The sequence below is a fragment of the Gilliamella sp. B3783 genome (genome assembly GCF_026536125.1).
GTDB lineage: Bacteria > Pseudomonadota > Gammaproteobacteria > Enterobacterales > Orbaceae > Gilliamella.
This window is the reverse complement of record NZ_JAFNOU010000001.1, coordinates 173,015-228,951: the sequence shown is the minus strand read 5'-3', so window position 1 is coordinate 228,951 and position 55,937 is coordinate 173,015. Positions and strand designations below refer to the sequence as shown.

The window sequence follows — 55,937 nt, the reverse complement described above, 5'->3', positions numbered from 1 at the left end:
AGAGTACTGCGCGACGTTGGACTCTCCAGAACTCAGGCAAAAGCGTTTATGTCTGAGGGATATTCTTCACTAAAACAGCGAGATGCTAGTAATGGCGAGGAAAACGCATTAAATATTTTAAAATCAATTTTTAACTAGGAGATTATATATTATGGCAGTAGATCAACAAGATGCCGTGCAGGTCGCGCAGGAACTTAAACAACGATTTGAAGAATTTAAGTCTGTAAATGATCAGCGATTAGAAGCAATCACACAAGAAAAAGGGAAGTTAGCTGGTCAAGTTGAAACGCTAAACGGCAAATTATCTGAATTGGATAATTTAAAAACCAATCTTGAAAACGAGCTTGCTGAGTTTAAACGCCCAGCAGGAGGAAATAAACAAGCCTCAGCACATAAAGAAGCGTTCGCAAAATTTATTCGCAAAGGCGACGATCAGGGGCTAGCGGAGTTAGAACAAAAAGCAATGCAAACTGGCGTTGATGCAGACGGTGGATATGCCGTTCCTGAAGAATTAAACACTGATATTTTATCCGCCTTACGTGATGAAGTCGTGATGCGTCAGGAATGTAATGTTATTACAGTTGGTACACCTGAATGGAAAAAACTAGTCAATAAAGGCGGCATTTCTAGTGGCTGGGTGGGTGAAACCGATCCGCGACCTGAAACTGGTACACCTCAATTTGGCGTAATTACTCCTGTATGGGGTGAAATCTACGGTAACCCGTACGCTACACAAACCATGCTAGATGATGCATTTTTCAATGTTGAGTCATTTATTACAGACGAGTTAACGCAAGAGTTTGCCGAAAAGGAAGAAGCAGCGTTCACTTTAGGTGATGGCGATAAAAAACCAAAAGGCTTTTTAACTTATGCAACTGATGCAAAAGATGATAAAACCCGCGAGTGGGGTAAATTGCAAAATATCACATCAGGTGCAGTAAAAGTAATATCTTCTGATGATATTGTGAGTCTTATTTATACTTTGCGCAAAGTCTATCGTAACGGTGCTAAATTTATGATGAACAATCAATCATTGTTAGCAGTTCGTCTACTAAAAGATGATAAAGGCAATTATATCTGGCAACCAGGATTGCAAGTTGGCCAACCATCATTATTGTCTGGCTTCGCTGTTGCTGAAAACGAGCAAATGCCCGATATTGGTGATACATCAGGTAAAGCTCCAATTGCATTTGGTAATTTTAAACGTGGTTTTTATATCTTTGACCGTATCGGCATTCGCATGTTACGCGATCCGTATACTAAGAAACCATTTGTCGGGTTCTACACTACAAAACGTGTTGGCTCAATGTTAAATGATAGTAACGCAATTAAGTTGCTTACAATCAAAAAATCAGGTAGCTAATGTTAAGCCCTCATAACGAGGGCTTTTTTATGAGGTAATTATGGCAGATCAATCTTATAAATTTCCCACCTTAGACGAGATAAAAAATCAATGTCGTATTGATAATGATGATGAAGATAATCTGTTGAATATCTATCTTAAAGCCGCTATCAGTAGAGCGCAAAATTATACAAATCGCATATTTTATGAAGATAAAATTCCAGAAGATGCTAATTCTTCGGCAATGTTGGTTGAACCAGATGTAAAAATAGCGATTTTATTAGCTGTTGGGTATTGGTACCAACAACGAGAAGATGTTACTAGCGAACAGTTATATTCCGTTCCTCTTGGGTTCAATGCATTATTAAACTCTTATAGGTATATCCCGATATGATTCATGCTGCAGGAAAACGGAATCAAAAAATATTAATTCGCCGAAGATTAGATATTCCAGTTGGTTTTAGTGAAGTTGATACCGAATATTCAAAAGGTATTTACAAATGGGCTAAAGTTACGCAACCCAACTCATCAACTTATTTCGATTCAATTCAGACCCAGAATATAATCACCCATTACTTTGAAATAATTGCAAACGATCGAGTACCTATATCTATTGATTATGAGGTTGTTTGGAATGGGTCGATTTATAAAATCAAGCGATGTAGATGGTTAGATCATTCTAAGAAATATTTATTATTGGAATGTGAGGAGATTTGTGCTAATGAGTAATCCAGATTATAACGTTCACGTCGATTTTAATTTAGTTGAAGTTGCTGAACTTGACCGGAAAAAATTGCGTAAAACATTCGTCAAGATCGGTAAGAAAATTCAAGCAACATCACGAGCTTTAGTTAGCAAAAAACAAGTCTCTCAAAGTGGAGAATATCCAGGTTTTCGAAGCGGTAAATTAAGTCGTTCAATCGGTTATAAAGTTCCAAGGCCAACATCACGTAGACCAGGATTAATGGTTATAGTTATGCCAAATGTTAAAGGCGGCAGTAACATGGAAAAGCTGATGGGGGCATATTATCCAGCCTTTTTATTTTATGGTGTGCGACGTAACGCAAAACGAGGGAAAAGTCATAAAAAAGGGGCATCAGGTGGGACGCCATGGCGGATTGCTCCACGAGGGAACTTCATGATTGATGCATTAAATAAAGAATCGTCGTGGAGTAAATACACGTTAGCTAAAGAACTCGTTAACTCTATGAAGCAGGTTAAACAATGAAATTATCAAATATTGTTCAAACTTTACGCCAATTAAGTCCTAGTTTTGAAGGTCGTATTGGCGGCGCTGCTGAATTTTCAGCTATTAAAGATGCCGCATTTTTGAAATTACCAGCAGCTTACGTTGTACCACTTGACGACAGAGCAGAGGATAACAAATCACAAACGGATTATTGGCAAGATGTGACAGAGGGGTTTGGTGTCATTGTTGTATTAAAGCCATTAGACGAACGAGGCCAACATGAGGCCTATGATATTGTCGAAGATATTAAAGCCGAACTCTGGCGAGCCTTACTTGGGCTAGAAGTTTCTCCGGCCCATCATCCAATTCAATATGATGGTGGTGACTTACTTGATTTAGATCGTGGCAGAATTTTTTATCAATTTAATTTTAGCGCTGTGCGTGAAGTAGGATTTGAAGATACTCGTCAATATTTCGATTTGAATCCGACAGAAAACTATAATCCTTTAAATATAGGAAAGTTCAACACATTATCAGGGACTTTAAAAGATACTGATTCATCAGTAACCGTTAATTTTGAACACAATAATATCTATGAGGGTAACAATGATAATTAAACCAGTGAGTGGCAAGCAGGTATATGACCCCAATAGCGGAGATTATTTACCAGCAGACGGTCGTAATGTTGAGTTTAACCAATACTGGGCAAGACGACTAACAAATAACGATGTTGAGGAAGTTAAAAACATCAAAGTTAAACAAGAAAAAAAGGTACAAAAAAATGACGATTAGTTTTAATAATATTCCGAGTAATATTAGAGTGCCGTTGTTTTATGCTGAGGTGGATTCATCTGCAGCTAATACAATTCAAGATACTGGAGCATCATTAATCATTGCTCACCCGCTCACTGATAGCCAAATTGAACGTAATAAATTAGTTATTATGCCATCAGCAGATCAGGCTAAAAAGTTAGCAGGTCGAGGTAGCCAATTAGCAAGAATGGTTGAATCATTTCGAAATGTCGATAATTTTGGTGAGCTTTATGTAATTGCCGTGGAAGAACCAACAACAGGGGCTAAAGCAACTGGCACAATACAAATACTTGGCACAGCTGAAGAAACTGGCACATTAAATTTATATATTGGTAACACTAAAATTCAATCGCGCGTGACCATTTCTGATACCGCCGAAAATATTGCAAATGCCTTAAATAGTGTAATCAATGCTAACCAAGATTTACCAGTCACGGCAACAGTTACAGACAGCACAGTAAAGCTGACTGCAAAAAATAAAGGGCTAAACGGTAATGATATTCCGCTATGCATTAACTATTACGGCGCGGTTGGTGGTGAAGAAACACCGGACGGATTAAAAATTACTATAACTCAAATGCATGGTGGAACTGGCACTCCAGATTTAACGCCGGTTATTGCTGCCATGGGTGACAAACTCCTTGATTTTATCGCATTCCCATTTAATGACTTATCATCTTTGGCAACATTTAATCATGAAATGGATGATACTACGGGTAGATGGAGCTATGCGCGCCAATTATATGGACACGCTTATACCGCTAAAAAAGGCGATTTATCCGAACTTGTCGAATTTGGTGATAAATTAAATTACCAACATATTACTGTCGCCGGTTATGAGAAAACTATTCAAACGGGTATTGATGAATTAGTTGCGATGCGAACTGCTCGTAATGCCGTATTTATTCGTAACGATCCGGCTCGCCCAACACAAACTGGGTTATTAAATGGAGCATTACCAGCATCTGATAGTAATCAGTTTACGCTAACTGAACAGCAATCATTATTAAGTCATGGTATTGCAACAGCATATGTTTCAAGTGGTAATTTATTAATTCAGCGAGATATCACCACATATCAACGTAACAGTTATGGTGTAGCCGATAATAGTTATTTAGATAGCGAAACACTACATACACTTGCATATATATTGCGCAAATTACGCAGTGTGATAACTACAAAATATCCAAGGCATAAACTTGCTAACGATGGTACAAGATTTGGTGCGGGGCAAGCGATTATCACACCATCAATTGCTAAAGCTGAAATCAACGCAAATTATCGTCAACTTGAATTAATGGGGCTAGTTGAAAACTTTGATTTATTCAAAAAGAACTTAATCGTTGAACGAAATATTAACAATCCTAACAGACTAGATGTGTTATTCCCACCAGATTTAGTTAACCAATTACGCGTATTTGCCGTACTGGCACCGTTTAGATTGCAATATCCACAACAGGAGACAAACTAATGTCGAACCGACGAGTAGGCGGAACAAGTTTTGTAAAAGTTGATTCCGAACAATTATCTTTGACTGGCGGTATTGAAGTGCCGATGAATACAAATGTTAAAGAAAGCATTATAGGGCTTGATGGGTCAGTCCATTATAAAGAAACATATCGAGCACCTTACATAAAAGGTACATATAAAATACCTGCTGATTTTCCAATTGATAAAATAACATCAAGCGATTCCATGACAGTTACTACAGAACTAGCCAATGGCAAAGTTTACGTATTGTCTAATGCTTGGGTTAACGGTGAAGTTAATCACAATGCCGAAGAGGGTACAGCAGAAATCGAATTTCACGGTGAAGAAGGATTTTATCAATAATGAAAGAAATTAAATTATCACAGCCGATTCCAGCACACGGCAATGAGCTACATGTGCTGGAATTAAAAGAGCCCACCGTTAAAGATATCAAAAAGTTAGGCTTTCCGTTTGACAGCAATATGATCGGAGACCCAAAAAAAGTCGCAGATTACATTGTTGCGCTAGGTAACGTTACACCTAGTTCAGTTGAACAACTGACACCTTATGATTTTTTAATGATCACCGGTGAAATTATGATGTTCTTCGGCCCAAAGGAGAAGGCAGAGAATACAGCGGAGGAGGAGCAAGTGACAACAGCGGAATAATCACAATCGAATATCTTGTAAACCTTTGTTTTGATCTCGCCAAATATTGGCAACTCTCCCCTTTTTACATCATAGAAGAACGTTCACTATCAGAAGTATTTGAATTAGTAGAACAGGCAAACCGCATAGAAAACAGTAGGGAATCATAATGGCAGGCTTTAATTTAAAAGCTGTGGTGACGTGTGTTGATAAACTGTCGCCGCAGTTAAATACAATGAAAGGCAAACTTGAAAAGTTTCAGAAAACCATGAATAAATCAGGGTTTGGGAAACTTGGGTTAAAGGATGCTGTTACTGGACTTGCTATTTCTGCGCCCTTCGTTAAAGGTGTGAAAGATGCAATGGCGTATGAAGAAGTCATGGCTGATATTAGAAAAGTTGTTGACTTTGACACGCCGGAGCAATTTAAGCAAATGGGGCAGGATATTCGTGAAATGTCGCTTCAATTGCCAATGGCTGCTAAAGACATCGGGGCCATTGTCGCTGCTGGTGGCCAAGCCGGTATACCAAAAGACGATTTAAAACAGTTTGCGGAAGATGCTGTAAAAATGGGTATCGCGTTCGATACTACAGCAGAAGAAGCGGGCAGCACCATGGCGACATGGCGAACGGCTTTAAAAATGACTCAGGGCGAGGTCGTTAGCTTATCTGATAAAATTAACTTATTAAGTAACACACAAAATGCAAAAGCAAGAGATATTTCAGATGTTGTATCGCGGATTGGTACTCTTGCTGCACAATCCGGTGTCGGTGCTGATAAATTGGCAGCATTAAGTTCAACCATTATTGCCACCGGTACAAATACCGAGCAGGCAGCAACAGGTATTAAAAACTTTATGCTGACGCTAACATCGGGCAAAGCTGCAACAGCAAAACAACAAAAAGCATTACAACAACTAGGATTCACATCAACACAAATTGCAAAAGACATGCAAAAAGATGCCGAAGGGACGATTATGAAGGTGCTTGAATCGCTTGGTAAAGTCTCAGCAGATAGACGAGCAGCAGCACTAACAGTGCTTTTTGGAAAAGAAAGTGTTGCAGCAATTTCACCGCTGCTCAACAATATTGATTTGTTAAAAGCTAACTTTAACCGAGTTGGTGATGCAGCACAATATGCGGGTTCAATGCAGAAAGAATATGATTCACGTTCAAGTACAACAGCTAACAAGTTGCAGCTTTTTAACAATGCATTAATGAATGTTAGCTTATCCATTGGTGATGCGTTATTACCAGCATTCACAGAGTTACTTGAAGAATTGCAACCGCTAATAGTTGAATTTGGTCATTTTATTCAAGCCAATCCTGAACTTGTAAAAATGGTGGCGATGGCTGTAGCTGGACTAATTGGCTTAAGAGTTGCTTGTGCAGGTGTAAATATTATTGTTGGTACACTTTCAACTAGCATCACGGTCTTTAATGGAATATTGAAAGGTGTCACTTTAGCAACAAAACTATTTACATTTGCACAAATAGCGTTATCAAATGCATTTAAAATTGTTCGTATAGCGTCTTTAGCTTTGACCGCTGTCATGGCTATGAACCCAATCGGTCTTATCATGACAGGTATTGCTGTCGCTGCAACATTAATCATCACATATTGGGATGATATAGTTAAGTTCTTTCAGTGGTTGTGGGGTGTTATTAAGCCTTATGTTATGCCTATTATTGATGTCTTTATTGCTGGGGTTAAAGTTGGCGCAAGTTTTATTACAAGTGCTTGGGGTGCTGTAGGTAAGTTTTTTTGTGGTTTGTGGGAAACTATCAAACCGTATGTCATGCCCATTTTCGATGTGTTCATTACTCCTTTAAAAGCAGCAGGCGATCTTATTCCAAAATTGTGGGAGAAAGTGCAAAATTTCTTTAAAAAATTATGGGATAACGTAAAGTCGGGTATTCAGCCGCTGCTTGATTCGTGGACCTATTTATTTGGTGATAAAGAAAAAAATATCAAAGTAAATGTTGACACATCGAGCTTGCCAAAAGAAATGACAAGACCAATGGTTATGTACCCATACTATGAAACACCACAACTGCCAATGAATAACTTTTCAAATAGCAATACAGCAAATCGTAATAGTAAAGGCGAGTTAGTTGTTAAGTTTGAGAATGCGCCACCGGGGACTATAGTAAAAGAAACAAAGCAATCTAAAGGCTTTGCTAAAGCTGATGTTGGATGGAGTCCTTTTACGAACTTCAACTTCGGGAGCAATTAATGATCTGGTTAAATAATTTATTGCAGGCCAGTTTTCGCGGTGTACCATTTCAAGTTAACGGTGCATCATCAGAATTTGGGCGGCGCAACCAAACGCACGAATACCCGTTTAGGAATGTACCCTATACCGAAGATATGGGGCGTTCCGCACGCAGGAATAAAATTGATGCTTTTCTAATTGGTGACGATCACAAAGAACAAGCGGAAAAACTTGTAGAAGCAATCGAAGAAGAGGGTGCGGGAACATTAATACACCCTCTCCTTGGTGAACTTAATGTCAATATTGTGGGTACCGCTACAGTAAGTAACTCAATTGAAAATGGTCGAATGAGTGTTATTTCATTTTCATTTGTCGAAGCTGGTGAATTAATATTCCCCGATTCATCTGTTGCTACTGACGATGTAGTTAATGAAAATGCGGATAACGTGGATCAGGAGTTGTTAGATGCCTTTGAAGATTTTGATCTTATTGATGCACCTGATTTTATTCAAGAGAATATTCTTGATAACACCGTGTCAATTTTGGACGGTATAGCTGATACATTTAATACAATAACTCCATACGTTAGAGATGCAGTAAAAATAATGAATGGTGATTTATCGCCGATTCTTGGTGCAGGTGGTTCATCAATAGTTAACTCAATGAAAAATGTTTGGAGAAGTGCAACAAGATTTACCAATTCAGTGAAAGGTCTTATATCAAGGGCCAAAGTTTTTACTGGCACATCATTTGTTAAAAATTTATCACCGGTTGGAATATGGACAACTGATAGCAGATCAACAAAACAAACCAAAAAAAACCAAAATATAATTAATACTGCAATACGTGTTACGGCATTAACTGAAGCATCACGAACAATTGCATCATTACCTAAGCAAACTAAAAATGATGCACTAAAAAAAGCGTCATCGTTTCCGCCAATTTGTCTTAGCCCTGTTGCAAGTTCTACTGTAAATAGTGCAGATGGGAGTTTTAATTCACATGAATTAATTGAAAATTCTCAATCACAACAACAGATAATAAATAGAACTAGTAACGCCAATACTACAACGACTGTAAACAGTGGAAATACGGTAAAAAATAATACAATTTCTTTTGATGATTTACTTGAAATTAAAGATGCTATTAATACCTCATTTGATATTGAGCTATCACGAACACAAAATGATAAATTATATGTAGCGTTAGTTAAATTAAAAGCTGCAGTTAATCAAGATATCAATGAACGATTAGTTAAAATTGAAAAGACTATTGTTTATATTCCAACTGATGTATTACCAGACCTAGTGTTATCTCATTATCTCTATAACAACTCTAAACGTTGTGACGATATATCAACGCGCAATAACATTTTACATCCCGGTTTTGTTCCAGTTCGAGAATTAAGAGTACCTAAGCCATGAATAATGTTTTTTTAAAAGTTAATCGTAAGTATTTCGGTGGGTGGACCGATATTAGCATTTCGGCAGGTATTGAACGGCTTGCAAGAGATTTTAATGTCACTATCACACGGCAATGGCCGTCATCTGGTGATGAATCAGAAACCAAAATAGCTGTTAAAAATGGCGATCTTGTCGAGGTTTTTATTGATGATGATGTGGTTTTAACAGGTTATATTGAAGCGTTACCAATCAGATATGATGCGAGTTCTATATCGATGGGAATAGTTGGTCGGAGTAAAACGGCTGATTGTGTTGATTGTAGTGCAGTACCAAAACAATATAGCGGAAGTTCAACAGTTCAAGTTATTCAGGATTTAGTTAAACCATTTAAGCTGAATGTAATTAATCAAGGCGGTGATGCAGGCTCTCTTAGTATTCAAGCTGATCAAGGTGACACCGTTTTTGATGTCATTAGTAAAATAATGGGCATGCAACAGATTATTGTATTCGATGATGAGCAAGGACAAGTCGTAATTGGTGATATCGGTTCAGATGAAGCAAAGACGGCGTTAGTATTAGGTAAAAATATCTTATGTGCGAATACTGAAAAAAGTATTAAAGATCGTTACTCAGATTACTTTGTTTCAGGGCAAAGTGTTGGTGATGATGAAAACTTTGGACAGGCAACGCTAGCGTCAGTTCGAGCATCAACTAAAGATGAAGGTATTCTACGTTATCGTCCTTTAATTATTAAACAATCAGGAGATTCAAATAACGGTACTTGTCAAGATCGTTGTGAGATGGAAAAGACTTTAAGGGCAAGTAAAACCAGAGAAGTTACATACACGGTTCAAGGTTGGCGACAGGGTGATGGAACGCTATGGAAACCGAATCAAATGGTTGTCGTTGATGATCCGCTACTGGGTTACGATAATGAAAAGCTGGTTATTGCCGAGGTTAAATACAGCTTAAGCAGTCGCGGAACGTTATGTGAATTAAAAGTAGGTCCCGTTGAAGCCTATTTGCCTGATAAGAAGAAAACCAAGAAGAAAAAAGGTAAGAAAGCCGATGGCGAGGTATTTTAATGCGTAAAGTTTTAAATAAAATAATGAACCTTGTATCTCGTGGCTATATCACATTCAGTAATAGCGCAAGCAAATGCCAGACGTTGCAAATCAAAATGTCGGGCGGTGAACAAAAAAGTGATGTCGAGCATATCGAGCCGTACGGTTTTACGTCACGTCCGCTTGACGGAGCAGAAGCGGTAGCGTTATTTTTAGACGGCGATAAGTCGCATGGTGTGATTCTTGCTGCTGGCGATCGTCGTTACCGTATTAAGTCGCTTAAAAAAGGTGAAGTTGCTATTTACACTGACGAAGGTGATTACATTATTTTTAATCGCAATAATGAAATCAATGTAAAAACTAATAAATTTATTGTGAATGCTGATGATGCAATAGAGTTAAATACAAAAAGCTTAACAGTTAACGCATCATCAGGAACACAATTTAATACACCATCATTAAAATCGTCTGGAGAAATAGAGGATAAAACTAGCACTATTTCAGATATCAGAACCGTTTATAATGGTCATACACATAACGAAACAAACACGGTAACACGCAATCCAAATCAAAAAATGGGTTAGTTTGTATAGACGTTTAATTCAAAGGGGACAAATTGTGCCTTTATTCTGTCAAAATAATACGTCATTTCAAAAGGCGCATCTTTTGCTAATACCCACAGATGTCCCGCTTGTTTTAAAGCATCGTCTTTGGATGCCAGTTTAGGCTGTAACATCCTCATTACAGAATATGTTGAACACAACATACCTTGTCGTGCTTGTTCATTTTTTGCATTGCCAGTAGATGTTATTTGTATGTTGGTTAATTTATTTTTTTCGTTAATTTTTAATATGACAGTAAACGTAACGTTACCTAGATTAAATTCTTGATAACCGTTTGCACCATCATTTATTAAACGCAACTCATCTACTTTCATTTCTGCACATTGTGGAATTGTGTTGAAGTATTTTTTTATCCCTTTATCAAACTGTTTAGCGGTCAATGGTAATTCTTTTTGCTCTGCGTTTGTAGCACCTGCCAACAGAACCAAAGCTAACAAAGATAATTTTTTCATTTTTATTCCTTAATGTGTGAGTTTAATAATGCTTATAAAAGTTAATGACAGATTGATTTCAATGTCATCACATACAAAGCCACTTTATCGAGCTTTAATAATTTCGCTATTCACATGGCGACGAAAAAACGCCAGTGATGATTCAGAGCACCCTTACGGTTGGTGGGGTGATTCTTACCCTAGTATAGCAAATGACAAAATTGGGTCACGCCTTTATTTATTGGCTCGCTCAAAATTAACCAATCAAACAGCAAACTTTGCAAAAATTTATATAAAAGAGGCTGTGCAATGGATGATTGATGACGGGATAGCTTCTCGAATAGATGTTTCAGTAAAGCGAACAGATTTAACCGTTTTAGTTGCTACTATCAATATTTACAAAAAAGATGGAAGTAACGAAGAACTTAGGTTTGACAACTTATGGAGTGATATTAATGCCTAGTGGATTTTCAAGACCGACTTTACCAGATTTAATCACAACTATTCGCAATGATTTATACGCGCGTTTAGCCGTCGATGACGAATTAATTTCATTACGTCGCAATGACCATGATGTATACGGTCGAGTTATAGCGGGGGCCACACATGTGTTATTAGGCTACATTGAAAACATGGCCAAAAACATTTTACCCGATCAAGCAGATGAAAATTGGCTAATTCGGCATGGTAATATGAAGCGTTGCTATCGTAAAGAACCAACGGCGGCAATTGGTTATGTTCGATTTGATGAAGTGGCTGATGGTATTGTTATTAATAAAGACCAAAAGGTCAAGCGTCAAGTTGATCAGTGCACGTATACAGTTACGAAAACAACGACATCAACAAATAATGTTTTAAGAGTTCCGGTAGTTTGCGATGAGGTGGGTAAAAAAGGTAACTGTGATGATGGTACAAGCATGTCACTTATTACACCTGTAACTGGATTATCGTCAACATGCTTTGCTGATTCTATCGAGGCTGGAACCGATATTGAAGATTTAGAATCGTTTAGAAAACGCGTTATCGATAGATGGTATTATACGCCTCAAGGCGGAGCAGACCAAGATTACGTTCAATGGGCGAAAGAAGTACCGGGAGTTACAAGAGCTTGGTGTTATCGTCACTGGGCGGGAACCGGTAGTGTAGGTCTACTGGTCGCAAATAGCGACCCGGTTAACCCAGTTCTGGATAATACAACAATTCAAAGTATTAAAAAGCATATCGAGCCATTAACTCCTGTCGCCGGCTCGATGTTGATTGTGTTTTCACCTGTTTTGAAACCTATCAATTTTAAACTGATGGTAACACCTGATAATCCCGAAATTCGTTACCAAATTGAACAGGAACTGAAGTCATTTTTATTGAGAGAAGGCACACCACAAACGACCTTGTTCAAATCAAGGATCAGTGAAGTTATTAGCGCATCGTTCGGTGAGTATGCTCATGAATTATTCTATCCGAACAAAGATATCTTTATAGAAAAAAATGAAGTAGCGGTATTTGGGGGTATTGAATGGATATAGAAAAACAATACCAAAGTATGGTCGGTAATTTATTGCCCTACGGTCCCGCTTGGGATAAAACAGAGCCAATTCTTTTATCACTTGCATTAACACTATCAAAAACTCATCTTCGTATTGATGATTTAATGAGAGAAATAGACCCACGCACTACAACTGAACTTATCGACAGATATGAGCAAATATGTGGTCTACCCGATAGTTGCTATTCAGAGCAATTTCAGACGTTAACTACTCGACGAAATCGACTAGATTCTAAACTAAATCTAACAGGCGGAATAAACAAAGATTTTTATCTCCAAATATTAGCTATTAATGGCTTTCCAGATGCGACCATTACAAATTATAACAATGATGTTTTTACTTGCGAATCATCATGCGAAGATCATTTGTACGATGAAGAATGGCGCTATTACTGGATAGTTAACATACCTCATAACTATCAAATAACAGAAATGACATGTGAGGATAGCTGTGATTCATATCTGAGAACGTGGGGTGATAAACAAATTGAATGCATAATTGAAAAGTTATGCCCATCGCACACCCATGTTATTTTTAAATACGGAGTAATAAATGCATAGAATTGACACACCAACAGCCCAAAAAGATAAGTTTGGACACGGAAAAAACGGCTTTACTAGAGGGAATCCTCAAACCGGCACCCCGGCAACACAAATTGATTATTCGTATTGTGACGCTATTCAAGAAGAAATTGCTAATGTTATAGAGTCAAAGGGAGTAACGCTTGATAAATCAAAACATGATCAGCTCAAGCTCGCAATTCAACAGTATGTTATAGATGGTAAAGTACAATTAAGCTCAGCAACGAATAGTACAGCGGAAGACCAAGCAGCAACGCCTTTAGCAGTAAAAAATACTTATGATTTGGCAAGTTTAATCATTGATACGTTTAGACCACTGGATTTTGAATCTGTAATATTTTCACCGGATAAGATGTTTCATGCTGTTGTGAGAAATGACGGCGTTGTTGGACTATATAACTCAAAAACAGATAAACTGGTTTGGGCTGTTAGCCCTGATGGCGGTTTGATTAATGGATACATAAATGCCGATAAAATCAAAGGACTACAATACAATTCAGCTTTAAATAGTGATGCATCGGATCAAATCGCTACACCGCTTGCAGTTAAAAATACAAATAGCAGAATCACAGATGTGCATAATATTGTATTAAATATAAATGATAAATTTAATACAAATAATATTGAATCACGCGTCTACTCACATGATAAACGTTTCTATTTAATTGTCAGAGATGACGGCACAGTTGGTATGTATAACGCAGTAACCAATTCGCTAATGTGGGGATTTGATGCTAACGGGTTACTTGGGGTGGGGAAAATAGGAACAGCTAATATTTTCGATTTAGAACAATTTTTCAACGATAGAATGCCTGTTGGAGTACCGCTTCCATGGCCAACAATAACACCCCCGCCAAATTTTTTAATTTGTAACGGATGGTTATTTGACAAATCAAAATACCCGAGGCTTGCAGCAGCATACCCGTCTGGAGTTTTACCAGAAATGCGTGCTAGTACAATAAGAGGGTTAGATGCGGGACGTGGTATAGACGTTGATCGCACAATACTTAGTGAACAAGGCGATGCAATGAGAAACTTAACTGGTACGTTTGGGTTTGAATCAAACATTGGCGGCAAATCAGGAGCTCCTAACGTGTCCGGTGTGTTTTATGCAGTTCCTGACCCATCAAGAACACACTTAGCCGCCGGAACCGGTGGCGACAATACAACAGTAGTACTTGATGCATCAAGACAAGTGCCTGTTGCGCATGAGTTTCGAGTTCGTAGCACAGCATTTTTATATATAGTTCGTGCAGCATAATTTTTAGGAGCATTATTTATGAAATATCAATTACAACCAGCATTCGCTGAATTTAACACTGACGGTTTTGTAGTAACTGCTGGGTATGCTTTAGTTTATAACACCAATCCGGAAACTGGTGAATTTGTTAGCGCGACATACGAATATCTCGCAGTCGGTCTTGGTATACCTCCGCATGTTTGTTTAGATGCACCCAAACAAGTAGAAGATGATCATGCAATTGTTCGTCAAGGTGACAAATGGATATACCCAGTGGATCATCGTGGCAAAAAAATCTACTCAATAGCAAATGGTGCAGAATCAACAGTAACAGAAATTGGAGATATTCCAAACGGATTTACATTATTACAACCGACCAGTGAATTTGATAGCTGGAACGGTAAAAAATGGGTGCTAGATAAAGAAAAACGACATCAGCATGATATTACAGTAGCACAATTACAACAGTCACAATTACTGAATGATGCGAATAATGCAATTAGTAATCTGCAAGATGCGGTCGATGCAGAGATTGCAACAGAACAACAAATCGAAACATTAAAATGCTGGAAAAAATATCGTTTTGAATTAAATCAGATAAATGTTAATACTGCGCCAGATATTGAATGGCCGTCAAAACCAGAATAATACATCAATCTGCAACTTTACATACTCAACCGCATATTGAATCGTTATTAGGGTCGGTTAGTATGTAAATTGTTTTTGTGTAGTTTATTGTGATCATGTTAAAAAAGATTAGTTAGTTTTATTCATCATAAACTAATATTTTTTTGAAGTGAGAATTGAAGTGAAAAAGATGGGAAGTGGATCGCAGAAATAGTGTGGGACCAATTTGGGACCAACTATCTGTTAAAATACATCAAAATATATCAAAAGATGTAATTTTGAGTTTAGGCTAACTCTTGTTATATAAGGCTTTATCAATGTATTTAATGTTATAAATAGTTATCGTTATTGTGACTCATAATCGATTGGTCACTGGTTCAAGTCCAGTAGGGGCCACCATATCTACATTGACTATTTTCTTTTAAATTGAGTTTTTACGTTAATATAAATTAGAATTGATTCAGTTTTTTTTGAAAATTAAACAATAAATAACTTCTTAGTAACAACTTTTTTTTGACAAACGCGAACGCGCGATTTTGTAATGTAAAAAATGTGTTCTATCAATTACTATGTAAGATTATCGATTGGTGAGTAAGTTATTTTATATATTAAGTGTAAAGCCATAAATTAAAAAAACTGTTATATTATTGGCTTTACTTATTATCACAAGATGAAATAATACATTATTATTTTTTATCATTTAAACATTTATAACAATGACTTAAAAATCCCCATTTTTTGTTTGTTATCTCATTAAGGAATTCTAGGAATGAAGTCGCGATTAACTTTATTTTATATTAAAGCTACATTAAATAGATCTAACTATTCAGACTTTAAAAAAAAATGTACCTCAAGTGTTTATCCATTAGCTTACCAGAAATGGGAAAATCCTTATCCATTTAGTGAAAAAATATTCCATAAATATCTTAGTGAAAAAATTTCGTATAATAAAAAGCTCGCTATTTTAAATTCTCATATTGATTTTATTGATCAAAAAATCAATCCACGTGTAATAGATAAACTTTATTCTAAAAAGCTTGATGGTATTATGTTGGCTCAAGTTGAGGGTAAGAATGATGCAAAAATTTCGTTCCATCTTACTGCGCCTTTGTATCCAAGAGAAGGAGATTTAAGGATTATTATGCGTTTTGGTGAACAGTTGGTTTTTTCAATTCATTTTACCATAACGTTATTGAATGAAATTTATATCGCGGGCGTACAAGGTCATACAAGCAATGAGATATTAAAGCAACTAACAAAAGACTTTTTTGGTTTTAGGCCTAAGAATTTAATAATGGTTTTTATGATGGAAATTGCTAAATTTTTTAAAATCGAAAATATATACGCTGTCAAAAGTAAAGGGCATGTGAAGTTTGGTAAATTTGATTTCGATTATGATAAATTTTGGCAAGAATTAAATGGTGTCTCATATAATAAAGCTTGGTTTAAATTGCCGTGTAATCAGCCTCAAAAATCGATTGAAGATGTTAAAAGTAATAAGCGAAGTGAATTCAAAAAAAGAGAATTAATTCGCGAAAGTATTAGTGAACAATGTCAAAAAAATCTTTTAGCAATTGTTAACCCTCAATAATACCAAAGTTTTATTGGTCATTTGTGTAAAAGGACTATCTGTTAGCAAAATGATAGAATGAATTGTTGATATATAGACAATTCATTCTATCAATAAGTTATTTAGTTATATTAAAATTATTCGATTTATTTTTTTATTTCAATTTAGTTTAACATTTATTATATCTAACACTTTTATGTGTAATTTTATAAATGATAATAAGTCGATAGAGCCTTTTAAGTAATCGGGTTAGTTTAATACTCCAACCCGATCTTTATTTATGCATGTTTAGCATAACGACTATAAGGTGATATAGGAATATTTACAGTTGGATCGGGAATAGCGCTAGGTACGATAGTTTCTGATACAGACTGTATTGCAGTAAAAGTGTGACCACAATATAGATTGGAGCATTGATAATATTGTTTTCGAGTTAAATTACTAATTTCTTCACTTGAACGGATAAAAGTTTTACTACGGCAGTGTGGACATTTCATATTTTGATACCTTTTATAATTAAGTTAAGCTTAATTTTATATTAAACTTAAATTAAGTCTGGCGTTTTTTTACTATTTAGGCTTTAATTTTTATTATAATAAATTTCGTCTTTAAGTTTGATTTCTAAATGTACCGTTGTTTTGAATCCAGCACTTCTATTTAAAGTGTGAACGCATTGTATGATAGTCCAGTTGGTCGAGTCTATTTCTGTTTTGAATCCTTCAACGATAACCGGCATTTCGGTAAAAAGATCCGGCCTACCTTTAGCTAACTCGATGGTAAATTGAGCTGTACCTTGTTTTATTTTGTTTAATTCGCTTTCTGCTGCTTTTTCAGCACTTTGTTTATTGGCATAGACATATCGAATTATTTTGATTTTTTCGTTTTTACCATTTAATACAATTTGGCTTTTATCTATCTGACTTTTATAAATGATTTTATGTGGATTTTTAGTTGGGTTGGCATAATCATACCAATAGGTCTGAACACCTGTATAACCTGTTCGCTCAGAGGTAAAAAATCGATGTTTATCTCCCGACTCTCGCTTGATAATTGCTGGAGGTATGATTTTACCACCAACGGTAAGACCCTTTCCTTTTTTAAACACGAGCATTATATCGTTTTTTACGGTCACAACGCCACCGGCTTCATCTACCATTCGCGTAAGAAAAGAGATATCAGACTCTTGAGTTTGATCCATATGAAAGATTTGCGAGGCCCCAATATCTTTATCAAAACGATAAGCTAAATTGTTTCGTTTAGCTATGATAGCAATTAAATCGCCCAGCGTAATATTTTCATAACTTTGTTCTTTTTTTTCTTCTAACTCCTCGGTATTTTGTGCGCTTCGACCACGAATAGTCATTAGGTCAGGAGTACCACTGTGCTCAACTTCATCTATCAAAAAAACGTTTTTGATGTTAGGCCCGATGATATTGTCATCTGAATCCTTATTAGTTGCTTGAATTTGACTCCATCCTAAAGTAACAGCGAGTTTGGCTTTTCGCTTTGGTAATTTGAGTTTACCATCGGCATCATTGAGTTGCATTTCAATTGTATCTGATTCAAAACCTCGATTATCTGTAATTATCATCGATATAAGTCTTGCATCAAATAATGAAGTTAAATCTTCGCGTTGATCTGAATTACTTTGTTGATTATTATCTGGTAATAATTCAATTTTGAATTTAGGGGTTGCCATTTTATACCTATATGATTATATCTATTATGTCGCTGATTTTACTATCATCAAAAAAGTCAGAAATATCGACTTTTTTTAATACCATAGTAAAGTCAATTTTCAGAGGTGAGCCATTACGATTTAGCTCACTATGGGTGCGTTCTACACTGACGAGCACAAAAAAGCCTAGCGGTACACCAGTACCTTCAATCAACGGCAATGGCGTTTTTAGATAAGCCATTCTTTCCAATAATTCGAGGCTTGGTCTACCATTGGTAATTTCAGTATAGATTGATCCCGATAAAGTAACTGTATCATTATTTGGACCAGTATATTGAAGAGCAGGGCGTCTGTTCACTCTTTCATTAGCTACGTAATTCCAACTTTTATTTATTTTCATGGTCTGATAGGGTAAATTTTTTAGGCTAAAAACAAAAAAGCCATAACACATCATCATATTAATCGATATCCTTTAAGCTACTGCGAAATTGAAATAATTTTTGTTGTTCTCGTCGATCAAGTTCTTCAGTGATTTTATCTGCAAGTTCTTGTTCATTCATGCCTGGGGCGGCATTCACAGTGATATAATACTGTGAAGCGCTTCCTTGAATTAACTTGTTAGTCAAATTTGTAACTAGCGTTGAATGACTATTTACTAGATAATTTTCAATGTTGGTTTGCGTTAGATTAATTTTGTTAGCAAAATTGCCCATGGAATAAAGTATTTCATCATTACCATGAACAATGGCTTGAAAATTATTTTTAATCGTTTTAAGGTTAACGTCGTAGAAAACCTTAAGGAAGTTATGATCAATCAATGTATCTTCAAATAAACTCAAGATTATTTTTTTACTATCCAATACCTTATTTTTAAAACGATGGGTGAAATCCTTAACTATTCTTATAAAAAGCATTTGTAAATGGGGATTATCGGTTAATTCTAAATACAGTTTTTTTAGTGCATTGAAACGTTTTTGAGAAAAGATTTTATAGGGTGTAAAACTTTTTTCAATAAGGTTAAATGTTATATGAGGCAAATAAAAAACTTTAATAAATGATTTTAGAGTCCTGATGATGACTGAACTGTTAGTTGAAATTAGATAATGTTGATTAGCACTAGCTATTGGTTTGAGCGTTTCTAAACTATTATTTAACCTCTTGTCTGTACTGGTTTGTTTAGTTGTGGTGAGCTTAGCAAAAAAATTATTATAGGTATGATTGAATATTTTATTCGATAAATTCTTATGACTAATTAACTTTGGATCGAACCTTTCACTTTTTTTGTTGTTAGATGATATTAAGTTTCTCATTAGGCTAATAGCTGATTTAGTATATAAGATATGATTTACCTTAAATAGCTTAAATGTTGCTTTTAAAGTTGGATATTTATCTATCCAAAAACTATGTTTAGTTGTTTGAGGTAAGTAATTAAAAAAACATTCTTTTACACGCTGTGAAATCGTTTTAGTTGTATTAATGTTATTAACCAATACATCTATTGCAAGAATAGTGGTAACAAATTCCAAATTTTGTATTTTACGCCTAAATGGTTCAGATTGATTTAATATATAGGTAAAGCTATCTATAAATTTTAGATTAGCTGAAATTTTTGGATAGCTTATATTCCGATTCAAATAGTCGTTATTTAAGTTTATATTTTTTTTAAAATTGATCTGAGCAGCCGTATGATTTGGCGTAATTAAGCTATTAATATGCGCTTTTATAATATCTCTATTTTTATTATATGGGCTTTTGATTTTATGTGTTGAATAATGAATATTGACCCATGAAGCAATATATCGTGACGTTCGGTTACGGATAGATATTGCGTTTTTATTTAAGGGTAGACAAAGTGTTTGAATATTGCTATTAGAGAAATTAATTAATTTTCCCCGTTGCTCATTGAGTTTGTTATTGGCGTTAATTTTTGCGATAGCCAGTTTTTGGACAGTTTTAATTAAATGGTTATGACAGTTTTTAAATTTTAAATTATCAGTTTTTTGTTTTTGGTAGTTTATATTGGCGTGGCTTTTGTGTAACAAATTTCTCCTAGGATTATCATTTTTTGATAATGGGAATTTACGTTTAAAAATAATATTGGACTTGATCACACGAGTTGAATCATGATTATTTACAGTTTGATTAGTAGAATTATTTAATGTTGTTAACCAATTAATACGATTTTGTCTAATAAGCTTTAACGCGTTATTTTTATCGGTTAGTTTTAATCCACTTGATAACCCGTTATTAAGTTTCAATTGTAACTTGCGGTAACTATTATATTGATTTGATATGATTTTAGTCTGTTTTTTTAAATTACCAACAACCACAAAAATGGCGCGAAACGGTAGCGCCATTTTTGTATAATGTTGTTGGAATGTGATATTTTCTCTATTATCCATTTTGGGTACCGTTTCTTTGGCAAGCTTGTTCTTGCCATTCCATTAATTCAGTTAAAGTAAATTTATACATTTCAGAAGGTTGCCAATGAAATATCAAGGCAATATCTGCCATTGCATCTTCTACTCGGTTAGGGATTCTTGGCTCGCATCGTTCAAGTTCGGGGACAAAAAACTGATAACAACTTTTGTGATTTCAGATAAGTCAATTAAATCTAAACCAAGAACTTCATGTTCAGCAATTGAAGGCATAGTAATTCTTGGTAATACTTTTGCTAATGCATCGATATCTAAATCAATAAAATCAATTAATTTAACACCACGTAAATCGCCAGTTAATGGTTTACGAATGGTAAATTCAGTAATCATTTTTTTACCTGATAAAATCCCGGTTTTTAGTTTTACTTTATTTGTGTTTGTCATTGATCAATCTCTCAATTAGCCCTTTCGGGCTGAGTTATAGTAATTTTTATGTGTTAATTTATAAACCAATTGCATTACGTGCAGAGGATAAACGATCTACACCATTAACTTTGTCAATCATGTTAATAAAATCAATTTCGGTTATTTCTTCGTTATCAATAATTTCTTTATAATAAGTACACTGTGTGGTTATTTTTGTTGAGTTACTTTCACCTTGTTTAAGTTCTCCACGATCTTGTTCTTTATGTCGACCATTGACGATGATTTCGACTTTTATAAAATCTTCACTGTCATCTTTTTGGTAAGCACCAGCAAAGCGTAAAGTTACGCCATTGAGCAATCCGCCATGTTGTTTTAAAACTTCATGTGCTAAGCCGCCTATAGTCCATTCCACAGTGAGTGCGTTATCATCGTAGCCTAAGTCAATTGGAACGCTACCAGGCATGCCTGCACCACGATAGCTTTCAAACTTACGAGTTAGTTTTGGTGGTGTGAAAGATTCCACTTCACCAACGAACGATGTACCATTAACATAGACATTGAAGTATTTGAGTTTTTTAGGTAGAGCCATTTAGTTGTTCTCCTTAGTTTGTAGCAACTGAGTCAGCCAATTCGATTAGATATTTATCGGTAATACGTTGGCGTAGCATAAGATTTTCAAGTGGGGGCACTGGGGTATAATCGTAATCGATATAAAGTTTGCCAGCTTTTAATATATCAGCTGTATTTGATTCTGGATCAAACCAGGCTTTTCCATCAACGATGTAACCATTAGATTTCAATTCACGGAATTTATTATTAATCGACTCGACTAAATCTTTAATTAAAGAAGCATGCATAGGTGCATCGACTAATTGAAATTGCGCTTCAGCAATCGTATCAGCTAATACTTGTGCTGTCCGTGTATAGTTTTCGAAAGCAAATAGGGTATCTGCAGAGCAGGTACGTGAGCCCCAAAAACGGTAACCTTGATTACAAATCAATGTTGTTACTTCATTTTCGTTAAGGTAGTTTGAGTCTGAACTTTCTTCTTGTAAATCCCAAAATACGTCATGTGAAATACCGGTGACGCCATTAACTGGTACATTAGATAGGGTTTTATGCCAACCTACCTTTTGGTCAATTTGTGCACGTAAACCTAATGCTCGTGCAGTTGCAGACAATGTAACATTTGATTTTTTTGTGGTATCAAACCCTACAAAATCTGGCCAAATAATCATAGCTTCGCGAGCACCTAATTTATCGCGATAGAGCACTGCTTGTTCTTTTGTTTTTGCGCCAAAAGCTGAAACATAGCAAAATGCACGTAATTTTTGCGCTAATGACACTAATGCTGTTGCAACAGGTAACGAGTCATAACCCGGTACGCCCAAAATGCGCGGTTTGACCTTTAACTGTGTTTGTGCTGAAAGAAGGGCTTTCATACCGGTATATTTGCCATTCTCGGTTGTAGTACCAATAATATTGGCTTCTGTTTCTGCAGTAGATGTGCCTTTTTCAACACGTACAACAACAATTACTGGTGTACATTGATCAGCAATTGCTTCTAGTGTTGGTTTTAGAGTACCTTGAGAACCTGCTTTACCAATTGCCGTATTGATATTTGTAATTAAAATAGGGGTGTTAAGTGGAAAATAAGTTGCATCGGCATCCTCTCCAGTACAGACCACCCCAATAACAGCTGTTGAAACTGTTCGGATAGTACGTGTTCCTTCATTGATTTCGATGACTCGGACGCCATGATGATAATCGTTAGCCATAAGATCTCCGTTGTGATTAATATATGGTAAGGTTAATGTGCGAGCTTATAGTCACATATTTAAGAAAAGAGTGTTAGTTCTTAAATTTGTAAGTAATATTGTTACAACTGAAGCGTAAATAAATGGTAATAAAGGCTGATAAAACAACATTAATTTGTTTGTTATTTTATTTTTTAGTGAAATTATGTAATCTTAATTTTGGTGTGACTTTTGCTAAAAATGATATAAATCTAGCGAGATAGACTGAAATACATCATGGAATATAATTTAAATAAAGCTGTCAAATTAATAATGATATAAATAATTTAGTTTGTGGTAAGCAGAAAATTTTATTGCTTAGGGTGATTAGCTAAATAACTTAGTTCCCCTGAGTTACTAGCCAAATTGTATAGAAATGAATTGATATTTATGGTTATTTTTTTGGAGAAAGCTAAGTGTAGCTGAAAATAATATACAAAGTTTTTGTAACATCATTTGATTGGTTCAAACTTTGAAATTATGACTTCAAATTAAATTGAAATTAGGTGAGGTTATCCATCATACACTTTTAGTGACAACGTCATAAATCAGTGAGATGAGATTGTCGAGAATTTAATATATACCAACTTAATCTTTAATGCTCATGTCTTATTTGGATCGCTACCGTTTAGATTGCATTATGATTTAATTAATACAATTGATTGAAAATTGTGTTTGAACTGTCATCTTCTATTGTATTTTGGTTATAGCAAATGACAGTTGTTTTATTTTTTAATTAGCCAATCAATTTATATTACTTAATAGGTTTAGTTGGCCATTCGATTTCTTCTGTTTGTTCAACATCAATACGATTCACTAAAACTCGATATCTTTTCCACTCTCCAAGCTGTTTGACTTCTTGTTCGGTAGCCATTTCTGCATCAACGGCATCTTGCAAATAAGCAATTTTATCATTAGCTTCACTTAACAAAGATTTTTTTGTTAAGTGATTTTGTTCGTATGTATAATCATTACGAGCTTTGATATTTTCAACCCATTTTTTCTTTCTTTTATCCCATTCGTAAAATTGTGAAGGTTTTGGCTCAGAATAAGTTAAATCATCAAATATGATGCATCCCATATTTATGGCATTAAATAATTCATCATGTTGCTCTTGTGTGATTTCAATAGCTGTTAATGGTATTGCATCATTAATCGTATCAATAAAAAATGATTGTGTTTCTGTATTATAAAAATGTTTCATGACTTAAAATCCTATTGCAATATAGAAGATACCTGTTTGTAATAATTGACCAGTGCTGGCTTTACCCCAGCATCGGAAATGGGACTGCGATACTGGTTGAGCTGCGGTCGAATGTACCCCTCCATAGCCATCATTTGTAACAATCGCAAAACACGCGTTTGGAAACGTTGTATAAAAAGATTGAATCGTACCTTCCTCACCATTATCAGGTAAGTATTGAGTTTCACCCCACTGGATTAATAGACCGTTTGGTAGTTTTGTGTAACCGTTTTTACTAAATGATTGTGAAAATCTATTTAAAATATGATCATTTATATTTTCTGTTGTTATATGTTCGACCCATAGTGACCATTGATTTTCATATGCATAATAGCTACGCATAAATTGACGATTTTCTCGATATGTCGTATAGATTTGAGTGCATCCATCAGGAGAGTTACCATAGTTAACAAATACTTGTAACGCGCCAGCTTGCTCGACAGGATAACCTCTTTCAGGAAGCGCTCTTGTATTATGATGTTGGAAGTAAACACCATGCTGTTGACCTTTTAAATCATTTAAGCTTCTTTCAAATAAATCACCATGATATCGATATGCGTAATGGACTAAATTTTCTGTTGTAATAAATTCATTCCAGTTATTCCATGTATTTGAAAACCCTGAACGCATTTTTGCTCGATTGCTTAGTATATCCATTGCAAACTGTACTGCTTCAGAATTATTATTACCTGATTGAAGAATTTCTGCGTATGGAAAAGGTTTATTGCCGGTTGTTGAATCGGTAATAAATCCTAGTCCAGATAATTCAAACGAATCGACATTAGATAATAGATTCCTTTGACCGATACCATGATCACCTTGTTTAAGTGCTGATTTACCATTGATAGTAACGTTATTAATATTTTCAAATCTCCACGCATTTCCACCATTAGTGTACCTAAGCTTTGTAAACCAATTCTTTTTTTCTGCATCATAAAAAAGAAATGAGAAATTGTCTCCAATTGGGCGAATTACTGTAACATTATCAGGATTTTCATAATTGAATTTGATACCGTACGCTTTGTATTCAAACGTTAATTGGCCACTGATTACATCCCCTGATTTTTTAACTGAGTTTGCTGCCAAGTCATAAGTATTTTTTACAGCTAAAGGCGTTGCTGCTTGGTTTTCAGCTGTACTATTGGTTGCTGAGCTTAATTGTACAAATCCTTTTGATTTAGTTGTTGCAGTAGGATGGTTGGTTGATTTTTCATGTGCTTCCATTTTCGTTGCAATTAAGTTATCAACATATTCACGAGTTGCAAGTACCACAGAAGGATCGATTTTTAGTTCAACCGAGTTGACGCTATCGACTATAATTACCATTCTTATTACTTGGGTTCGGCCACTACCTTCAACTAATTTAGGTTTATAAGTTGCAGGGCAATTACCGACTGCAATTAAATTACCTTCATCATCGTATAAACCGATCTCGTGAATAAACCAACCACCTTCATTTTCAGGAATGACTTGTTCGGCGATGATTTGGTTAGAATTTTGTTTATCAATAAATAACGTATTAATAGCAGCTCGTCTGACCTCATGAACAAGTTGTGTTTGAGTGGCTATCGGTTTAGGAATAGATCCATTGCCATCACCAACACCCATTTGGGTTAATTTTAGTGGCACCCCTAAAGCTGTTGCATTAGCAAGCAATGCAGCGCCTTGTTTAGTTAATATTGTATAGTAAGTTTGACTCATGGTTTTATGCTCATTGTATCGATTAAGTGAATAATTGCGCCTACTTGGCGTTCGGAGGTTGTAGTTATTGTTTCAGTCACATAAGGGTAAATATAAAGAATATTCCCGTCGTAACAGCTAGCACCAACAGTGATTTCACCTTTGGATACTAATTGAATTGAGAGTGAAGACAATTGACGTGAAACGGGTTTTACATCGTCAATAATTCGATTTAATTCTTTGTAAGAATCGGCAGTAATTCCCTTATCTAAAACACCTATTTGTAATGAAAAAGTGCCAGGTTTTTGGTTGTTTTGCCACCATTCGGTAATACTAATTAAATAACCAAATGGTTCGACTGCTCGACGAATTGCTTCTTTAGTACCTTTCAATTTATGAATTTCAAAAGCTTCAGCAATTACCTTTCTTTTCGTTTTCTCTGGCCAAGTTTCATCCCAGCGATCAACACTGTATTGCCAAGCTAAATAAGGTAGTAGCTCAAAAGGACAAGTCATTGGATCCCAAAGTGAACGCAAGGGAATTGGTGGTTCACAAAACATAGCTTGAGAAAGATTCTTCTCAAGTTTTGTCGCAGATGGGGGGAGTAGCGTTTTATTCGCCATAACCAGCCACCTCTATTTGATAATCAGAACAAAAACTGGCTTGTTCGCGATTAACTAATATATCTTGCACAGGTTCATGTAATTCTACTCGTTCAACGCCAACAACATGTAAAGCAGAGATGATTGCACTGCGACTAATGCGTCTACCAATTCGGTGTTTTTCGGTAATATAATTTTGCAAATTGTTGATTGCTGTCTTTTTTATCGGTTCAGATTCAGGTCCTGGGTATAGATAAAGTGAAGCTTTAATATTATAGTGAATCAAATCGACTGATTTGACTGTGACACGATCGGCGATTGGACGACGATTTTCTTCATTTACGGCTTGGTTGACAATTGCTATTAATTCATCCGATGCTTTGCCATTATTTTCTCGCGACAAAATTGCAAGAGTTACACAAGCAGGTGAAGGACTTTCAGCAGCTGCATCCAATACTCGTCCATCAGCACTTCGTGCAAAAAATTCATAGGCAGCTCGAGGACCAGCAACGGATAAACCTTCAAATGCACTCTGAATACGCAGTCTAAAATCGCTGTCCGATTCTTTAATTTGTTTAATTGCCGGAACAACACTATTATCTTCAGGTTGAATTACTAAGCGTTGTACATTAAAATTCGCGCCTAAGTTATCAAGATCACGACCTTTAGCATGTGCAATCATCAAGGCTTGTGATGCTTCATTAATTCGTTGACGTAAAATTAATTCGTAATAGGCACTTTCTTGCAGTAATTTAACAATTGGTTCACTTTCAAATTGTAATGTTTTGGCGACTTCTTGCTGTTGTTCATCACTATAAAGTGCTATAAATTTATCTTTACGTTGTTGAAAGATCTTTTCAAAATCTAACGATTCAATGATGTCAGGTGGGGGTAATAATGAAAGATCTGTTAATGTTGCCATGTTGCTACCTCAATCTCACTGCTGAATGATTCATTTGGTTTATCTGTTCGTGAACCAACGATGTGTACTGTTAATTTTTCTTTGTCATTGAAAATATCAACTGCATCAATTTTTATACGTGGTTCCCATTGGCTTAATGCCATTACTGTTGCAGAAATCACTTTTAATCTTGTTGCTTCGGTATTGGGATGATCCAATAATAAAAAAAGTAATGAGCCATAATTACGACGTTCAATTCGAGAACCGACAGGGGTTGTCAAAATATCTTTAATAGATTGGTTGATATGATCCATATCAGTAATCGTGCGCCCAGTTTTACAATTCATGCCAATATAACTCATTTGGGTTTTCCTGTTGTTTCACCACCAGCTCTAACACCTGTATGGATATGTGAATCTAAAACAATACCATTGGACGATAATTGGCCTTGCTGATGAATCACATTGCCAGTTAAATATCCGGTATTGCCACTTTGTCCACCACCTGTTGCATTGAAAGATTTAAATGTGACATGGTCACTACATTCGACAAGTGGTGTATCAAGGTGAATTTTAGTACCAGCTTTAGCGGTAATTTGTTCGCTAGCTTCAATGACTGCTGTTTTTATTCCCTTTATTGTTAAGCAGCTAGTTTTAGGTTCGTATTCGAATGAAGCGCCATCGGGAAAAGTCACACAATAACCATCCTCAGAATTTGAAGGTGCTGAATTATCATTGCAATAAAGGCTTGGTAATACGCACCCTAGCTCCAAATTACCATTGGGACTTAAGATAAACACCTGCTCTCCAACAGATGGGCGCCACCAAGAACGGCTTTTACCTGCTCGATGAGTAAACCAGGGCAACCAAGCTGTAATAAGATTGCCAGAACGGACTCTAACCCTGTCACCTTTTGTTTCACAAACTATACCGGGACGGATCAGATTTTCTATTTTTCGTAATATGTCGACTAAGTCGGCTGGATGATATGTTTTCATGGCGCTATAATCGTCAATTATGCTTTAAAAATAAAGCGACCTTATTTGTAGAATATTTAGTTACAACATCCATGAACAGCTAATAATTATTAGCGTGATTAAAACAATAGGCGGGGTTGGTTATAAATGTATTTACAACTTATATGGATGTTAGCTTTCATTGAATAAAATGTGTTTTGAAAAGCTGCGTAGCACACAATCCTTATGTTGTTAACATCTGCCATTTGTTACGGTTTGTTAAAAAATGACAATAAGAATGATAATTTGTTTTTTTGTGGCTAAAGGGGCGGAACAACAACCAATATTGTATTATCAGCGGATTTTAATTCTAAAGATTATAAGGAAGAGTAGGGGAAGTTAGGCGCGTTAACTATAATAAAAGGAGAAATATGCTATTTGCGGTAGGATATATTATTAAATATTACTAACACTCTTAAAATAAACTAATTTAGTGTTTTATTGAATAATAGGAATGATCAATTTATCATCACATTAAAGTCAACCATGCCAGTCCTTTTTATACTCATTCAAATTATAAAAATATTTTACAATACCATGGCTATTTTATTCTTTTCAAATAAAAAATAAGGTAGATACAAGTTCATTGCCCATCACTGTTTTAACAAAATAGATATACTCGCAAAAATCGGATTATTACTTTATCGTTGCATAAATGCGTCCATTTAACCTAAATAATTAAGTTTTTGGTATTTGTTTAATGCAATTAGTAACTGGATTAACAAATATCGATTTTATTTCTATGTAAATGTGATCACTATAAGTTATTTATATCAAATTAAAAATAAAATAGAACAAGGTGTTTTTTATTACACCTTATATAAAGTAGGCAGATATTTTAACTTATTATAAAAAGGAAAATCTCACTAATTTAATAAATCTTCATCAAGAATTTTGTCTTTAATTATTTGAGATTGTAATGCTTCATTTATATTTTGTGTAAGAATGCGTTCTGACAATTTTAGCTTAATATTTATTTTGCAATGACATTCAGTGATGTCTTGAACATCGAATTTAATTGACGTTTTACGTGATTCTGGATTTAGCATACTATCGCTTTGATTGTTTGTCATCCAACTAACTATTGCCTGCATTAGTCCTTCGAATGGAAATTGGTAATTATCAAAAGTTAAATGCAAAGTATAATGATAAAAAAGTACTAAATTACTCGTAGTAATCGCTTCGATATGGCCGTTTGTTACTGCCATTTGTAATTGTGAAGCGGCATGGTTAATTAGTTTTTTTTCAAAAAGAAATTGTTTCAGGTTATCAATTTTTTTCATAGTAATCTCTTTGATTATGTTAAGTTATTACTACTCGTATGTACCCATACCAAACATATCATAAAAATTATTCTTAATTAACCTAGCATTTTGTTATTTTAAATCATGTTTGAATGGTTATTATTCGAGTTTAGTTTTAGTATGATTCGATCTTTACACTTAGTTCAAGACGTTTATTATTATTTAATAAATATGGTTTTGTTGTCCTACTTGAATTTATTATTGAGACGATTAAGTCATCGATGTGGATTAAAAGAATCGAGCCTGTTTTTAGCTGTAAAGTAAACAAAAACTATGGTTTTGAATTAATTAATCCCATAAATTAATCTGATTTTTTTTGGGTTCAGATACAAACTCAGGAACATTGACAGCAGTGCCCATTGGTAACATGGCAGGGAGTTCACAAAGATTAGGGTTATTTTGATAAATAGTTTCTACAATACCAGCCGTGCTACCAAAAACGCGATATGCTAATGCGTCAACTGTTTCATTTTGCATTGAATAAACAAGCATGATTAGATACTCCATTAATTATTAAAAAGTTTAGACTTTTTTAGTTACGAAATATAATTTATTTTATTTACTAAAATTGACCTTTAAAGTATATAAAAAAGCTAATATTTAAACTGTTACACCAAAATAGGGTGATTTTAGTGAAATAGGTTTGCTCTGTATGATCGCTATTTAACGGTTTTTGAACAACCGTTTAAAAATGTATTTTTGTAAGTTACAAATCAATAAATGGGCTAATTGGTTGGTTAAGTCGAAACTTGCTCTTTTGTTGTTAACAACTTACGACTTAGGTTTTTTTTATCAAGTTTCGCTTAGTATTTGAATAATCGCTATTCTAAGCTTGGTAAAAAAATGTTGCACTATATAAGCTATCGGTAAACATAGACTACCCAGAATAGCGTTCAATGTGATTAATTATTGTCTATTAGCCAAGCATGTTTATATGTTTTACCGTTAATCGTTATGGTGAAAGGGATTTGCTGGCCTAAATTAACCGATCTATCAGAGCAGACTTCGTCCCAATCTACATGTAATAGCGCATTTTGCGTCTGTGTTATTTGCCATCCTTCAGGGAGTATCTCTAATTCAGTTGGAATTGATTTCACCTTTACAAAACTAGGGCAGGTTATCTCATAAATGGCATTAGCTAAGTTAGACGTCAAAAGACTAACTAAAATTTTAATCGTGGTTTTACAATATTACCTTTCATCTAGAGCTAGATAATTGAATTTTCTAAAAAATTAATAATGCCATGATTAAATTAATTATTTTAAAAATAACATACGATTATTAGTAACATATACTTTTCAATAAACGTATATTTTGGCTAATCGAACTTTAGTAGATCGTTATATAACAAAAATTTATTTTCAAATAAATAAAATAAGATCAATAATGAATAGGTAGGAAGACAAAGCAATAAAGTAAGGACATAAAATGATTGATACGAATAATTTTTATCAAAGTGAAAAGCAACTCACTGAAAAAGATTTACAAACATGCGAGCAAACTTTGGGCATTACTTTACCTGACTCATTAAAGGCATTATATTTACGTTGTAATGGTGGTTTGGTATATAAAGATTGTTTTACTTTGCCTAATTTAGTAGATAAGTTAAAAATTGCTCTTTTTATGCCTATTAAATATAACCTAGCCTCTGATCATGATCCTGATTTTTTAATAGAAGGAACTGTGCAACAACTTTGGCAACAGCATAAATTAGAGAAAACATTATTACCATTTGCATTAGATTATAGCGATAGTTTTATCTGTATTAATCTTGATAATGGTGCTATTTATCGATATCGTTTATGGGATTGGGATGATAGTTTAACTCATGAACAAAACTTTACGGAAAATAGCGATTATTTATCAGCATCATTGGATGATTTTTTAAATGCATTAACTGAAGATAAATAGTTAACAAAGTCAAAAATGTTAGTGAGTAATGAAAGCTGTTGATATTTGAACTAAACATTAATATTAAATTTTATATTCAGTAATATACTGTTAGTGAAGTCGCTGTTAGGTTATGCATAACAACTTATGCATAAACATGAAGCGTTGTTGTAGATTTTATTATCAATACTATTGCAAAGTGAATTTATTTATTGAATTATTAAAAATAAGATGTAGTATTTGTTATCATCTTGCTTTCACTGATAAAAGTTGTAACCAACTAAGTTAGTTAAGTTTTATTTTTTTAAAATGAGATTAATTTATTAGGTAGTATTTAATAAAAGCTTAAATTTTTATATTTAGCTGCTCATATTCAATTATAACTGTTATAAAAATAGAACTATAGTTCCATCTATCCCACAAGAGTAGGATATTGTAAACATAGTAAAATATTTAATTAAATTGTACTTAAAAATTTTATTAAAAAACACATATTATTATTCTACATTATCTAAATATTATCACCGAAAATTGCAGTCATAATTATGCATTAGAATGATTGAAAAGATTTATAATGTTAAAAGTTGTATTTACATTTAACTTATTGAATTAGTGTTATAAATTTAGTTCTAGCCGTAAATATTATTTACCATAATAAAACAAAAATTAATCACATTGAAAATAAATCTATCTGCTATTAGTTTGGCTTGAAAAGATAATTTCAAGCAATAAAGCAACTAATTAGCAAAATATAAGATATGTTGATTATTCATAAGGGGATCGTAAATGCTTGTTGATACACTCGAAAGATTTGAATCCTTATATAAAAAATTGTGGATTGAACTAACGGATAAATATGGAAAAAATAATTTTATCGATGAGGTAGAAGTCTCAAAAGCAACGTTTTTGTTAGAAAATCTAATAAAATGTCGTATCTTTCAATTACCAGCATTTGAGTTGTTGTTAAGAATTAACCCCGATCGTGCTTTAGCTTTGCTTGAAGATCGTTATCTATCAATGGATTTATCTGATCATATTAATGATCAAGTTTCAGATCTAGAAATTATGTTAACAAATATCAAAAGGATATTAGGAAAAGAACAATTGATTAACATTCTAAATAGTGATGCATTTTTAGCTAAAAATAAGAAAAATAGAAGAGTAAAAGAAGCTATTCGCTTTGCTAAAGAGGATGATTAACAGTATAGTTTTTAACAAAACCCTAACCGAATTTCACTTAGTCAAAAAACAGGCTAACTGTTAGCCATATTTTTACACGATTAAGACCCATACTTTAATTCAAAAATCTCATGTTGTTAATTAATTATTTAAATGAATGTGACATTGTAACTTTAACTTAAGTGTCATATAACAAAATGATTATTAAAGGGATTAAATTGCTGAGTAGATTGGTAAAAAAAACATTATATTATTGTTATACTAAAAATGATAATAAAAGTATATAAAGAAAGGATTTTATCTTGCCGAAACCTATGATGCAGATGAAGAGTTATAAATCGAAAGGACGATGTAAATGAAAATTAATTTTTTACAATTATATGCTGAAGTAGAAGTTAACTATGATATTACTAATACGGTTTTAAAGCCATTGAGAATAAATCTCAATAAATTAAACAAAACGCTTCCACATTATGATAAATTATTTAAAACAACAGATTACGATTTAGTTTTTACCATATCTGCTACACAAGAACATAAAAATTTAGTCTACGGTCCGACAACATCGTCAAAAAACAAAGTAGTTTATTTCACAATTTTTATACCTTATAAAACGTTTAATTCATTTACTCAACAAATATATTACATTCTTGATACCATAGCAGAGGGAATTATTTTTGTATTCAATAAATATAAAACTGATCCTTCAGGGGTAAAAGAAGTGTTTGAAACATTAAAAACATTGATTGCAAAAGATCCAGAAAGATATGAAAAATGGCTAAAAGATCTCGAGGACTGATAATTTTAAAAATTTATAACGTTTAAGGCGAGATTGCCTTTGTTTGAATAGATATATAGCTATCAGCTGTGGGGCAGACCGATAGAGGAAATCGAACACAGCCAGATACAACAGAATCTAAGGTATCAGGCACAGTATTTAGAAAGAGAAATCGACTTACATTATAATACTTTTAGGTAGTATGCCCCTGAAATATGTAGATTCACACAATCGGATGAGATAAGGCTAATGAATGAGTATATTTTGTATCAGTATGCCCAAATGGATTGACTTGGATCGATCCCGATCCATAGGGGGGAGTTCAGAACTGCCAAATGAAGCTATTGTTTACCGAGTAAATGCATGCCTTGCAGATATGCTAAAAATGGGAGCGATGTTTTAATCGATGATAATGACAAATTAACTGGAGTTTCGATAAATAGCTCAAAGAATAAGTCATTAACACAATTAACAGAAGGAATTTCACATAATAAAGTCGGTGTTGCAACAGTTGGATCTAACTGAACGGTGAGTGCTGATGTTATTGCATCGTCAACTAAAAACAATCCTAATCATGCAACTTCATCAGGGATATCGGTAGAGCAAGCAGAAGTTTTGATGACACCTACTCAAAAAAAACATCAGCTAAATAAATACTCAAATCTAAAGGAAATTGTTAATGCACAAAAAAACTGAAATATCAGATTATGAATTGAATCAAATAAAACAACGTTGTGATAAAGCAACAAGTGGACCTTGGGTATCATATATTGAAGGTAGGGATCACACTAGTGGTTCAAATTTTATTATGACAGGGGATGAAAATAACCGTGGAAAAGATATTGAAATTATTGGTGGAACAATATATGACCAGGACTTTATTGCGCATGCTCGACAAGATATTCCTAACTTAATCAATGAAATCAAAAGATTGAAAAAATCAATTAAAAATGAATAAGTGTAATTTAATTTATTTTGTAATATGATGAAATAATTGATATATATTAATATATTTTCTAGTTTAAAGTTGAATGAAATATCTTTTCCGACGATTTTTTCAGAAACTAAAGAAAAAATAATGTAATTTATTTCAAATAATAAATTTTCTCTTGAGTGATTAGCACGAATTTTGACATTGTTGCAACACCACGGATAAATTTGTTAGCGGTACCCAGTGTTACCACTACGATGCCTAACACCGTCTAATTGAAGTTCGTATCGAAAAATTAAACCGTACTGAACGTTACGGCTATGTTTATGATGCCTTAGGCCGACGTATCGAAAAACATCAGATAGACCGAGCGGGCAAAGCCTGCAACCGTACCCACTTCCTGTGGGACGGACTAAGAATGATTCAGGAAACTCGTACCGACAGAAGCAAAAGCGTCTATATCTACACTGATGAAAGCAGCTATGAACCCTTAGCCAGAGTAGAGACCACCACCGGTACGGAACAGAAAGTGCTGTACTACCACACCGATGTCAACAGTGCCCCAGAAGAACTCACTGATGAAGACGGTCACATTGTATGGGCATGCAGTTAATAGCTGTAGGGCAGACCGATACAGGAAATCAAACACAGCCAGATACAACAGAATCTAAGGTATCAGCGACAGTATTTAGACAAAGAAACGGGCTTACATTACACTACTTTTAGGTACTATGACCCAGATATAGGCAGACTCACGCAGCCAAACCCGATTGGGCTGTTGGGTGGGTTTAACTTGTATCAGTATGCGCCCAATGGGTTGAACTGAGGGGGCTGGGTTCAAAAACATCATTGGGTGCAGATGCTTTTGGTAGTCCTTTATTTAGCTCTAAATATAGTGTATGGTATCAAACAGACATACCTATGCATATAGAAATCAGCACAATAGAAAAAGATTTAGTTGATGTTACCTAAAGGTATTGTGGCACCTGTTCAATCAGGTCCTATTGGCGGGGGTAAATCGACAAGCCCACCAAAATATTCATGGCATCATAATGCATATAAACCGACAACGATTGAACGCATACCAAGAGCAGAGCACAAAGCGTATGGGCTTGTACAAAATAGTTTACATCCAAATCAGAAAGACGGCTTAAAAAAGCTTGGTGGTTAATGTAAATTGTAATTTGAGTGAGACAATATGAAACTAATGATGATTCGAGAAATTCTTTCTAATCCAGATAAAATTCCTCAAACTTGGTTTTATCTTCCCCCAGATAAAACGACTTGGAATCTTGATACACAAGGTATATTTTCTTTGGATAGTGGGGATTTTCCTCTTGATTCAGATGAATATCTTCCCAAACAAGTTGAAAATGACGGCTGGATAGAGACCTTAGACGGATCGAGTATTGAAGATGTAGTTAGTTATGCTCAAGGGCAATCAGACAATGTTACATTAGATGATTTATTCAGATCTTTCATCTTTTATTATGAAAATGATGCATTTCTAGACTTTGATTAAAAATTGGAAACTTTTAATCATACTAAAATTTCATTTCAATAACGTGTAAGTCATCATTCTGATTGTAATTGTGTATTTAATTGAAGATATTAGAAATATATTATATGAATAAAACATAATTTAATTGGCTATCGTTCAATAAGACTAGAACGAGCCTAAACAAAAACTGACTTAAGACCGACTAAATAGTGTCATTGCGTTTATTTTACCATTTCACCACTTCACACGCTAAGCCATCGGCTGACGTATCGAAACATCGACAGGGCAAAGCTAGCAACCATCTTTTTATACTGTTCTTGATGCCGCTAGGAAACTGATGCAAAATATTTAATAAATATTGACGGTGCTGCTTGGGAAAATATAAACAATTATAGATATAAGGTATACCGAAATGAAGCGTGAATCACTTTATCACCTGTATTATTCAGGAATGGGCACTGTCGATCTCGATCCTGAATGGGAGCATAAAACAAGAGAGCAATTTTGTCATTATTGCCATAGACTAAAACTACCTCACACACACAGTGGTATGGATGTGATTACGGATGGGAAAATAAGGAAAAACCTAGATATGGCCATGGTAGGTGATCTGCTGATACCTAGTAGTATGTCGCAGCGCTTATTTGGTTTGCTGGGTGAGGAGGCTGAAAAACATTTAAATATAGGTTTTATTTATAATAAAGTGGAAAGTGAAAAGCATAAACAGCCATTTATGACTTTTATTAGTAAATATGATTATGTTGTACTTAGAGGTGAAAAACCATATATTTTTAATGGACAACCTGTTCCTGAGAATGTTCGTCTAGTTGTCTGTCCTGAATGTCATTTCCACTCAAGAAGAGAAAGAGCGCCAAGGTTTTTACTTGAGCGCGAATATCCACCATATCCAATATGCTGTACGGAATTTGGTTTACTTTTATATGAAAGTATTTATGAAAGGCTGAAAAATATTAAATTAGTTGGGGTACTTGTAGAGAAAGTTAAAGTTAAATAGCAAAATACTGATTCTATTGAAAACGCTTTCCAATAACAAAACCAGTAGAGATACTGAAATTGATGAGCATTATACAAAAACAGGAAAGATTCCAGTTGGCAATCAAAAGAGTTATAAACCGAAAGGACTATGTAAAGAAAGGTTTTTCAATTAGTCAGGACTATATGAATCAGAAGGCATGGCGAAATTAGGATATGACTAATTAACAACGCAATGCTTATGATCAAGTGGCTAAGAGTGGTTGCTCGAATACCTTGGATGAACACCAAAAAATAGCAGTAGATGCTCTTAAAGCCGGTGGTACCACCACTAAAGAGGCGAGAGATCTTGTCGCTCAATCTTTATGGAATTTAAGATCACAGGGTGTAACTTCATCATCAAATATACCGTGGAATTAGATAGGAGTAATTAATATGTCAGATAAGAAATTACTTGATTCCTTTGGTCAAGAGTTTATCTCTAGTATCAGAGATCAATCTATTTTTGAGTTTGAAGCCATATTAAATGGTAGAATGAAATCTAAAAGCTCTATTGAGCTGAGTAATGAAATAAAAGCCTTTGATGAAAATCAAATTAATGTTTTGAAAAAAGTGGTTTTTAATTCTATTGACAGTGTTATTTATAATGTTCTTAATATGCTTGAGCAAAATGAAGAAAACATGAAGTTGTTGATATCTCAAGATGGGAATGATGAAAAAAATATTCTTGAGCTCAGTGATGGATTATCTGGTGAACTTTTTACAGAAAATGGCTGGATAGAGAAATTTAGTAAATATGAATAGATGTTATATGTAGGGCCGGGAAAATTTATCTCTCCCAGCTATTTTTTTAAATAATTAAATTCTACCTAACCCAACTAAGCATATTTTTAACCTGTGCCAGTTGCTCCCTCAGTTCCCCTTCCTGCGGACTGTCCGGTATTAAATCAATACAGTCCTCGCAATCTTTACTGTCACGCTGGTGCCGGTATTAAATCCTGCCTCTCTCAGCCATTTACCGCTTAACTTAATTAACGGCGTATCGCTGTAAATAACTTACGGTATAGTGCCGTGTGCTGAAGAACTCACCGATGAAGACGGTAACATTATCTAGGAGTGCAGCTATAAGCTGTGAGGTAAACCGATACAAGAAATAAAACATCCCAAATACAATAGAACCTAAGCTCTCAAGGACAATATTTAGACAAATAAATTTGCTTACATAACAATATTTTAAGGTACAGCGACCTGATATAGGTAGATTCACGCAGCCGGACCCGATAGTCAATTGTTAGTGGGGTAAAATAATGAATGAAATTGATTATACTTTACGTAATTTACCAATGTTGCTTACAAGAAATAAAAAAATGTTGGCAAGATGCTATTATACAAACCAAAACAGCTTTATTTGGTTTTTTAAAAAAACATGAATTATTAATCGGTGTTGAGCCGTTTGATGAAGAGGGTAATTTAAAAACTGATACGGTTCTTATAAAATCTAATCTTATGCCAGAAGGTCAGGAATTATACAAAACTGCTGTTCGAGGATGGTATGATTACTTAGATAGAAGCACAAATCCTCATAAATATCAGAATCTTAGTCGGCTAGAAAAAGCTTTAGCTAAAATTCGAGAAAGTAAAAATAATTAAGAAAGATAAACATCTCACAATAGATAATAATTAAAATATGAGGTATTTATGGCTTGGGATTTTATAGCATCAAGTAATGTAGCCAACCATTTGATAAAAGTTCTTATCGAAAAACACAAAACTAATACACTAAATAATACGAATATTGAAGGTGCTATTTTGGAAAATAAAGAAAATAATAGATATAAGGTATATAAATGAAGCGTGAACCACTTTATCACCTGTATTATTCAGGAATGGGCACTGTCGATCTCGATCCTGAATGGAAGCATAAAACCAGAGAGCAATTTTGTCATTATTGCCATTTACTAAAATTACCTCACAGTGGTATGGATGTGATTACGGATGGGAAAATAAGGAAAAACCTAGATATGGCCATGGTAGGTGATTTGCTAATACCTAGTAGTATGTCGCTGCGCTTATTTAGTTTGCTGGGTGAGGAGGCTGAAAAACATTTAAATATAGGTTCTATTTATAATAAAGTGGAAAGTGAAAAGCATAAACAGCCATTTATAACTTTTATTAGTAAATATGATTACGTTGTACTTAGAGGTGAAAAACCATATATTTTTGATGGACAACCTATTCCTGAGAATGAGCATCTTTTTGTCTGCCCTGAATGTCATTTTCACTCAAGAAGAGAAAGAGCGCCAAGGTTTTTACTTGAGCGCGAATATCCACCATATCCAATATGCTGTACGGAATTTGGTTTACTTTTATATGAAAGTATTTATGAAAGGCTGAAAAATATTAAATTAGTTGGGGTACTTGTAGAGAAAGTCAAAGTTAAATAGCAAAATACTGATTCTATTGAAAACGCTTTCCAACAACAAAACCAGTAGAGGCAGTGAAACAGGAAAAATTCCAGTTGGCAATCAAAATAGTTATAAACCGAAAGGACGATATAAATGAAAATTGATTTTTTACAATTATACGCTGAAGTTGGCGTTTGCTATGAAATTACTGATGCAGTTTTAAATCCGTTGATAGAAAATCTTAATGAATTAAACAAAACTCTACCACATTATGATAAATTATTTAAAACAACAGATTACGAATTAGTATTTACCATATCTGCTACACAAGAACACAAAAATTTAGTCTACGGTCCTACAACATCGTCAAAAAACAAAGTGGTTTATTTCACAATTTTTATACCTTATAAAACGTTTAGTTGTTATAAGCAACAAATGTTCTATGTTCTTGATACCCTCGCAGAGGGAATGATTTTTGTATTCAATAAATATAAAACTGATCCTTTAGGGATAAAAGAAGTGTTTGAAACATTAAAAACATTGATTGCAAAGGATCCAGAAAGATATCAAAAATGGCTAAAAGATCTCGAGGACTGAAAATTTTAAAAATTTACAGCGCTTTACTACTTCTCTATATCTTGAGCAGCTTTTGCTATCAATCATCGACATAACCAGTTTAAAATAATAGTTTATCAACTTAAATATTTATTTAAATTAATGAGTTGCATCGTAATGGCGTTTAATAATTAAGTATGATATTTTATCAATACAAAATAAAAAAACTTTTATTATAAAAATAATGCATCAATTTGATTATGTAAGGAATAACCATGTTTAAATCAAAATATCGTATACCCAAAGATATTGATAAACGTATTACAAAGTTAAATTTAAATACAAAAATAAATCATGCCTATATCGAATTTCTAAAACAATATAATGTGATTATTTTAGATGATGAAGCTGAAATAGACTATTGTATTAATTGCGATGGCGAAGCGTTACCCTTAGAGGTTATTTTGGGTTTTTCAAAAGAAGATAGAGAAGATTTACTGGCAATCAATGATAGATATTTAGATCGCATTCCAGAAAATTATTTAGCGATAGCTAGCCTTAATTATGGTGACCTACTTTGTTTAAGCCCGAAGGGTAAAATTTATCACTGGGATCACGAAGTTAATGATCTATATTTTGATATGAAAGGGGGCTATTTAGAACAAAATACAAACTTAAAATTGGTCGCCAACGACATTGATGCCTTATTAGCGATGATAACAAGAACAGAAGTTGAAGATGACTATGATCCAGATGAAGATGATTACAATAACCCTAACATTCCTTTTCCAGATGATAGCTTAGATTCTTTCGTAAAATATCCTAAACGAATTTCAATAATTCCTGAAAATAGGCTGGCTATTTATTTAAAAAAAATGGAACTTTCTGAAAAAGGGCGTGAAGTCCTTGCTAAATTACGTGAACAAGGTTTAATAAACTAAAAGATAAATTAAATCAAACAGAAGTAACTATTATGTCATCTAAAGGTAAAAAAGGAATTATCGAAATTGCTACGCACAGTGGTAAAGGCGTTAGGTTTGGAGGCTATATACGATGTCTAAAGAATTAAGAACCCAATTTGAAAAAGAATTACAAATTTTTTTAAAAGATAAGTTAAAATCTTATCCTTATATAAAAGTAAATAGGAATAAAATTATTTTAGACAATAAAAAGGGGGCTAAAGCAAATATATTTATTGTACCTTCTAGATATTATCAATATGTATTCCATATGTATGTATATTCATCTGAAATCAAAGATTTTATTGATAGTATTCAACCTCCTTACTCTTCAAATTTCGATAATAAGGATATGGTCTATAGTTCACATTATTTTGGGGAAAAAAAATCTGATACAATCTTATTACCCAAAACAGAAAGTGGGAAAAAAAATATTTTTGATGCAATACTTAAAATATTGAATACCATCTATCTTGAAAGAGCCTATAATCTTATCGAAGTAAATAAAAAATTGATTGATGATATTATTTATTATCCTAAGGCATACGCTTATCCATTTTTAATCAGTCTATATGCTATACAAAAGAATAAAATCTCGTACCAAGATATTGATTTAGAATATTTATTGAGTGAGGAAATGCTAGGATATATCAATGATAAGGATTTGAAAATTGCATTTAATAAAGAAATAATTGATTATCCTTTATATAATATTCCTATGTTGCTTAATAAAAATAAAAGCAAAAAACTTCAAGATGCTGTCATTGAAACTGCCACAGCTTTATTCGGTTTTTTAAAAAAACAAAAATTATTAATCGATTTGGAGCCCTTTGATGAACAAGGAAAATTAAAAACCGACACAGTGATTAAAAGGGAAAATGTAACACCAGAAGGTCTAGCATTATTTAATACAGCTGTAGAGGGATGGCTTAAATATTTAAATAGAAGTCAAGCTGCTAACAAATATCAAAACCTAAGTCGTCTTGAAAATGGCTTAGCTCAAATCAGAGAAGGTAAAAAATAATTAATTTTAAATATTTTACTTTTATAGTCTGTACTGGATTCAACTTTGTTATAGCCGGCTATAATTGTCATACCTTGATACTGACAGAACCCCATTGTCTTGAATAGGCAGCACCACCGGTACAGAACATAAGTGCTGTACTACCACACCGATGTCAATGGTGCCCCAGAAGAACTCACCGATGAAGACGGTCACATTGTATGGGCATGCAGCTATCAGCTGCGGGGCAACACCATACAAGAAATCGAACACAGCCAGATACAACATCACCTAAGGTATTGGGACAGTATTTAGACAAATAAATCGGCTTACATTACAATATTTTAAGGTACTATGACCCAGATATAGGTAGATTTACGCAGTCGGATACGATAGGGCTCTTGGGTGGGTTTAATCTGTATCAGTATGCGCCTAATGGGCTGATGTGGATCGATCCGTGGGGGTTATGGACATATAATACGATGCCGTCAATTGATGGGTTCCAAAAGCATCATATTATTCCACAGAAATTAAAAAATCATGATGTACTTAAAAAGGCTAGCATGAACATTCATTCGGTTAAAAATATAATGTATCTGCCCACTTCAGCTGATGCGCATGCTACTAGAACGATTCACAACGGTTCACATAGAGCATACACACGGGATATAGAAGAGCAACTGAATGAAATTGATAAAAGGGGTCAAAAGGAAAATTGGACACAAAAGTAATACAAACAAGCTTTAAATGAACTAATAAAAACAAGAAGAATTGGTTTACGTAGTGGGAAAACTATTTTAAATAAAAATTCAATTAGGCTGTCTAAAGGATGTTGATATGATTTATAGATTTATGATAGGTAATTATCCTGATAGTTATTGGTTTCAATATGACTCAACTGTAGTTGCCAATTACGAATTTTTACAATGCAAGGAGATTCAATCAAATAAACCATTAGTTTTTAAATTAGAAAAAAAAGTCAGTGAAAAACGATTACTCTCTTACGATTTTTATTTCAGTGATGGTCCTGAATTTATTTCTCCTAGACTTGCCAATTTACTTTCAAACAATCAAGATTTTTTACATGATGTCCAGCTAATAGAGGCAACTATAATTGTTAATGGTCGCAGCTATTCTGGTTATAAGGCATTAAATTTTCTGCGTTCAATATCATGTATTGATATGAATAAATCTGAATATATACCATTATTAGAGAGTTTGCCTGACGGACCAAAAGAATTTTATAAAATGGTCTTTAAAGAAAATATAAATGAGCAATTTTGTATGGCAAGGTGTGAAGAATCTGAAGGGCGAATTGTGATTTCAGAGTCATTACGACAGTTTTTTATTGAAAATAAAGTAAAAGGAATAGATTTATACACATAATCCAATTAAGTAAACCTGGCTATTAACAATAGTCAGGAAAGACATCTGATAAACGAAACGCTATCTGTGGGACGGGCTAAGCATGATTCAGGAAACCCGTACCGACAGAAGCAAAAACGTCTATATCTACACTGATGAAAGCGGCTACGAGCCTTTAGCCAGAGTGGAGACCACCACCGGTACGGAACAGAAAATGCTGTACTACCACACCGATGTCAATGGTGCCCCGGAAGAACTCACTGATGAAGACGGTCATATTGTATGGGCATGTAGCTATCAGCTGTGGGGCAAACCGATACAGGAAATCGAACATACCGATATACAACAGAACTTAAGGTATCAGGGACAGTATTTAGACAGAGAAACGGGCTTACATTACAATACTTTCAGGTACTATGACCCGAATATAGGCAGATTCACGCAGCCGGATACGATAGGGCTCTTGGGTGGGTTTAATCTGTATCAGTATGCGCCTAATGGGCTGATGTGGATTGATCCGTGGGGCTGGATTTGTAAGGTAAAAGTTGAACGGGGCACTCATGGTCAGCCTCTTTCAGCAAAAGCAACAGTTTCCAAAGCTGATATAGGCACAGGGACAGCAACAAATCCTCTTCAAAAGCTTGGGCTACAAGATTAGGTAATGCAAATGATGACGCTTACATATCTTAGCTAAAATATTAGAAGGTTCAGGTGTCACAGATAATGTTTTCCCTCAATTAAAAGGTTTGAATCGGGGAAAATACCGAACTTTTGAGAAGCGAGTAAGAAGATATATTGAAAAAAATGGAACGGTAGATATAGAATGGAATTTTATTTATGACAAAGGTAGTACTAGTCCAAAAATACAATATTCTGTTTCTCAAAATGGGAAAAATGTGTTAAGCGAAGTATTTGATAATTAGGTAAATAAAATGAGTTTAGAAAATGCAGAAAATATTTTAAAAAATTTTATTATTGCAATGAATAATTGGGAGAAACATTATTATCCACTTGTAAAAAATGGTTCATCCGAAGAAGTTCGCTTAAATATGATTGATGATTTGAATTGTATATTTAATAAATATTGTACAAAGAAAGAGCGAAAATATGGACGGCAAGTTTCATTGGGCTGTGGTAATCCGCCTGAATATTCGCCAGATGAAAAATTTTTAAAAACCGAAGAATTGAAAAATAATAAAATAGTAATATATACTCAAGAACAAAATGGCGTAAAAGATCAATTTCGATATACTTTGCATTTTAAAAATCATGAATGGCGGATTGATAAAAAAGAAGTTTACGATGACATAGATAATAAATGGGAAAAATATACTCTTTAATCTTTCTTAATTATTATCAATTCAACCAAGTATTTTTGTTAAACTAAAGAATTCAAGTGAAAAAATTAACGTTTAATTTCCTTGATAATGTTAACATTGTCGACTTTACCGCAGGCAACATAGCCGAAATTACTTACCATTTCTGACGTTATGCTATCAGTACAGCAACTCGGGTAACCGCATCGCCACCACTTTGCCGGACGGGCGAACCCTCAACAGCCTGTATTACGGGTCCGGCCACCTGTACCGCGAAGTCCTACGCAGTCAGGGGCAACTGAACACCGAATTCAAATACGGCCGCAACAGCCGCCTACAACGTAAACAAACTCGGCGTGGCCACAACACCATCCTGTCCGACATCCTTACCGACCGCCGCTACCAGTACGACAACCTCGACCGGCTGGTGAGTAAAAAACATACCCGGCAAGGACAGACCGATTACCACTCTGACCGCACCGGCCGCATCGAAAACTGTTGCACCAAGACAGAAAAAGCGAAAATCAGAACCTAATACGTTGCAGACAGTTACATAACTTATGTGGACTGCAATATACCTACGACGCACACGACCGTACCCTTAGCAAACAGATTGCAAAGGTACACAGTACGACAGCTACGATGCCTTAGGCCGACGTATCGAAAAGCACCAGATAGACCGAGCGGGCAAAGCCTGCAACCGTACCCACTTTCTGTGGGACGGGTTAATAATGATTCAAGAAACTCGTACCGATAGAAGTAAAAGCGTCTACGAACCCTTAGCTAGTGTAGAGACCACCACCGGTACAGAACATAAGTGCTGTACTACCACACCGATGTCAACGGTGCCCCAGAAGAACTTACTGATGAAACCGATCATATTGTATGGTCATGCAGCTATCAGCTGCGGGGCAACACCATACAAGAAATCGAACACAGCCAGATACAACATCACCTAAGGTATTGGGACAGTATTTAGACAAATAAATTTGCCTACATTACAATATTTTAAGGTACAGCGACGTGATATAGGTAGATTCACGCAGCTGGACCCGATTGGGCTATTGGGTGGGTTTAATTAGTATCAGTATGCGCCTAATGGGTTGATATGGATCGAACCGTGGAACTGGAGCTGTAAACCTTCCGAAGGATTCAAACGTAAAAAAACGGATCTAAATGTTGGTTAAATCGTTTGCAAGTAAAAAGCCAGAAGAAGTTTATGATTACTTTATATCGAAGGGGAGGAAGGTAACGAAATCATAAGCAAAAAATCCGTACGCTATTCAATATACAGTTTATGTTAAAACAACTAAATCTGGTACAACATATAAATTGGATTATCATACAGGTGGTTCTGCATCTCAACCTAATATACACAGTAATGATTATTGGAAAGTCTATAAATCAACAGGCAAAGGGCCAGATGAGGTTTTAGGTAGAATTGGCCATTGGGAATTTAAAAACTATGATCGTATTCAAGATTCACCTGTCTATATTAACGGAATGCTTATGAATGGAAAATGAAAAATGATTGATTTTAATGCAGATATAGTTAGCTATAAATCTTTAGGAAATATTGAATTGGAACGCCATATAGATTTTTATTTAGATGAAATATACAAAAATTTTACGGTCGAAGTAAAAGAATATATGACCCCTTACCCTTTTAATGAAAAAATGTATGCCTATTTTTTAGAGGCTGGGACAATAATAATTTCTACTAATTCTGAAGGTGACATTATTGCTGTAGGATGTAATGAACATTATCAAGGGAAATACAAGAAAAAATTGTATGCGGGGATTACGATGAAAGAGCTTATCTTGTTAACAAAAAGTCAGCGCATTCTAAATGGTACACTTATTGTTGACGAAGATTACGGTATATCTTTTACACTTCCTTCACCATATGATGAAATGGCTGATTATATTGAATATATTCCTTTAGATTTAAAACTGAATGAGATTTTTGTTTCTGATGATTCTTTTTGGGAACCAAAAGAAAAATAATATTTATTTGAAATAATAATGTAATTTATTTCAAAAAATTAATCTACTCTAGATTGATTAGCACAAATTTTGACGTTATTGTAACACCTAGAATGAGACTTCCAACGGCACCCTGTACTCGATTATGACGTCTAACACCGCCTAATCGACGCCGTATCGAAAAACACCGACTGGGCAAAGCTAGCAACCGTCTTTTGATGCCGCTAGGAAAACTGATGCAAAATATGGAACTAATATTGAAAGTGCTGTTAGGGAGAATATAGATAATAATAGATATGAGGAAATTAAATGAAGCGTGAACAACTTTATCACCTATATTATTCAGGAATGGACACTGTCGATATCGTTCCCGAATGGGAGCGTAAAAACAAAGAGCAATTTTGTCATTATTGCCATACACTAAAACTACCTCACGGTGGTATGGATGTGATTACGGATGGGAAAATCAGGAAAAATCTAGATATGCCCATGGTAGGTCATCTTCTGATACCTAGTAGTATGTCGCTGCGCTTATTTAGTTTGCTGGGTGAAGAGGCTGAAAAACATTTAAATATAGGTTCTATTTATAATAAAGTGGAAAGTGAAAAGCATAAACAGCCATTTATAACTTTTATTAGTAAATATGATTACGTTGTACTTAGAGGTGAAAAACCATATATTTTTGATGGACAGCCTATTCCTGAAAATGAGCGTCTTTTTGTCTGCCCTGACTGCCATTTTCACTCAAGAAGAGAAAGAGCGCCGTGGTTTTTACTTGAGAGCGAATATCCACCATACCCAATATGCTGTACGGAATTGGGTTTACTTTTATATGAAAGTATTTATGAAAGGCTGAAAAATATCAAATTAGTTGGGGTATGTGTAGAGAAAGTTAAAGTTAAATAGCAAGATACTTATGCTATTGAAAACGCTTTCCAACAACAAAACCAGTAGCGACACTGAAAATTGAGGAGCATTATACAAAAACAGGAAAAATTCCAGTTTGCAATCAAAACAGTGATAAATCGAAAGGACGATGTAAATGAAGATTGATTTTTTATTCTTGTGGGCTGAAGTTGGCGTTTATTATGAAATTACTAATACGGTTTTAAATCCGTGGAGATCAAATCTCAATAAATTAAACAAAACGCTTCCACATTATGACAAATTGTTTAAAACAACAGATTATGATTTAGTTTTTACTATCTCTGCTACACAAGAACACAAAAATTTAGTCTACGGTCCTTTAACCTTATCAAAACGAAAAGAGGTGCATTTCTCAATTTTTATACCTTATAAAACGTTTAGTTGTTATACGCAACAAATGTTCTATGTTCTTGATACCATCGCAGAGGGAATGATTTTTGTATTCAATAAATATAAAGTGGATCCTTCAGGGATAAAAGAAGTGTTTGAAACATTAAAAACATTGATTGCAAAGGATCCAGAAAGATATCAAAAATGGCTAAAAGATCTCGAGGATTGATAACTTAAAAACTAATAGTGCCTAAGGCGTTATTGCCAGAGTTGGAAAAAAAATATATAGCTATTAATTGTGCGGCAAACCGATACAAGAAATAGAATATAGCCAGATATAACAGAATTTAAGGTATTAGGGACAGTATTTAGGCAAAAAAGTAGAAGAAGCCGGTCTGGTTGCATTTGATTTTTCAAAAGAAATAGAACTTTCATAAAAATAAATAATGCTAATCAAGTACGGTTAAAATCTTGTTGGTACTAGACTATATTATTATGAATAGAGAAAGTTTTACTATTGATGAAAAAAAATATCCAATTGGTTGGAGATTCAACTCTACAGAATGCATATTATCTTCTGAAGAAAAAAAGAGGATAATTTTTCTTGATGAAGATGAATCTAGTCGATTTTGGGATATGATATTCCCATTTGATCACTTAATGAAAATGCCACCAATGTTTTGTTCAGTGACAGAAAAAATCGATTTAGATTTTAAAAATTCCAAACAATCTTCGTTTTTTTTCGAAAACAAACTAGCAGGTCATTCATCTGTTTTTTTCTTCTGGGGGAAAATAGCAAGTGCGATTGTGCCTGTGGATATTTTTATAAAATCATGGAATGATTTTTTTTATCCCTGTGACGAAACAAGTATTCTATTTATCGCCTCTAAAAATAGAATGATCTTTTCTTATAACGAAACGTTTTTTTACGCTGATATATTGAGTAATTTAAATTCACAAATAATAGATGGATGAATATGCATGACTTAAGGTTATTGTTTTTAAACGGATTATTTTATCTGCTTGATAATAATTATACTGCGTCAAACGTGGCGAATTATGCTTTTGAATTCTATTTAGATCATCGTATTACTGATGCAAAACTAGCCTATGTTATCGATTATTTAAGCGGCATTGATGCCTTATTAGCAATGATAACAAGAACAGAAGTCGAAGACGATTATGATCCAGATGAAGATGATTACAATAACCCTAACATTCCTTTTCCAGATGATACCTTAGATTCTTTCATAAAATATCCTAAACGAATTTCAATAATTCCTGAAAACAGGCTGGCTATTTATTTAAAAAAAATGGAACTTTCTGAAAAAGGGCGTGAAGTACTAACTAAATTACGTGAACAAGATTTAATAAAATAAAAAAATATTCATTACCAAAATAGTCAATATGTAAATTGTTTAAAACTGATTTTATAGCTGATATCTTTGCTTTTTCATTTATAGCAGAAAAGTGTTCAGCGTAAGATGTCATTCAAATCGTGATGCCATTTTGTCTGTTTGTTACAGTGTCACGATACAACTATTCGATTGAATAAAAACTTATTAAGCAAAGTAACGCAGCAGTAGGGTTAATTAACCTGGGGAAAAGCCAAGATAATACCCACCCAACGCTATGGATTTATCATTAGGTGAAAGGGATGTTTGACAAAAATAATTTTTATGAATGCGAAAAGAAGATAACTATTGATAACCTAACAGAATGTGAAAATAAGTTAGGTATTCAATTACCGTCATCCTTAAAACAGCTGTATCTTACTTGCAATGGCGGCCTTGTATATAAAAGTGTGTATAAGGTAGGTGAGCCAGCTTATATTGTTGAAATTTCAAATTTTATTCCAATAAAATATAATCAAGCATTTAAAAATGATCCCAAATTTGTAATAGAGGGAATTGCATTACAACATTGGAATGAAGACAAATTACCTAAGTTTCTACTACCATTTGCTCGCAGTTACCAGAATGGATTTTTATGTATAAATATTGATACTGGTGCTATATATCAATACCTAAGATCAGTTTGGGATACAACGCTTAGTAAAGAACAAAATTTCGAAAAAAATAGTATTTATTTATCTGAATCTTTAGAATATTTCTTAGGTTGTCTGACCGCAGATGAAGAAGATAACGATTACGCTATCGAATATGAAGATATCAAACCCCGTAAAAGTAACCAATTTTATCATTCTGAAAAATCAATTGATACCAGTGATATTGCTGAGATTGAAAGTGTCTTAAAAATTAAAATCCCCGAACAATTAAAAGCGTTTCTATTAAAACAGAATGGTGGGATGCCCGAAAATAATACTTGGATCGATCCACAAGGCGAATATGATTATGTCACAATTCATGAATTAGTTCCGATAAAATATTATGCAACTTTAAATGATAATAAAGCCTATTTGATGGATCATATTGCCCAACAATTTTGGAATAGAGAATTATTGTCGAAACAATTATTGCCGTTTGCCAACGACGCAGGTGGTAACTATTTTTGTATTAATTTCAACAATGGAAAAATATACTATTGCACTTTCGATACATGGTCTGACAATCTATCTGTATCTGATAATCAAAGTAAAAGTACACTTTTCCTGTGTAACAGCTTTAATGAATTTATGTCTAAATTAATTTGTGATAAGGATCTGGAAGATTTTTAAAAACATCTGATGACTAATAGTACTGCGCAAGATTAATACCGATAACGCATTTAACATAGAAATTGCTTTTGTAATATCGTACACGATAAAATAATACACAATATATTGTGTATTAAGCGTATTGATTATGATTGATTTTTCTTATTTATCCGATTTCGATGGCAATAAACCATTGTTCATTTTACATGATAATATCATTAAAAAATTAGAAAATTCATTTTGCTATTTAAAAGAAAAAACTGGGATTTCTATTGACCCATATGGTAAAACCAGAATTTATCCCGATCATCAAAAAATACTTATTAGCTATTTAGCAAAGAGTAAAGACAGCGACATTATCAACTTTATTAATTTTCTTGTTAAAGCTAGCAATGAAAATGAAATTATCATCGCAGAGGGTGATTAAAAAAAACAGGTCGAGTATTATTCAATACTTGAATTGAAAACAAATACACCATGTAAGTTATAAAAATAGCGGCTAAAGAATGATTGATAAACAGCCATTATTTGAAAATTATTAGATGGTTAAAGGTATTGGGATAAAAAATGTTAGAAATTAATGCATTTGAAAGATTATTAGACATATTAAAAAAACATGATGATGGTCAGTACTTAGCTAAAAGCCCAAAAGAGGTGGATTCATCCTATTTACATAACAATCAATGTTTAATCGAGTTTTACCGTCAATTTGAGCTACAACAGCTTGTTATAGAGACGGGTATGTCTTCTTTATCGTTTATTGACTATTTAAATTTAGAACAACGAAACACCAATTACTCTTTTTCGAATTTAAAAAAGCAAGATTATATTGTTTTTTTAGAACAGAACGGAGGAGGTGAACCTATTTTATTTAATTTTCAAGAAGATAACAATAACCCCTCTATTTTTGCTGCATATGACGTTTTAGAACCGTTCAAAATCGCCGATAATTTTCTTCAATTTATACAAGCATTAACCGTAATTGTTGATATTGTCTATAACCAATATAATATTTATGAAATATATACAAATGATGATTGTGATGAAATAAAACCTGAATTTTTACCCAAAATAAAAATGACGCTTTCTCCGATTTTAGGTGAAAACATTGATCGTTTTATGCAATATTTTTATGGTTAATAAGTTTGCCTAAAATGCAATTATTAGTTAACTAAAAATTAATAATTTTTCAAATAGAGTGATGACTACCCCATTCAAAATAAGTGCAAAAATACAATACTTTGTTTTCAAAAATAGGTGAAAGAGTTAAGTGGAGTCTATTATTATCAACCCAAGCCACCATCTTTATTAAACTTAAGAATTTAAGCGGAAGAAGAAATTCAAGAGGCTACAGGGATATTCAATAAAATGTACATAAATATAATGCCAAGATAGGTTGTCAATAATGAATAAAGAATGGAGCCCAATGTTTCAAATTGAGATAATGGATATTATTGATAGTTTACAAATTAACAAGTTGCGTGTTGGATCACCAGATTCTCTTATCGATGAAACATTGGGTAAACCAGAACTACCAAAAGCAAAATTAAATAAAAAATCTAAAATATACAACTATTTGTATGGTAATGTCAGCATTTTATCTGAAAATAACATTGTAATAAATATAAGTATTGATATGCATGGTATTAGAAAAAAGATAGTGACGCTAGGTAGCGTAAATGACTGGACACTAGATAAATGGCTCGAACTATCTAAATTAAAAAAATGGAATATAAATAAATTTTGCGATGTTGTTAATCTAGAAGGAAAAGGCTTGATTATTTCTTTATCATTGGAAGGTAAATTAACGATGCTCACACTTAATTAAACAGTTTAAAAATAGATTATAAAGATCACAAAAATAGCATAAAATATATACCATGCCGATGGTTTGGTGGCAGCAAAAAATAACGTATCGTTAATAATGATTGGAGATAATAAATGAAAACTATTATGGGTATTGATGGATTATTAGTTCTTTATAAAGAGCGTCCAGAATTATTTGGTTTTTTATATACAAGTACTAAAAAAAGCTATGAAAAACAAAATATAAGAAATGGAACTTTTTATCTTCCTGAAAACGATGAAGAAGAAGAGGAACTGAGTGAGTTATGTGATGAATATCCTGATAAGTATCAAGATTGGATAGAATATCAAACTTTTTTAGATATTATTGAGTATAAATTAGACCATCATCCTAATGCTACAAAAGAGGATATATTAGATGCTCTTGTTTATTATCTTGAAAATGATGCTTTTTTAGATTAATAAAATGAAGGATGTCGTTGGACTTACCATTTTAAATACGTAACATTATTTACAATATTAAAGATTTTATTACTGAATTTATTCATTTAATAAGCTATCTTTTATTTATATGTTGACTTCAAGCATAAATAAATAGTTGTTACAAAGTGGTTTATTTATCAATATTATTTTGTTTATGAAAAAGCAAATCATATGGAAAAGTTTTTAACATTACTGAATAAGAAAAAAATAGAATTTGTTTTACAAGACAATAAAATAACTGTATTTCAAGATTTAAATTTAAGAAATAGTGGGATTTCAGTTTTACCAGACTATTTAACAGTGCATGGCAATCTAATTTTAACTTATACAAGAATTAGAGCATTACCAAAAAACTTTTTAGTTACTGGCGATTTAGATTTAAGTAATACAGAAATCAAAATATTACCAGAAGAACTACACGTAAAGGGTTGTGTTTATTTAACCAATACCGAACTCAGTGCATTACCCTCAAAATTTTTTACTGATGGAAGCCTAAATCTAGCAAATACAGAATTAACTACTTTACCAAAAAATTTAAATGTAAAAGGTGATTTAAATTTAACAATGACAAAAATCAAAGTATTGCCTGAAAAATTTTTTGTTGGAGGTAGTTTATATTTAGGTTTTACTGAATTAAAAACATTACCTGAAAACCTTTCTATTAAAGGCAATTTGGATTTGAAATTTTCAAATATCGAGACTTTACCTGAAAATCTATCCGTTGAGGGTAATTTAAATATTGAATCCACTAAAATTCGTGTATTACCTAAAAGTTTATATGTTAAATCAGGCATATATTTGGATGTAAATGAAATACAGAATATTGTTTATTTTCAAATGCCTGAAGATAACCTCCAATTATTTTTTGTTTGTTGGGTTAACGGCGGAATTTCAATTCAAACTAAGGATTTTTGGGGTACAATGGCTCAGTTTGAACAAATGTTAGATAAAAATTATTCTGAAAAGAAAGCTGTAAAATATAAAGAAATTGCAAACAAATGCATGAAAGAATTGATGAATAAGTTAAACAATATATAGTTTTTATTAAATCAGTCTTATTATAGCAATAAATACATAAAAATTATTTCACAGCTATAGTAACCGCGCCGTCGACTTTAACCTTAAACAGCCAGACCCATTTGGGTTACTAACTGGGTTTAACCTCAATTAGTATCATCTTAACTTCATGATATGGATTGAACCATGTGTATTTAAACATTAAACGTAAGGATAGATAGTGATGAGTAACGTTTCAGTTGAAAAAATCATTGCGGCTATAGAGCAGGGTAAGGTTAGAGGTTTTGATGAAATAAAAGAGATAGACGGTGAGCGATTTTTTTTTCAATATGCACTTAAAAAGGAAAATGGTTTATATAATGCCTATATTTTTCATATCATGGAAAAGAAAATGGAAATTATAGAAGATTATGGGGTAGAAGACATTAAGCAATTTACAAATATATCAGATGCGCTAAATTATTTTAAATCATTGGATATAAATGTACAAAAATTCTCTGGTATAAAGGGTGTGTTACCAATTTGAATGATATCGAAATTAATATCTCATCAGCTTTTATTTATGGATGATATTTTTGGAGTTAAAATGTTTACATCAAAATACAGTGTTCCAAATGATATTGATAAACGTATTACAAAGTTAAATTTAAATACAAAAATAAATCATGCCTATATCGAATTTCTAAAACAATATAATGTGATCATTTTAAATGATGAAGCTGAAATAGACTATTGTATTAATTGCGATGGCGAAGCGTTACCCTTAGAGGTTATTTTTGGTTTTTCAAAAAAAGATACAGAAGATTTACTGGCAATCAATGATAGCTATTTAGATCGCATTCCAGAAAATTATTTAGCGATAGCTAGCCTTAATTATGGTGACCTACTTTGTTTAAGCCCGAAGGGTAAAATTTATCACTGGGATCACGAAGTTAATGATCTATATTTTGATATGAAAGGGGGGTATTTAGAACAAAATACAAACTTAAAATTGGTCGCCAACGACATTGATGCCTTATTAGCAATGATAACAAGAACAGAAGTCGAAGACGATTATGATCCAGATGAAGATGATTACAATAACCCTAACATTCCTTTTCCAGATGATACCTTAGATTCTTTTATAGAATATCCTAAACGAATTTCAATAATTCCTGAAAACAGGCTGGCTATTTATTTAAAAAAAATGGAACTTTCTGAAAAAGGGCGTGAAGTACTAACTAAATTACGAGAGCAGGGGGTAATAATCTAATAGATAAATTCAAATCAAACAGAAGTAACTATTATATTATCTAAAGGTGAAAAAGGACTTATGGAAATTGCTGCGCACAGTGGTAAAGGCGTTAGGTTTGGAGGCTATATACGATGTCTAAAGAATTGAGAACCCAATTTGAAAAAGAATTACAAATTTTCTTAAAAGATAAATTAAAATCATATCCTTATATTAAAGTTAATAGGAATAAAATTATTTTAGACAATAAAAAGGGAGCTGAAGCAAATATATTTTTTGAATATATGAATAGTGGCCACCAATATATATTCTATATGCATGTATATTCAGCTGAAATCAAACATTTTATTAATAACATCTCACCTCCTTATCCTTCAAATTTACATAATGAGATTATGGTCTATAGTTCACATTATTTTGGGGAAAAAAAATCTGATACAATCTTATTACCCAAAACAGAAAGCGGGAAAAAAAATATTTTTGATGCAATACTTAAAATATTGGATACTATCTATCTTGAAAGAGCCTATAATTTAATTGAAATAAATAAAAATTTGATTAATGATATTATTTATGACCCAAAATCATACGCTTATCCATTTTTAATAATTCTATATACTATACAAAAAAATAATATCCCCTACAAAGATATTGATTTGGAATATTTATTGAGTGAGGAAATGCTAGGATATATCAATGATAAGGATTTAAAAATTGCATTTAATAAAGAAATAATTGATTATCCTTTATATAATATTCCTATGTTGCTTACTAAAAATAAAAGCAAAAAACTTCAAGATGCTGTCATTGAAACTGCCACAGCTTTATTCGGTTTTTTAAAAAA

At 33.6% G+C, this 55,937-nt stretch carries 77 protein-coding genes, 1 tRNA gene and 1 pseudogene (2 of these 79 running past the window's edge); 59 read left to right on the top strand and 20 right to left on the bottom strand.

What is annotated here, in order from left to right; genetic code table 11:
• The 14 genes from J3U59_RS01175 to J3U59_RS01110 form a co-directional block, all read left to right on the top strand.
• A protein-coding gene (locus J3U59_RS01175; RefSeq protein ID WP_267332687.1) for an HK97 family phage prohead protease crosses the window boundary here: on the top strand, window positions 1-138 show its 3' end. 516 nt of this gene lie to the left of the window's left edge; 138 of the gene's 654 nt are visible here — the last part of the coding sequence; its start codon lies beyond the left edge, outside the window; the stop codon is at window positions 136-138.
• Window positions 139-151: 13 nt separating this feature from the next.
• Window positions 152-1,363: a phage major capsid protein gene (locus tag J3U59_RS01170; RefSeq protein ID WP_267332688.1), complete on the top strand. Its 1,212-nt coding sequence runs from the start codon at window positions 152-154 to the stop codon at window positions 1,361-1,363.
• A gap of 40 nt (window positions 1,364-1,403) precedes the next feature.
• Window positions 1,404-1,736: a head-tail connector protein gene (locus J3U59_RS01165; RefSeq protein ID WP_267332689.1), complete on the top strand. Its 333-nt coding sequence runs from the start codon at window positions 1,404-1,406 to the stop codon at window positions 1,734-1,736.
• The gene (locus J3U59_RS01160) at window positions 1,733-2,071 is read left to right on the top strand and encodes a head-tail adaptor protein (RefSeq protein ID WP_267332690.1); all 339 of its coding nucleotides are present in this window, start codon (window positions 1,733-1,735) and stop codon (window positions 2,069-2,071) included. Before J3U59_RS01165 ends, J3U59_RS01160 begins: the two co-directional genes overlap by 4 nt.
• On the top strand, window positions 2,064-2,570 hold the full coding sequence (locus J3U59_RS01155; RefSeq protein WP_267332691.1) for a hypothetical protein: 507 nt from the start codon (window positions 2,064-2,066) through the stop codon (window positions 2,568-2,570). Before J3U59_RS01160 ends, J3U59_RS01155 begins: the two co-directional genes overlap by 8 nt.
• A complete protein-coding gene (locus J3U59_RS01150) occupies window positions 2,567-3,148 on the top strand; it encodes a hypothetical protein (RefSeq protein WP_267332692.1) in 582 nt (193 codons plus the stop codon). The genes J3U59_RS01155 and J3U59_RS01150 overlap by 4 nt, the downstream gene beginning before the upstream one ends.
• Complete coding sequence (locus tag J3U59_RS01145) at window positions 3,138-3,323, top strand: DUF2635 domain-containing protein (RefSeq protein WP_267332693.1); 186 nt, start codon at window positions 3,138-3,140, stop codon at window positions 3,321-3,323. Before J3U59_RS01150 ends, J3U59_RS01145 begins: the two co-directional genes overlap by 11 nt.
• Entirely contained in the window at window positions 3,313-4,815 is a 1,503-nt protein-coding gene (locus J3U59_RS01140; RefSeq protein ID WP_267332694.1) for a phage tail sheath subtilisin-like domain-containing protein, read from the top strand. The genes J3U59_RS01145 and J3U59_RS01140 overlap by 11 nt, the downstream gene beginning before the upstream one ends.
• Complete coding sequence (locus tag J3U59_RS01135) at window positions 4,815-5,177, top strand: phage tail tube protein (RefSeq protein WP_267332695.1); 363 nt, start codon at window positions 4,815-4,817, stop codon at window positions 5,175-5,177. The genes J3U59_RS01140 and J3U59_RS01135 overlap by 1 nt, the downstream gene beginning before the upstream one ends.
• Window positions 5,177-5,482, top strand: coding sequence for a phage tail assembly protein (locus tag J3U59_RS01130; RefSeq protein WP_267332696.1), 306 nt, complete (start codon window positions 5,177-5,179; stop codon window positions 5,480-5,482). The genes J3U59_RS01135 and J3U59_RS01130 overlap by 1 nt, the downstream gene beginning before the upstream one ends.
• Window positions 5,483-5,630: 148 nt before the next feature.
• Entirely contained in the window at window positions 5,631-7,697 is a 2,067-nt protein-coding gene (locus tag J3U59_RS01125) for a phage tail tape measure protein (RefSeq protein ID WP_267332697.1), read from the top strand.
• Window positions 7,697-9,100 carry a DNA circularization protein gene (locus tag J3U59_RS01120; RefSeq protein ID WP_267332698.1) on the top strand — a complete coding sequence of 468 codons (1,404 nt, stop codon included), beginning with the start codon at window positions 7,697-7,699 and terminating at the stop codon, window positions 9,098-9,100. The genes J3U59_RS01125 and J3U59_RS01120 overlap by 1 nt, the downstream gene beginning before the upstream one ends.
• Window positions 9,097-10,164: a phage baseplate assembly protein gene (locus tag J3U59_RS01115; protein ID WP_267332699.1), complete on the top strand. Its 1,068-nt coding sequence runs from the start codon at window positions 9,097-9,099 to the stop codon at window positions 10,162-10,164. The genes J3U59_RS01120 and J3U59_RS01115 overlap by 4 nt, the downstream gene beginning before the upstream one ends.
• A complete protein-coding gene (locus J3U59_RS01110; RefSeq protein ID WP_267332700.1) occupies window positions 10,164-10,727 on the top strand; it encodes a phage baseplate assembly protein V in 564 nt (187 codons plus the stop codon). The genes J3U59_RS01115 and J3U59_RS01110 overlap by 1 nt, the downstream gene beginning before the upstream one ends.
• Here J3U59_RS01110 and J3U59_RS01105 read toward each other — a convergent pair.
• On the bottom strand, window positions 10,724-11,218 hold the full coding sequence (locus J3U59_RS01105; RefSeq protein ID WP_267332701.1) for a hypothetical protein: 495 nt from the start codon (window positions 11,216-11,218) through the stop codon (window positions 10,724-10,726). The two genes, J3U59_RS01110 and J3U59_RS01105, sit on opposite strands and share 4 nt — an antisense overlap.
• A 61-nt stretch (window positions 11,219-11,279) precedes the next feature.
• Between J3U59_RS01105 and J3U59_RS01100 the strand changes: the two genes are divergently transcribed.
• The 7 genes from J3U59_RS01100 to J3U59_RS01070 all read left to right on the top strand — a co-directional run bounded on the left by J3U59_RS01100 (window position 11,280) and on the right by J3U59_RS01070 (window position 16,780).
• The gene (locus J3U59_RS01100) at window positions 11,280-11,660 is read left to right on the top strand and encodes a phage GP46 family protein (RefSeq protein WP_267332702.1); all 381 of its coding nucleotides are present in this window, start codon (window positions 11,280-11,282) and stop codon (window positions 11,658-11,660) included.
• Entirely contained in the window at window positions 11,653-12,720 is a 1,068-nt protein-coding gene (locus J3U59_RS01095; RefSeq protein ID WP_267332703.1) for a baseplate J/gp47 family protein, read from the top strand. The genes J3U59_RS01100 and J3U59_RS01095 overlap by 8 nt, the downstream gene beginning before the upstream one ends.
• The gene (locus J3U59_RS01090; protein ID WP_267332704.1) at window positions 12,711-13,301 is read left to right on the top strand and encodes a YmfQ family protein; all 591 of its coding nucleotides are present in this window, start codon (window positions 12,711-12,713) and stop codon (window positions 13,299-13,301) included. Before J3U59_RS01095 ends, J3U59_RS01090 begins: the two co-directional genes overlap by 10 nt.
• Window positions 13,294-14,583, top strand: a complete 1,290-nt coding sequence (locus J3U59_RS01085; protein WP_267332705.1) for a phage tail protein — start codon at window positions 13,294-13,296, stop codon at window positions 14,581-14,583. Before J3U59_RS01090 ends, J3U59_RS01085 begins: the two co-directional genes overlap by 8 nt.
• Before the next feature lie 18 nt (window positions 14,584-14,601).
• Window positions 14,602-15,210: a tail fiber assembly protein gene (locus tag J3U59_RS01080; protein ID WP_267332706.1), complete on the top strand. Its 609-nt coding sequence runs from the start codon at window positions 14,602-14,604 to the stop codon at window positions 15,208-15,210.
• Window positions 15,211-15,496: 286 nt separating this feature from the next.
• Window positions 15,497-15,588, top strand: a tRNA-Met gene (locus tag J3U59_RS01075).
• A gap of 370 nt (window positions 15,589-15,958) precedes the next feature.
• Window positions 15,959-16,780, top strand: a complete 822-nt coding sequence (locus tag J3U59_RS01070; protein ID WP_267332707.1) for a VirK/YbjX family protein — start codon at window positions 15,959-15,961, stop codon at window positions 16,778-16,780.
• Between the two features lie 257 nt (window positions 16,781-17,037).
• On the opposite strand, the gene J3U59_RS01065 is transcribed toward J3U59_RS01070, so the two are convergent.
• From J3U59_RS01065 to J3U59_RS00985, 17 genes are all read right to left on the bottom strand, one after another.
• A complete protein-coding gene (locus tag J3U59_RS01065) occupies window positions 17,038-17,256 on the bottom strand; it encodes an ogr/Delta-like zinc finger family protein (RefSeq protein WP_065633969.1) in 219 nt (72 codons plus the stop codon).
• 83 nt (window positions 17,257-17,339) lie between these two features.
• Window positions 17,340-18,458 (bottom strand): contractile injection system protein, VgrG/Pvc8 family, encoded by a 1,119-nt coding sequence (locus J3U59_RS01060; protein WP_267332708.1) that lies wholly within the window; start codon window positions 18,456-18,458, stop codon window positions 17,340-17,342.
• Between the two features lie 7 nt (window positions 18,459-18,465).
• A complete protein-coding gene (locus J3U59_RS01055) occupies window positions 18,466-18,894 on the bottom strand; it encodes a phage tail protein (RefSeq protein WP_267332709.1) in 429 nt (142 codons plus the stop codon).
• A 1-nt stretch (window position 18,895) separates the two neighbouring features.
• Window positions 18,896-20,839, bottom strand: a complete 1,944-nt coding sequence (locus J3U59_RS01050; RefSeq protein WP_267332710.1) for a hypothetical protein — start codon at window positions 20,837-20,839, stop codon at window positions 18,896-18,898.
• Window positions 20,832-20,951, bottom strand: a complete 120-nt coding sequence (locus J3U59_RS01045; RefSeq protein WP_065634419.1) for a GpE family phage tail protein — start codon at window positions 20,949-20,951, stop codon at window positions 20,832-20,834. Before J3U59_RS01045 ends, J3U59_RS01050 begins: the two co-directional genes overlap by 8 nt.
• Before the next feature lie 8 nt (window positions 20,952-20,959).
• Entirely contained in the window at window positions 20,960-21,259 is a 300-nt protein-coding gene (locus tag J3U59_RS01040) for a phage tail assembly protein (RefSeq protein ID WP_065634420.1), read from the bottom strand.
• A gap of 58 nt (window positions 21,260-21,317) precedes the next feature.
• Entirely contained in the window at window positions 21,318-21,830 is a 513-nt protein-coding gene (locus J3U59_RS01035; RefSeq protein WP_267332711.1) for a phage major tail tube protein, read from the bottom strand.
• Between the two features lie 13 nt (window positions 21,831-21,843).
• On the bottom strand, window positions 21,844-23,019 hold the full coding sequence (locus J3U59_RS01030; RefSeq protein ID WP_267332712.1) for a phage tail sheath protein: 1,176 nt from the start codon (window positions 23,017-23,019) through the stop codon (window positions 21,844-21,846).
• A 772-nt stretch (window positions 23,020-23,791) separates the two neighbouring features.
• The gene (locus J3U59_RS01025) at window positions 23,792-24,241 is read right to left on the bottom strand and encodes a tail fiber assembly protein (RefSeq protein WP_267332713.1); all 450 of its coding nucleotides are present in this window, start codon (window positions 24,239-24,241) and stop codon (window positions 23,792-23,794) included.
• Window positions 24,242-24,244: 3 nt separating this feature from the next.
• Window positions 24,245-25,981, bottom strand: a complete 1,737-nt coding sequence (locus J3U59_RS01020; RefSeq protein ID WP_267332714.1) for a phage tail protein — start codon at window positions 25,979-25,981, stop codon at window positions 24,245-24,247.
• Window positions 25,978-26,583 carry a phage tail protein I gene (locus tag J3U59_RS01015; RefSeq protein ID WP_267332715.1) on the bottom strand — a complete coding sequence of 202 codons (606 nt, stop codon included), beginning with the start codon at window positions 26,581-26,583 and terminating at the stop codon, window positions 25,978-25,980. The genes J3U59_RS01020 and J3U59_RS01015 overlap by 4 nt, the downstream gene beginning before the upstream one ends.
• Window positions 26,573-27,484, bottom strand: coding sequence for a baseplate J/gp47 family protein (locus tag J3U59_RS01010; protein ID WP_267332716.1), 912 nt, complete (start codon window positions 27,482-27,484; stop codon window positions 26,573-26,575). Before J3U59_RS01010 ends, J3U59_RS01015 begins: the two co-directional genes overlap by 11 nt.
• Complete coding sequence (locus J3U59_RS01005; protein ID WP_267332717.1) at window positions 27,472-27,825, bottom strand: GPW/gp25 family protein; 354 nt, start codon at window positions 27,823-27,825, stop codon at window positions 27,472-27,474. The genes J3U59_RS01010 and J3U59_RS01005 overlap by 13 nt, the downstream gene beginning before the upstream one ends.
• Window positions 27,822-28,460 (bottom strand): phage baseplate assembly protein V, encoded by a 639-nt coding sequence (locus J3U59_RS01000; protein ID WP_267332718.1) that lies wholly within the window; start codon window positions 28,458-28,460, stop codon window positions 27,822-27,824. The genes J3U59_RS01005 and J3U59_RS01000 overlap by 4 nt, the downstream gene beginning before the upstream one ends.
• A gap of 884 nt (window positions 28,461-29,344) precedes the next feature.
• Window positions 29,345-29,761 carry a phage tail protein gene (locus J3U59_RS00995; protein WP_267332719.1) on the bottom strand — a complete coding sequence of 139 codons (417 nt, stop codon included), beginning with the start codon at window positions 29,759-29,761 and terminating at the stop codon, window positions 29,345-29,347.
• Window positions 29,762-30,070: 309 nt separating this feature from the next.
• Complete coding sequence (locus J3U59_RS00990; RefSeq protein WP_267332720.1) at window positions 30,071-30,274, bottom strand: tail protein X; 204 nt, start codon at window positions 30,272-30,274, stop codon at window positions 30,071-30,073.
• 410 nt (window positions 30,275-30,684) lie between these two features.
• Entirely contained in the window at window positions 30,685-30,879 is a 195-nt protein-coding gene (locus J3U59_RS00985; RefSeq protein ID WP_267332721.1) for a hypothetical protein, read from the bottom strand.
• Between the two features lie 331 nt (window positions 30,880-31,210).
• Between J3U59_RS00985 and J3U59_RS00980 the strand changes: the two genes are divergently transcribed.
• The 3 genes from J3U59_RS00980 to J3U59_RS00970 all read left to right on the top strand — a co-directional run bounded on the left by J3U59_RS00980 (window position 31,211) and on the right by J3U59_RS00970 (window position 33,650).
• Window positions 31,211-31,693, top strand: a complete 483-nt coding sequence (locus tag J3U59_RS00980) for an SMI1/KNR4 family protein (RefSeq protein ID WP_267332722.1) — start codon at window positions 31,211-31,213, stop codon at window positions 31,691-31,693.
• A 765-nt stretch (window positions 31,694-32,458) separates the two neighbouring features.
• The gene (locus J3U59_RS00975; protein WP_267332723.1) at window positions 32,459-32,872 is read left to right on the top strand and encodes a hypothetical protein; all 414 of its coding nucleotides are present in this window, start codon (window positions 32,459-32,461) and stop codon (window positions 32,870-32,872) included.
• A 334-nt stretch (window positions 32,873-33,206) separates the two neighbouring features.
• Window positions 33,207-33,650, top strand: a complete 444-nt coding sequence (locus J3U59_RS00970) for a hypothetical protein (RefSeq protein ID WP_267332724.1) — start codon at window positions 33,207-33,209, stop codon at window positions 33,648-33,650.
• Between the two features lie 320 nt (window positions 33,651-33,970).
• On the opposite strand, the gene J3U59_RS00965 is transcribed toward J3U59_RS00970, so the two are convergent.
• Window positions 33,971-34,195, bottom strand: a complete 225-nt coding sequence (locus J3U59_RS00965) for a hypothetical protein (RefSeq protein WP_267332725.1) — start codon at window positions 34,193-34,195, stop codon at window positions 33,971-33,973.
• A gap of 113 nt (window positions 34,196-34,308) precedes the next feature.
• Between J3U59_RS00965 and J3U59_RS00960 the strand changes: the two genes are divergently transcribed.
• From J3U59_RS00960 to J3U59_RS00930, 8 genes are all read left to right on the top strand, one after another.
• Entirely contained in the window at window positions 34,309-34,587 is a 279-nt protein-coding gene (locus J3U59_RS00960; protein WP_267332726.1) for a hypothetical protein, read from the top strand.
• Between the two features lie 391 nt (window positions 34,588-34,978).
• A complete protein-coding gene (locus J3U59_RS00955; protein WP_267332727.1) occupies window positions 34,979-35,173 on the top strand; it encodes an RHS domain-containing protein in 195 nt (64 codons plus the stop codon).
• Window positions 35,174-35,191: 18 nt separating this feature from the next.
• Window positions 35,192-35,386, top strand: coding sequence for an RHS repeat-associated core domain-containing protein (locus J3U59_RS12000; RefSeq protein WP_416379625.1), 195 nt, complete (start codon window positions 35,192-35,194; stop codon window positions 35,384-35,386).
• Window positions 35,387-35,521: 135 nt separating this feature from the next.
• On the top strand, window positions 35,522-35,731 hold the full coding sequence (locus J3U59_RS00950) for a hypothetical protein (RefSeq protein WP_267332728.1): 210 nt from the start codon (window positions 35,522-35,524) through the stop codon (window positions 35,729-35,731).
• Window positions 35,732-35,758: 27 nt separating this feature from the next.
• Window positions 35,759-36,082, top strand: a complete 324-nt coding sequence (locus J3U59_RS00945; protein WP_267332729.1) for a DUF7716 domain-containing protein — start codon at window positions 35,759-35,761, stop codon at window positions 36,080-36,082.
• Window positions 36,083-36,473: 391 nt separating this feature from the next.
• Window positions 36,474-37,076, top strand: a complete 603-nt coding sequence (locus tag J3U59_RS00940) for a hypothetical protein (protein WP_267332730.1) — start codon at window positions 36,474-36,476, stop codon at window positions 37,074-37,076.
• A 227-nt stretch (window positions 37,077-37,303) separates the two neighbouring features.
• Window positions 37,304-37,474, top strand: a complete 171-nt coding sequence (locus J3U59_RS00935; protein ID WP_267332731.1) for a hypothetical protein — start codon at window positions 37,304-37,306, stop codon at window positions 37,472-37,474.
• A gap of 15 nt (window positions 37,475-37,489) precedes the next feature.
• Entirely contained in the window at window positions 37,490-37,858 is a 369-nt protein-coding gene (locus J3U59_RS00930; RefSeq protein WP_267332732.1) for a hypothetical protein, read from the top strand.
• A gap of 138 nt (window positions 37,859-37,996) precedes the next feature.
• On the opposite strand, the gene J3U59_RS11995 is transcribed toward J3U59_RS00930, so the two are convergent.
• The gene (locus J3U59_RS11995; RefSeq protein ID WP_416379544.1) at window positions 37,997-38,107 is read right to left on the bottom strand and encodes a SymE family type I addiction module toxin; all 111 of its coding nucleotides are present in this window, start codon (window positions 38,105-38,107) and stop codon (window positions 37,997-37,999) included.
• A gap of 258 nt (window positions 38,108-38,365) precedes the next feature.
• Here J3U59_RS11995 and J3U59_RS00925 point away from each other — a divergent pair, with 258 nt between their 5' ends.
• The 27 genes and pseudogenes from J3U59_RS00925 to J3U59_RS00805 form a co-directional block, all read left to right on the top strand.
• Entirely contained in the window at window positions 38,366-38,704 is a 339-nt protein-coding gene (locus J3U59_RS00925; protein WP_267332733.1) for a hypothetical protein, read from the top strand.
• A 48-nt stretch (window positions 38,705-38,752) separates the two neighbouring features.
• Entirely contained in the window at window positions 38,753-38,905 is a 153-nt protein-coding gene (locus J3U59_RS00920) for a hypothetical protein (RefSeq protein ID WP_267332734.1), read from the top strand.
• The gene (locus tag J3U59_RS00915; RefSeq protein ID WP_267332735.1) at window positions 38,902-39,498 is read left to right on the top strand and encodes a hypothetical protein; all 597 of its coding nucleotides are present in this window, start codon (window positions 38,902-38,904) and stop codon (window positions 39,496-39,498) included. Before J3U59_RS00920 ends, J3U59_RS00915 begins: the two co-directional genes overlap by 4 nt.
• Before the next feature lie 114 nt (window positions 39,499-39,612).
• Window positions 39,613-40,056, top strand: coding sequence for a hypothetical protein (locus J3U59_RS00910; RefSeq protein WP_267332736.1), 444 nt, complete (start codon window positions 39,613-39,615; stop codon window positions 40,054-40,056).
• A gap of 233 nt (window positions 40,057-40,289) precedes the next feature.
• Window positions 40,290-40,955, top strand: coding sequence for an SMI1/KNR4 family protein (locus J3U59_RS00905; RefSeq protein WP_267332737.1), 666 nt, complete (start codon window positions 40,290-40,292; stop codon window positions 40,953-40,955).
• Window positions 40,956-41,067: 112 nt separating this feature from the next.
• Complete coding sequence (locus J3U59_RS00900) at window positions 41,068-41,997, top strand: hypothetical protein (RefSeq protein WP_267332738.1); 930 nt, start codon at window positions 41,068-41,070, stop codon at window positions 41,995-41,997.
• Window positions 41,998-42,129: 132 nt separating this feature from the next.
• Window positions 42,130-42,707, top strand: a pseudogene (locus tag J3U59_RS11990) (RHS repeat-associated core domain-containing protein); the annotation flags it as partial.
• A 106-nt stretch (window positions 42,708-42,813) separates the two neighbouring features.
• Entirely contained in the window at window positions 42,814-43,362 is a 549-nt protein-coding gene (locus J3U59_RS00890) for an imm11 family protein (RefSeq protein ID WP_267332740.1), read from the top strand.
• Between the two features lie 82 nt (window positions 43,363-43,444).
• Complete coding sequence (locus tag J3U59_RS00885; protein ID WP_267332741.1) at window positions 43,445-43,999, top strand: RHS repeat-associated core domain-containing protein; 555 nt, start codon at window positions 43,445-43,447, stop codon at window positions 43,997-43,999.
• A 25-nt stretch (window positions 44,000-44,024) separates the two neighbouring features.
• Window positions 44,025-44,264, top strand: a complete 240-nt coding sequence (locus tag J3U59_RS11985) for a DNA/RNA non-specific endonuclease (protein WP_416379624.1) — start codon at window positions 44,025-44,027, stop codon at window positions 44,262-44,264.
• 9 nt (window positions 44,265-44,273) lie between these two features.
• Entirely contained in the window at window positions 44,274-44,681 is a 408-nt protein-coding gene (locus J3U59_RS00880) for an NTF2 fold immunity protein (RefSeq protein WP_100151982.1), read from the top strand.
• 193 nt (window positions 44,682-44,874) lie between these two features.
• On the top strand, window positions 44,875-45,192 hold the full coding sequence (locus J3U59_RS00875; protein WP_267332742.1) for a hypothetical protein: 318 nt from the start codon (window positions 44,875-44,877) through the stop codon (window positions 45,190-45,192).
• 282 nt (window positions 45,193-45,474) lie between these two features.
• Complete coding sequence (locus J3U59_RS11980) at window positions 45,475-45,636, top strand: RHS domain-containing protein (RefSeq protein ID WP_416379531.1); 162 nt, start codon at window positions 45,475-45,477, stop codon at window positions 45,634-45,636.
• A 548-nt stretch (window positions 45,637-46,184) separates the two neighbouring features.
• Entirely contained in the window at window positions 46,185-46,664 is a 480-nt protein-coding gene (locus J3U59_RS00870; RefSeq protein ID WP_267332743.1) for a hypothetical protein, read from the top strand.
• 288 nt (window positions 46,665-46,952) lie between these two features.
• Window positions 46,953-47,549 carry a hypothetical protein gene (locus J3U59_RS00865; protein ID WP_267332744.1) on the top strand — a complete coding sequence of 199 codons (597 nt, stop codon included), beginning with the start codon at window positions 46,953-46,955 and terminating at the stop codon, window positions 47,547-47,549.
• A 136-nt stretch (window positions 47,550-47,685) separates the two neighbouring features.
• A complete protein-coding gene (locus J3U59_RS00860) occupies window positions 47,686-48,129 on the top strand; it encodes a hypothetical protein (protein WP_267332745.1) in 444 nt (147 codons plus the stop codon).
• Between the two features lie 266 nt (window positions 48,130-48,395).
• Complete coding sequence (locus J3U59_RS00855; RefSeq protein ID WP_267332746.1) at window positions 48,396-48,875, top strand: hypothetical protein; 480 nt, start codon at window positions 48,396-48,398, stop codon at window positions 48,873-48,875.
• Window positions 48,876-48,877: 2 nt separating this feature from the next.
• Window positions 48,878-49,279, top strand: a complete 402-nt coding sequence (locus J3U59_RS00850) for a hypothetical protein (protein WP_267332747.1) — start codon at window positions 48,878-48,880, stop codon at window positions 49,277-49,279.
• A 278-nt stretch (window positions 49,280-49,557) separates the two neighbouring features.
• A complete protein-coding gene (locus tag J3U59_RS00845; RefSeq protein ID WP_267332748.1) occupies window positions 49,558-50,577 on the top strand; it encodes an SMI1/KNR4 family protein in 1,020 nt (339 codons plus the stop codon).
• Window positions 50,578-50,704: 127 nt separating this feature from the next.
• Window positions 50,705-50,983, top strand: a complete 279-nt coding sequence (locus J3U59_RS00840; RefSeq protein WP_267332749.1) for a hypothetical protein — start codon at window positions 50,705-50,707, stop codon at window positions 50,981-50,983.
• Between the two features lie 140 nt (window positions 50,984-51,123).
• The gene (locus tag J3U59_RS00835; protein ID WP_267332750.1) at window positions 51,124-51,696 is read left to right on the top strand and encodes an SMI1/KNR4 family protein; all 573 of its coding nucleotides are present in this window, start codon (window positions 51,124-51,126) and stop codon (window positions 51,694-51,696) included.
• A gap of 265 nt (window positions 51,697-51,961) precedes the next feature.
• A complete protein-coding gene (locus J3U59_RS00830; protein WP_267332751.1) occupies window positions 51,962-52,384 on the top strand; it encodes a hypothetical protein in 423 nt (140 codons plus the stop codon).
• A gap of 113 nt (window positions 52,385-52,497) precedes the next feature.
• Window positions 52,498-52,824 carry a DUF7716 domain-containing protein gene (locus J3U59_RS00825; protein ID WP_065632880.1) on the top strand — a complete coding sequence of 109 codons (327 nt, stop codon included), beginning with the start codon at window positions 52,498-52,500 and terminating at the stop codon, window positions 52,822-52,824.
• Between the two features lie 192 nt (window positions 52,825-53,016).
• Window positions 53,017-53,883, top strand: coding sequence for a hypothetical protein (locus J3U59_RS00820; RefSeq protein WP_267332752.1), 867 nt, complete (start codon window positions 53,017-53,019; stop codon window positions 53,881-53,883).
• A gap of 202 nt (window positions 53,884-54,085) precedes the next feature.
• Complete coding sequence (locus J3U59_RS00815) at window positions 54,086-54,388, top strand: hypothetical protein (protein ID WP_065632882.1); 303 nt, start codon at window positions 54,086-54,088, stop codon at window positions 54,386-54,388.
• A gap of 60 nt (window positions 54,389-54,448) precedes the next feature.
• On the top strand, window positions 54,449-55,114 hold the full coding sequence (locus J3U59_RS00810) for an SMI1/KNR4 family protein (protein WP_267332753.1): 666 nt from the start codon (window positions 54,449-54,451) through the stop codon (window positions 55,112-55,114).
• Window positions 55,115-55,227: 113 nt separating this feature from the next.
• Window positions 55,228-55,937, top strand: the 5' portion of a protein-coding gene (locus J3U59_RS00805) for a hypothetical protein (RefSeq protein ID WP_267332754.1). The gene runs 223 nt beyond the window's last position; 710 of the gene's 933 nt are visible here — the first part of the coding sequence; the start codon lies at window positions 55,228-55,230; its stop codon lies off the right edge, out of view.

Bases quoted from the DNA above. Each gene is read 5' to 3' on its own strand.
- J3U59_RS01170 (WP_267332688.1), top strand. From the start codon at position 152: ATGGCAGTAGATCAACAAGATGCCGTGCAGGTCGCGCAGGAACTTAAA.
- J3U59_RS01165 (WP_267332689.1), top strand. From the start codon at position 1,404: ATGGCAGATCAATCTTATAAATTTCCCACCTTAGACGAGATAAAAAAT.
- J3U59_RS01160 (WP_267332690.1), top strand. From the start codon at position 1,733: ATGATTCATGCTGCAGGAAAACGGAATCAAAAAATATTAATTCGCCGA.
- J3U59_RS01155 (WP_267332691.1), top strand. From the start codon at position 2,064: ATGAGTAATCCAGATTATAACGTTCACGTCGATTTTAATTTAGTTGAA.
- J3U59_RS01150 (WP_267332692.1), top strand. From the start codon at position 2,567: ATGAAATTATCAAATATTGTTCAAACTTTACGCCAATTAAGTCCTAGT.
- J3U59_RS01145 (WP_267332693.1), top strand. From the start codon at position 3,138: ATGATAATTAAACCAGTGAGTGGCAAGCAGGTATATGACCCCAATAGC.
- J3U59_RS01140 (WP_267332694.1), top strand. From the start codon at position 3,313: ATGACGATTAGTTTTAATAATATTCCGAGTAATATTAGAGTGCCGTTG.
- J3U59_RS01135 (WP_267332695.1), top strand. From the start codon at position 4,815: ATGTCGAACCGACGAGTAGGCGGAACAAGTTTTGTAAAAGTTGATTCC.
- J3U59_RS01130 (WP_267332696.1), top strand. From the start codon at position 5,177: ATGAAAGAAATTAAATTATCACAGCCGATTCCAGCACACGGCAATGAG.
- J3U59_RS01125 (WP_267332697.1), top strand. From the start codon at position 5,631: ATGGCAGGCTTTAATTTAAAAGCTGTGGTGACGTGTGTTGATAAACTG.
- J3U59_RS01120 (WP_267332698.1), top strand. From the start codon at position 7,697: ATGATCTGGTTAAATAATTTATTGCAGGCCAGTTTTCGCGGTGTACCA.
- J3U59_RS01115 (WP_267332699.1), top strand. From the start codon at position 9,097: ATGAATAATGTTTTTTTAAAAGTTAATCGTAAGTATTTCGGTGGGTGG.
- J3U59_RS01110 (WP_267332700.1), top strand. From the start codon at position 10,164: ATGCGTAAAGTTTTAAATAAAATAATGAACCTTGTATCTCGTGGCTAT.
- J3U59_RS01105 (WP_267332701.1), bottom strand. From the start codon at position 11,218: ATGAAAAAATTATCTTTGTTAGCTTTGGTTCTGTTGGCAGGTGCTACA.
- J3U59_RS01100 (WP_267332702.1), top strand. From the start codon at position 11,280: ATGTCATCACATACAAAGCCACTTTATCGAGCTTTAATAATTTCGCTA.
- J3U59_RS01095 (WP_267332703.1), top strand. From the start codon at position 11,653: ATGCCTAGTGGATTTTCAAGACCGACTTTACCAGATTTAATCACAACT.
- J3U59_RS01090 (WP_267332704.1), top strand. From the start codon at position 12,711: ATGGATATAGAAAAACAATACCAAAGTATGGTCGGTAATTTATTGCCC.
- J3U59_RS01085 (WP_267332705.1), top strand. From the start codon at position 13,294: ATGCATAGAATTGACACACCAACAGCCCAAAAAGATAAGTTTGGACAC.
- J3U59_RS01080 (WP_267332706.1), top strand. From the start codon at position 14,602: ATGAAATATCAATTACAACCAGCATTCGCTGAATTTAACACTGACGGT.
- J3U59_RS01070 (WP_267332707.1), top strand. From the start codon at position 15,959: ATGAAGTCGCGATTAACTTTATTTTATATTAAAGCTACATTAAATAGA.
- J3U59_RS01065 (WP_065633969.1), bottom strand. From the start codon at position 17,256: ATGAAATGTCCACACTGCCGTAGTAAAACTTTTATCCGTTCAAGTGAA.
- J3U59_RS01060 (WP_267332708.1), bottom strand. From the start codon at position 18,458: ATGGCAACCCCTAAATTCAAAATTGAATTATTACCAGATAATAATCAA.
- J3U59_RS01055 (WP_267332709.1), bottom strand. From the start codon at position 18,894: ATGATGATGTGTTATGGCTTTTTTGTTTTTAGCCTAAAAAATTTACCC.
- J3U59_RS01050 (WP_267332710.1), bottom strand. From the start codon at position 20,839: ATGGATAATAGAGAAAATATCACATTCCAACAACATTATACAAAAATG.
- J3U59_RS01045 (WP_065634419.1), bottom strand. From the start codon at position 20,951: ATGGCAGATATTGCCTTGATATTTCATTGGCAACCTTCTGAAATGTAT.
- J3U59_RS01040 (WP_065634420.1), bottom strand. From the start codon at position 21,259: ATGACAAACACAAATAAAGTAAAACTAAAAACCGGGATTTTATCAGGT.
- J3U59_RS01035 (WP_267332711.1), bottom strand. From the start codon at position 21,830: ATGGCTCTACCTAAAAAACTCAAATACTTCAATGTCTATGTTAATGGT.
- J3U59_RS01030 (WP_267332712.1), bottom strand. From the start codon at position 23,019: ATGGCTAACGATTATCATCATGGCGTCCGAGTCATCGAAATCAATGAA.
- J3U59_RS01025 (WP_267332713.1), bottom strand. From the start codon at position 24,241: ATGAAACATTTTTATAATACAGAAACACAATCATTTTTTATTGATACG.
- J3U59_RS01020 (WP_267332714.1), bottom strand. From the start codon at position 25,981: ATGAGTCAAACTTACTATACAATATTAACTAAACAAGGCGCTGCATTG.
- J3U59_RS01015 (WP_267332715.1), bottom strand. From the start codon at position 26,583: ATGGCGAATAAAACGCTACTCCCCCCATCTGCGACAAAACTTGAGAAG.
- J3U59_RS01010 (WP_267332716.1), bottom strand. From the start codon at position 27,484: ATGGCAACATTAACAGATCTTTCATTATTACCCCCACCTGACATCATT.
- J3U59_RS01005 (WP_267332717.1), bottom strand. From the start codon at position 27,825: ATGAGTTATATTGGCATGAATTGTAAAACTGGGCGCACGATTACTGAT.
- J3U59_RS01000 (WP_267332718.1), bottom strand. From the start codon at position 28,460: ATGAAAACATATCATCCAGCCGACTTAGTCGACATATTACGAAAAATA.
- J3U59_RS00995 (WP_267332719.1), bottom strand. From the start codon at position 29,761: ATGAAAAAAATTGATAACCTGAAACAATTTCTTTTTGAAAAAAAACTA.
- J3U59_RS00990 (WP_267332720.1), bottom strand. From the start codon at position 30,274: ATGCTTGTTTATTCAATGCAAAATGAAACAGTTGACGCATTAGCATAT.
- J3U59_RS00980 (WP_267332722.1), top strand. From the start codon at position 31,211: ATGATTGATACGAATAATTTTTATCAAAGTGAAAAGCAACTCACTGAA.
- J3U59_RS00975 (WP_267332723.1), top strand. From the start codon at position 32,459: ATGCTTGTTGATACACTCGAAAGATTTGAATCCTTATATAAAAAATTG.
- J3U59_RS00970 (WP_267332724.1), top strand. From the start codon at position 33,207: ATGAAAATTAATTTTTTACAATTATATGCTGAAGTAGAAGTTAACTAT.
- J3U59_RS00960 (WP_267332726.1), top strand. From the start codon at position 34,309: ATGCACAAAAAAACTGAAATATCAGATTATGAATTGAATCAAATAAAA.
- J3U59_RS00955 (WP_267332727.1), top strand. From the start codon at position 34,979: ATGATTCAGGAAACTCGTACCGACAGAAGCAAAAGCGTCTATATCTAC.
- J3U59_RS00950 (WP_267332728.1), top strand. From the start codon at position 35,522: ATGTTACCTAAAGGTATTGTGGCACCTGTTCAATCAGGTCCTATTGGC.
- J3U59_RS00945 (WP_267332729.1), top strand. From the start codon at position 35,759: ATGAAACTAATGATGATTCGAGAAATTCTTTCTAATCCAGATAAAATT.
- J3U59_RS00940 (WP_267332730.1), top strand. From the start codon at position 36,474: ATGAAGCGTGAATCACTTTATCACCTGTATTATTCAGGAATGGGCACT.
- J3U59_RS00930 (WP_267332732.1), top strand. From the start codon at position 37,490: ATGTCAGATAAGAAATTACTTGATTCCTTTGGTCAAGAGTTTATCTCT.
- J3U59_RS00925 (WP_267332733.1), top strand. From the start codon at position 38,366: ATGAAATTGATTATACTTTACGTAATTTACCAATGTTGCTTACAAGAA.
- J3U59_RS00920 (WP_267332734.1), top strand. From the start codon at position 38,753: ATGGCTTGGGATTTTATAGCATCAAGTAATGTAGCCAACCATTTGATA.
- J3U59_RS00915 (WP_267332735.1), top strand. From the start codon at position 38,902: ATGAAGCGTGAACCACTTTATCACCTGTATTATTCAGGAATGGGCACT.
- J3U59_RS00910 (WP_267332736.1), top strand. From the start codon at position 39,613: ATGAAAATTGATTTTTTACAATTATACGCTGAAGTTGGCGTTTGCTAT.
- J3U59_RS00905 (WP_267332737.1), top strand. From the start codon at position 40,290: ATGTTTAAATCAAAATATCGTATACCCAAAGATATTGATAAACGTATT.
- J3U59_RS00900 (WP_267332738.1), top strand. From the start codon at position 41,068: ATGTCTAAAGAATTAAGAACCCAATTTGAAAAAGAATTACAAATTTTT.
- J3U59_RS00890 (WP_267332740.1), top strand. From the start codon at position 42,814: ATGATTTATAGATTTATGATAGGTAATTATCCTGATAGTTATTGGTTT.
- J3U59_RS00885 (WP_267332741.1), top strand. From the start codon at position 43,445: ATGATTCAGGAAACCCGTACCGACAGAAGCAAAAACGTCTATATCTAC.
- J3U59_RS00880 (WP_100151982.1), top strand. From the start codon at position 44,274: ATGAGTTTAGAAAATGCAGAAAATATTTTAAAAAATTTTATTATTGCA.
- J3U59_RS00870 (WP_267332743.1), top strand. From the start codon at position 46,185: ATGATTGATTTTAATGCAGATATAGTTAGCTATAAATCTTTAGGAAAT.
- J3U59_RS00865 (WP_267332744.1), top strand. From the start codon at position 46,953: ATGAAGCGTGAACAACTTTATCACCTATATTATTCAGGAATGGACACT.
- J3U59_RS00860 (WP_267332745.1), top strand. From the start codon at position 47,686: ATGAAGATTGATTTTTTATTCTTGTGGGCTGAAGTTGGCGTTTATTAT.
- J3U59_RS00855 (WP_267332746.1), top strand. From the start codon at position 48,396: ATGAATAGAGAAAGTTTTACTATTGATGAAAAAAAATATCCAATTGGT.
- J3U59_RS00850 (WP_267332747.1), top strand. From the start codon at position 48,878: ATGCATGACTTAAGGTTATTGTTTTTAAACGGATTATTTTATCTGCTT.
- J3U59_RS00845 (WP_267332748.1), top strand. From the start codon at position 49,558: ATGTTTGACAAAAATAATTTTTATGAATGCGAAAAGAAGATAACTATT.
- J3U59_RS00840 (WP_267332749.1), top strand. From the start codon at position 50,705: ATGATTGATTTTTCTTATTTATCCGATTTCGATGGCAATAAACCATTG.
- J3U59_RS00835 (WP_267332750.1), top strand. From the start codon at position 51,124: ATGTTAGAAATTAATGCATTTGAAAGATTATTAGACATATTAAAAAAA.
- J3U59_RS00830 (WP_267332751.1), top strand. From the start codon at position 51,962: ATGAATAAAGAATGGAGCCCAATGTTTCAAATTGAGATAATGGATATT.
- J3U59_RS00825 (WP_065632880.1), top strand. From the start codon at position 52,498: ATGAAAACTATTATGGGTATTGATGGATTATTAGTTCTTTATAAAGAG.
- J3U59_RS00820 (WP_267332752.1), top strand. From the start codon at position 53,017: ATGGAAAAGTTTTTAACATTACTGAATAAGAAAAAAATAGAATTTGTT.
- J3U59_RS00815 (WP_065632882.1), top strand. From the start codon at position 54,086: ATGAGTAACGTTTCAGTTGAAAAAATCATTGCGGCTATAGAGCAGGGT.
- J3U59_RS00810 (WP_267332753.1), top strand. From the start codon at position 54,449: ATGTTTACATCAAAATACAGTGTTCCAAATGATATTGATAAACGTATT.